The following is a 56357-nucleotide window of genomic DNA, read 5'->3' as shown; positions in this document are numbered from 1 at the left end:
TCCCATTCCCATAAAAACTACATTAGATATTCTTCTGTCCAGTCCAACAAATCTCTGGGATTGGATATACTGGTCTATTATTTCTGCTGTTGTAAGGTTTCTGATAAGGCCGTCTTTTGTTGTATAACAAAAGGTGCAGCCTACAGCACAACCAACCTGTGTTGATACACAAAGGGTATAGTGGTTTTTCTCAGGAATAAAAACAGTTTCTACTGTATGTCCGTCTTCCAGTCTCCATAAAAACTTTATACTACCGTCTTCTTTTGACTCTTCATAAGTAATCAGCTCTAGGGCATTTAATTTTGTATTTTCTTTGAGGTAGTTCCTGATTTCTTTTGAAAGGTCTGTCATCTCATCATAGGAACCGGCCTTTTTGTTATAAATCCATTTGGCAAGCTGTTTTGCTCTAAACTTTTTCCAGCCTTGCTGCCTTACCCATCTTTCAAGCTCACCGTAGTTAAAATCTTTTAGATTTATCATTCTTCCACCACACTCCAGCCTTTTTCTCCTTTAACAAATTTAAGCTTTTCGTGGAGAGTGCAAGGGTTTTGATTACCGCATTTAAGTTTTATTGCCGTGATAACAGCTGCCAGTTGTATAGCTGATAAAGGGCTGTTTTGGAATTTTGATTTTAAGTTTTTTATTTTTTCTTCATTTATATAAAAGTCATACTGATATTCAACTATATAGTAGTTTCCATCTCTGTATCCATTTATTCTTTTGTAGTTTTTTACATCTCCGATAAGATTGAGACTTTCTAACTGCTTTTTTATAATCTCATCTGAAGGTTTATCTTCACAGCCTGTTAAAATGAGGAAAAATATTAAAAGAAATCCATAAACTATTTTCTTCATTAAAGTCCTCTGTATTTTGTTTTTAAATTATCCTCAAGTCTTTCAAATACGTCAGGATTTGTATCCAAAAAGTTTTTAACTTGCTGAACGTCTTTATCCCCTCTACCTGAAAGATTTATAACTACGATTCCATCTTTCCCTAATTCTCTTGCTATTTCCACACCTTTTATTACTGCATGAGAACTTTCAAGGGCAGGGATAATTCCTTCTGTCCTTGATAAAAGTAAAAATCCTTCCAATGCCTCTTCATCAGTTGCTGTTATATATTCTGCTCTACCTGATTCTTTTAGATATGCATGTTCAGGTCCAACTCCTGGATAGTCAAGCCCTGCTGATATTGAGTGTGTATGTTCAATCTGTCCCCATTCATTTTGTAAGAAATAACTTTTCATTCCATGTAGAACACCAACTGAACCACCGTTTATGCTTGCTGCATGCTGGCCTGTTTCAAGTCCATATCCAGCTGCTTCAACACCGATAAGACGAACATTTTCATCTTCTATAAATGGGTAAAACATTCCTATTGCATTGCTACCACCACCCACACATGCAACAACTGCATCAGGGAGTCTTCCTTCTATTTCCATAATTTGTTCTTTGGTTTCCCTTCCGATAACAGACTGAAAATCTCTAACTATAACAGGGAATGGATGGGGTCCAAGTGCTGAACCTATAACATAATGGGTTGTTTTGACATTGGTAACCCAGTCTCTTAAGGCTTCGTTTACAGCATCTTTTAGTGTCCTGCTTCCGGCTTTTACAATTTCAACTTTTGCACCTAATAATCTCATTCTGAAAACATTTAAGGCCTGCCTTTCTGCGTCTTCCTCTCCCATATAAACAACACATTCAAGGCCAAATAGTGAAGCTGCTGTTGCTGTTGATACTCCATGCTGACCTGCACCTGTTTCTGCGATTATTCTTTTTTTACCTAATTTTTTTGTAAGTAAAACCTGGCCTAAAGTGTTATTAATTTTGTGGGCACCTGTATGTAATAGGTCTTCCCTTTTAAGATATATTTTTGCACCACCTACAGCCTCTGTTAATCTACGGGCAAAATATAAGATTGTCGGTCTGCCTGCGTATTCCTGAAGGTAATAAACAAGCTCCCTTTGAAAATCTCCATCATTTTTTATTTTTTCATACTCTCTTTCAAGTTCTTCTAATGCGGGTATTAATGTCTCAGGTAAAAACTTACCACCAAATTCTCCAAAATATCCTCTATTATCTGGTAGCTTATATTTCATTACTATTCTCCTTTTATATCATATAGGAAATTGTTGTCATTATTGTTTTGCTGGCTACCTACTATTATATTACCCTCACAGTCTATCATAGGTTCTGTTCCTTTGATAAACAGAATTTTTTCAGCAGGACAGTTTTCTGTGGCAATCGCTCTGGTTGATAAATCAATAGGAAGATAATGTGTGTTAGGAGAATGGCTAAATCCTGGAACTTCTTTATCTGTGTGGGCTGTTGCCATAATATCTATCCATATAGGCAATGCTGCTTTAGCTCCGGTCATTTTTCTTCCTATAGTTTTTTTATAGTCATATCCTACCCATACCACAGTTGTAAGTTTTGTTGAGAAACCTGCAAACCACGCATCTGTATAATCGTTGGTAGTTCCTGTTTTTCCAGCTACAGGAAATCCCAGAACTTTTGCTCTGACTCCTGTTCCTTCCTGAACAACAGCCTGGAGTAAATCAACCATTATTGAGTTTTCATCTTCTGGAATAACCTTCTGACATTGAGAGGTATGCTGATATACCACATTACCGTTAGAATCAACTACTTTTTCTATAAAATAAGGATTACATCTAACTCCATTATTTGCAAATGTTGAATAGACTGTCGCCATTTCAATAGGAGATACATCAATACTTCCTAACGCAAGGGATGGAACTTTCATAAGCTTAGTTTTTATACCCATTTTGTATGCCAGAGAAATAACAGGATTATATCCCACTTCCAGTAATGTATTAACTGCTGCAGCATTTAAGCTTCGGGTAAGTGCTTCTCGGACTGTAACTTCACCGTTGTATTCTTTTTCATAATTTCTTGGAGTCCATTCTTCACCTTTCTGTGGATCCCAGATAGATACAGGTTCATCTTTGACTATAGATATTTCTGTATATCCATTTAAAATTGCTGCTGTATAAACTATCGGCTTAAATGATGAACCAGGTTGTCTTTTTGCCTGAACAGCTCTGTTAAATTTAGATTTTTCAAAATCGTATCCACCTACAAGTGCCCTTATTGCTCCGGTTTTAGGGTCAACGGATATTGCTGCTGTTTCTAGATACGGAACAAATTCAAACTGCCCATTACCTATATATCTGACATAAATAGGATAACCTTTTTTGGCCTTTTTAAGTGAACCAAAAAACTGGACTTCTCCGTTAATATCCCCAAGCTTAAAGTAAATCGTATGTCTTTTAATTTTTTCAATTATTCCTATGTATATTCCCTCTGTCTTTAAATCATCTAATGATTTAATATCCTGCTGATTATATTTGTCTGTCATAAATTTAATTTCTTCTTTTGTGAGTTTTGGAAAACCTACACGATACTGTAGTTCTTCAAGGTGATCTTTGACTATAAAATGCATATCTCTAAGAAGGTCTGGGTCTGCTGTTGTGTAAATCTTATATCCACCTTTATAAAGGGCATCACTACCAAAATGATTTATAAACCATAATCTAACTGTTTCAGTAAAGTAATCATGGATATTCTCCTCGTCTGCTTCGGTTGTTTTTAGTTTTATTGGCTGCTGGGAACATTTCTTTGCAGTTTCAATATCCAGATAACCTTCTTCTACCATTGCCTGTAGGACAGCATTTCTTCTATTTTCCGCTAATTTTTCGTTTTTGTAAGGGTCATATTTACTTGGTGCTTTTGGTAAACCTGCTAAGACTGCTGCTTCGCATATATCAAGCTGCCATACATGTTTTCCAAAATACACCTGAGAAGCAGCTTCAACCCCATAGGCACCATGTCCCAGATATATCTGGTTAAGATACATTTCTAAGATTTTATCTTTTGGATAGGTTTGATTTAGTTTTATAGCGAGAATCATTTCTTTTATTTTCCTTCTGAAACTTCTTTCAGGGGTTAAAAAGAGATTTTTAATAAGCTGCTGTGAAATTGTGCTACCACCGGCAACTATTCTTCCTGAAGTGATATTTATAAATGCAGCCCTGAGAATTCCCCATATATCAATTCCCGGATTTGTATAAAAAGTCCTATCTTCTGTTGCTATAAAAGCCTTTTTTACATAATCCGGAATTTTATCAATTGTTACATACTGTCTTCTCTGGAGATAAAATTCTGTGAGCAGTGAACCATCTGCTGCATAGACTTGTGTTACTTGACTTGGCTTCCAGTTCTCAAGTTGTTTTATATCCGGAAGATTTCTTGAGTATATATAAATAATTGAACCTGCGGTGATAGCACCTGCAACAAATAAAATTACCAGAAATATTAATGTATATTTAAGAATTTTGAACAACATTCTCCCCTAAAAAATAAGTTTTTTGAAGAATTTATTTTATACCCTGTGAAAAAATTGTAAAGAGCTACGTTATATTGTTAAAACACGGAAAAATGCTGTAAAATAGAAAGGGTTTAATTTTTATATATGGAGAATTAATGGCGGCGCAGGAGATAATAACTTTTCAGGATATTATACATACATTAGAGAAATTCTGGACTGAGCACGGATGTATTTTATGGCAACCTTATGATATAGAAGTTGGTGCAGGGACTATGAACCCTGCAACATTTTTAAGGTCATTAGGGCCAGAGGACTGGAATGTCTGTTATGTTGAACCATCCAGAAGGCCTAAAGATGGCAGATATGGAGAAAACCCTAATAGACTTCAGCATTACTATCAGTTTCAGGTTATCTTAAAGCCAGCTCCTGAAAATCCACAGGAACTATATCTAAAAAGCCTTGAAGCTCTTGGAATTGACCTTACCAAACATGATGTTCGTTTTGTTGAGGATGACTGGGAAAGTCCAACTCTTGGAGCATGGGGGCTTGGCTGGGAAGTGTGGCTTGATGGAATGGAAATAACCCAGTTTACCTATTTCCAGCAGGTAGGTAGTCTTGACCTTCCTGTTGTCAGTGTTGAAATAACCTATGGACTTGAAAGAATAGCAATGTATCTCCAGAATGTTGATAGTGTTTACGATATACTTTGGGGACAGGGTCTTAAATACGGTGATATTTATAAAGAAGCAGAACGACAATGGTCTATATACAATTTTGAGCTTGCAGATGTTGATATGCTATTTAAAACTTTTGATATGTATGAAAAAGAAGGCTTTAAGCTAATAGAACATAATCTTCCTATACCTGCATACGATTACGCCCTTAAATGCTCACATATATTTAACCTGTTAGATGCAAGAGGAGCTTTGTCTGTAAATGAAAGGGCAAGATTTATAACCCGTGTGAGAAATCTTGCAAGGGAATGTGCCAAAGCCTTTGTAAAGCACAGAGAAGAACTTGGTTATCCACTTTTAAAAAGGAGCAGGGAAGTATAAATGAAAAACTATTTGCTTGAAATAGGAACAGAAGAACTTCCACCTAAAGCTGTTAATGCTGCAATAAAGTATTTTAAAGAAAAATTACCTGAACTTTTTGAAAAATTTTTTACTTATAACACACCTGAAAATATAGAAGTATTTGGAACACCCCGCAGAATAGGATTTATACTGAAAAATCTTAATGAAAAAGAACCTGATCAGGAAAAAGTTCTTATTGGTCCCCCTGCAAAGGTAGCCATTAATAATGAGGGAAAATATACAAAAGCAGCCCTTGCTTTTGCATCTAAAAACAATATTCCGATTGAAGAGCTCCAGATAATAGAAAATGAAAAAGGTAGATACATCGGAGCAAAGGTTTTAATACAGGGAAAAGCTGTTTCTGAGCATATAACAGAGATTATCCCTTCACTTATTTCATCTATTCCATTTCCTAAAACAATGAAATGGAATAGCACAGAATACAGATTTTCAAGGCCAATAAGATGGATAGTATCTCTTCTGGACAATGAGATAATCCCTATAGAAATAGCAGGAGTAAAAGCAGACAGATATACACACCTTCATAGATTTATGACCCAGCCTGTTGGTAGAGGGGAAAGAAAGGAAATTCCAGACCCATCCCTTTATACAGAAATAACAAAACTGGGCTATGTTCTTGCTAAATATGAAGAAAGAGAAAAATCAATAAGAACACAGATAGAAGGTTTTGCAAGAACGTTAGACGCACAACCTATTATAGATGAAGAACTGCTTGATGAGGTTGTAAATCTTACGGAGTTTCCCGTTGGAATTTTAGGGGACTTTTCCCCTGAGTATCTTGTCCTTCCTAAAGAAGTAATAATAACTGTATGCAAAGTTCACCAAAGATATTTTAATTTTGAAAAAAATGGGCAACTAATACCAAAATTTCTTGCTATTTCTAATACTGCCGTTCCTGACAGGTCTGTAGTCCAGCACGGATACGAAAAAGTCCTGAAGGCAAGACTTGAAGATGCCCTGTTTTTCTATGAAGAAGACCTGAAACACAATCTTGAAGACTTTTATCCAAAACTGGAAGGCATACAGTTTCACCAGAAACTTGGTTCAATGCTTGAAAAAGTCCAGAGAAACGGAGAGATAGCAAAGCTCATAGCAGAAAAAGTTTCTTATGAAAATCTTCAAGACTTAGAAAGGGCAAACAAACTTTCAAAATGTGATCTCCTTACAGAAATGGTCAAAGAGTTTGATGAATTACAGGGCATAATGGGAATGCATTATGCAGAAAAACAAGGCGAAAAACCTGAAGTTGCAAGGGCTATATATGACCATTACCTTCCAAAAACCTCTGATGACGAACTACCACAGACAGATATAGGAACAATACTCGCTTTATCAGATAAACTGGATACAGTGCTTTCTTTCTTATCTATCGGAGAAAAACCAAAAGCAACAGCAGACCCTTATGGAATAAGAAGAAATGCTATAGGAATAGTTAGAATACTTGTTGAAAAGCCTCTTGACATTTCTCTTAGGGAAATACTTGAGGATATACAAAAAGAAGCCGCAAAAGCAAAAATACTTAAATTTGCTGAAATAAATAAAAACTGGAAAACTGTTTACCAGCAGGAAATAATTCCTGAAGTCCTTGATTTCATTAAAGGAAGGTTCGTTGCCTATATGAAAGAGAAAGGATACGACACAGATATAATAAATTCTGTTGTTGCAGCTGATACAGAATTTAATCTTTATAGGAATTATTTAAAAATCAATAGTATTCAGCAACTTAAACAAAATCCAGAATTTGAAAATATAATGACTGTTTTCAAAAGGGTTGGGAAAATAATCCCTGAAGGATTTAGCGGTCAGTTTGAACCGGAACTTTTACAACAGGAAGAAGAAAAAGAGTTATACGCTAAAGTTCAAGAAGTAGAAAAAGAGTTTATTCAGAATATAGAAAGTAAAAAGTATACAGAAGCATTGGAAGATTTACTTAAACTAAAACCATATATTGACCGATTCTTTGATAACGTTATGGTTATGGTAGAAGATAAAAAACTTAGAGAAAATAGACTTTCCCTAATGAAACTAATTAATAAAATGTTCCAAAAAATAGCAGATTTTACAAAAATAACAGCGAATTAAATAACAGGAATAATCAGGAGGATATATTATGTCCGACAGAAAATTAGTAGTCTGGCTTAATGAGGTAGGAATTGAGGATGTAGAGCTTGTTGGAGGTAAAAATGCATCCCTTGGGGAGATGATTAAAGGATTATCCCCTATGGGAATAAAAATTCCGATGGGTTATGTAGTTACTGCAGATGCTTACAGATATTTTATTGAGTATAACCAATTAAAAGAAAAAATCACAGAAGCCCTAAAAGGACTTGACCCTAATAATGTTGAAGACCTGGCAAAAAGAGGTCTTGAAGTTAGGGAAATGATTAAAGGAGGAGAATTTCCTGAAGACCTTAAACAACAAATAATAGATTATTACCATCAACTTAGCCATATGTATGATCAACATTATGTTGACGTTGCTGTTCGTTCTTCTGCAACAGCTGAAGACTTACCTGATGCATCATTTGCAGGACAGCAAGATACTTACCTTAATATAAAAGGTGATGAATCTCTTTTAAATGCAGTTAGAAGCTGTTTTGCATCCTTATTTACAGATAGAGCAATTTCCTATAGGGAAGCTTTTGGATTTGATCATTTTTCAATCGGACTTGCAGTTGGAATTCAAAAAATGGTTCGTTCTGACCTTGCAGCAGCAGGGGTAGGTTTTTCACTTGATACAGAGAGTGGATTTAGAGATGTAGTTCTTATTAATGGATCTTATGGATTAGGAGAAATGGTTGTTCAGGGAGCTGTTACTCCTGATGAGTGGCTTGTGTTTAAGCCAACATTTAAGCAGGGATATGAGGCAATTATAGAGAAAAAGTTAGGGAAAAAAGATAAAAAAATGGTTTACGGAACAACTGAAGATGAAAGGGTTAAAGTTGTTCCTGTTCCTGAAGAAAAGCAAAAACAGTTCTGTCTTACTGATGAGGAAGTGCTAAAGCTTGCAGACTGGATTATAAAAATAGAAGAGTATTACTCAAACAAATACAACAAATGGACTCCTATGGATGTTGAATGGGCTAAAGATGGTGAAATAAATGAATTATTTATTGTTCAGGCAAGACCGGAAACTATTCACTCTAGAAAAGATCATTCAAAAATAACTGTTTATAAAATTACCGAACCTTATGAAGAGAGACAAAAGAAAGTCCTGGTAACAGGTATCGCTGTCGGTGATAAAGTTGCCACCGGAAATGTAAAACTTATGTATTCCCTTGAAGATGCAAAAGATTTCAAAGCCGGTGATGTCCTTGTTACAGATATGACAGATCCAGACTGGGAACCAATTATGAAACAAGCTTCTGCTATTGTAACTAATAGAGGCGGTAGAACTTGTCACGCAGCTATTGTTGCAAGAGAACTTGGAGTTCCAGCTGTCGTTGGAACAGGAAATGCAACAGAAGTTCTAAAAGATGGTCAGCTCGTAACGGTATCTTGTGCTGAAGGGGATGTAGGTTATGTTTATGATGGAAAAATAGATTATGAAGTAGAAGAAGTTGATATTAATTCACTGCCAAAAACGAAAACTCCTATTATGATGAACGTGGCTTCTCCCGAAGGAGCATTTGATTTCTCTTTCCTTCCAAACGCAGGGGTAGGACTTGCAAGGGAAGAGTTTATTATAAACAACTATATTGGTATTCACCCTCTTGCACTTATTAAATTTGAAGAAATCAAAGAGAAAGACTCAGAACTTGCAAAAATAATTGAAGACAAAACATTTGGATATGACAATAAAGAAGAGTATTACATAAAAAAACTGTCCTATGGTATAGCGAGAATTGCAGCTGCATTTTATCCAAAGCCAGTCATAGTTAGATTTTCAGACTTCAAATCAAATGAATATGCAAACCTTATTGGTGGTAAATATTTTGAACCTATTGAAGAAAACCCAATGATTGGATGGAGAGGAGCTTCCAGATATTACTCTCCGCAATTTAAAGAAGCTTTTGGCCTTGAGTGTAAGGCTATCTTAAGAGTTAGAAACAAAATGGGACTTACCAACGTAAAAGTGATGGTTCCATTCTGTAGAACTCCAGAAGAAGGTGAAAAAGTCCTCAAAGTTATGGAAGAATTCGGCCTCAAAAAAGGAGAGAATGGTCTTGAAGTTTATGTGATGTGTGAACTTCCATCTAACGTTGTTCTTGCAGACCAATTTTCACAACATTTTGATGGATTTTCAATTGGTTCAAACGACCTTACACAACTTACTCTTGGTTTAGACAGGGATTCTTCACTGGTGGCTCACCTATATGATGAAAGAAATGAAGCCGTAAAAAGATTAATAGCACAGGTCATAAAAACGGCAAAAGCACACGGAAGAAAAATTGGAATATGCGGACAAGGACCTTCAGACTATCCGGATTTTGCCCAATTCCTTGTTGAGCAGGGAATTGATACAATTTCAATAAACCCAGATGCAGTTCTAAAAACAACAAAAGCAATATATGAAATAGAAAAGAAATTAGGATTACATTAAACATGTTATAATTATATAATAATGGTTGTGGGGAGGGATTTAAAGCCTTCCCTTTTTTTCCGATAATGTATATTAAGTAAAGAGGAATTCCTGTTCGTTTCCTCTAATCTTAAGGGGAGAGAAATAATGAGTGTGCTGGAAAAAATAAAACCTGTTTCAAGTATCCTCCAGAAGGAAAAAACTTCTCTTGGTATTCAGCTTGATAAAGGATTTGCAAGAATTGCTGTTCTTTCAAAAGAAAAAGGGCATTTTGAAATTCCTATTATGCCTTTTGAAATATCATTAGTTGAGAATAAAGAACAGGCAGGTCTTTTAATTAAAGAAGAGCTGGAAAAAAGAAATTTACATATTAAAAATGCTGTTGTCAGTATTCCAACAGCTTCAACATTATATAAAACACTAAAAATTCCAAAAATGTCACCTAAAGAAATAGAAGAAGCTGTTGAATGGAATATCAGAGAAGATATAAAAAGCATAAAAGGAAATACAATTTATGACTACGACATAATAGGTGAAGAAGACGATACGTTTATTATTTTTGTTGTTATTTCAAAGATAGAGGATATAGAGAATATAAGAGAAATAATGAAATATGCAGGATTAGAACCGGATATTATAGATTCAGAAGGTGTTGCACTGATTAATTTGGCAGAGGCAGAAAGGAAAAATAATCCTGAACTCAGAGAAGAAACAAATATATGTATTATTCATTTAGATATTAATGATTCTTATCTTATATTTTTCCATGAACATGTTATAGTTCAATCTTTAAACTTTGATGCAAAAAACTATGAAGAATTAGACCCTGACGAGAGGGAAAAAGCTGTTGATAAGTTAATTAATGAGATTAATTACTTTTTCCTTACCATAAATGAACCGAAAGTTATTTATACATCTGGTCTTTTTGCCAAATATCCGGAAATTCAGGCTTATATGCAGCTTAAATTTTCTACTAGATTTACGCTTGTTGAATTAGACCCTGTAAAAGCTCTAAATATAGATTTTCAGGGAAATATTCCGTTAAGTATATATAACATTCCATTTGGATTAGCTTATAGGAGATTTGAGGATGATTAAAGTTAATTTAAACCCGGAAAAAAGAAAGCCTAAAGTAGCAAAGAAAGGTATATCTGCTCCTTCAGTTAAAGCGAATAAAGGCCTTCTTTATATAGGAATTCCGGCACTTTTAGTGGCTGCAGAAATTGTTTATATAGTGTATTTAAATAGCCATATATCCAATCTTACAGATAAGAAACAAGCTTTTATACAAGAAAGAGCTAAATATAAAGATGTTGAAAGACAGATAAACAGGCTCAAAAAAGCTGTTGTTGAAGCTGAAAGGCTAAAAGAAACAACAAAACTGAAAATTGCTGTATTTAACAAACTTGCATCCTCAAAAACAGATTTTATTCCTATGATTAAAGCAATAGCACTTAGCCTTCCAGATGGTGTATGGCTTAAGAAAATGGAAATTGGCCGCTCCAATGGAAATTTAAACGGATTCTCATTTAATCCAAAATATATATCTAATTTTTACGATAATCTTTCACAATACTATACAGAAATTAAATTCAGGTCAGTTAAAAAACATGTTTCTAAAAACAAAAGTGTTCAATACTATGCTTTTAATTTCAGATTGAATAACTGGAAAAAACATAAGAAGGAAGAAAAAACGCAGGAAAATAAAAATACTCCAAATAACCAAGTTGGGAGGAAATAACTTTGGATGCTATAAAAGAACAGTGGGAAGAGCTTCCTGAGTGGCAAAAAATTTTATTAGTTGGAATCTTAACAGTGCTTGTCTTATATGGTATTTATGTTTTATATATCGAGCCAAAACAAGTTGAAGAAAAAAGATTAAAAGAAGAAGTTAATAATCTTCAAATTCAGGTAGATAGATTAAAAAGATTTGCCCGTCCAGAAATTAGAAAAAAATTAGAAGACAAACTTGCACAGGTAAAGGCCGAAATACACAGTTTAAACAAACAACTTCAAGAAATAAAATCTGTTATCCCAACAGAAGAACAAACTCAGGAAATTCTCCGTTTTATATCTGATGCCGCAATGCGTTCAGATATGGCAATGAATGAATTTAAAGTATCAAATCCTGAAGAAGTTTATATGAGATATAACAAATCAAGGGACAGAGTAGAAATAGTTACAGATAAAGCAAAGAAAAAAGATAAATCATTTATAAAAATAAACAGAGTTAAAGTCCAGCTTGATATGAATAGTAGGAATATAGCTAGTTTAATAATGTTTTTAAGAAGACTTGGGCAAAGTAACAGATTCTTTAGTCTGGATAATATCTCTATTGAGAAAGCAACCGGAAAGCAATTTAACGCTTATAAAATAAAAGTTGTAGTTTCAACTTATTTTATGTAATCGGGAGGAGCAAATGAATATTATTAAAATTTTATCTGTATCTTTTGTTCTTATAGGTTCATTATGGATAGCAAATGCACAGGAATCTGAGCCATTTTATGAAGGAGAAAATGCTGTTGGGTATATCAAAGATACAAATGGGAATAAGTATATTGTGATTGAAACACCGGATGGAAGGGCGAAGTTGATTAAAACAAAAAAGAATCCTGAAGAAATACTTCAGGGTAGCTATGGAATATCAAACAAAGATTTTCAAATCAGGTAGGAGTGAGGTGAGGTCATGAGAATTAAAGTAGTTTTAATAGCAATAATGGCAATGTTCTTCGTGTCGATGGTTGGAGTAAAAGCACAACCAAGAGTATCCGCAGAGTTTTATGGAGCAAAACTTAGTACAGTTATAGATGTTGTGTCCCAGCTTTCAAACAAAAATATTATCTGGGATAGAGAGGCAGCTAAAAACTCTTCAATGCCTGTATACTTATCTATTAGAAGACCAGTATCAATAGAAACTCTATTTAGATTAGCATTAAAAGAATATGGTCTAACCTATATCAAGGAAAACGGAATCTATAAAATAAAAGTGGCAGAAGATGCGCTTATTACGGTGCCACCTGATGTTGTTAAATATCTTGGTAAAGATGTATTTGAATCATTTGTCAGTATAGTAAAAGATAACGCCTCACCTACCGCCGAAATCAAAATCTACAAAGCAAGTAACGCAGTTTATATAAGAGATTCTAAAGAAAATGTTGAAAATATTAAGAAAGTCGTTGCTGAATTTTTAAAACCTCTTGAAAAAGAAGCAAATAAACTTGCCAAAATAGAAGAAGAAAAAGAACAAAGAATGAGGGAGGCAGCTTTAGCAAAAGCAAAAGCTGAATCAATGCTTGTTAAAAAAGAACTTACAGTTGCTCCGGAAGAGTTTAAAGCTATAGAAGATGAACTTATCGAAAAACTTTCACCTTATGGAAAATATTCCTATGATCCAAAAACACATAAGCTTACTGTAGTAGAAGTAAGAAATAATTTTGGAAAAATAAGTAAGATATTGGCTAAAGCACAAAAAATAGATATTGTTACAAAGTGTTATTATGTAAGGGCGCTTGAGCCTGCTGAGCTTCTGACAACAATAAGTGAAAACTATTTAACAAAATATGGTTCTGTAATTTTCAAATCAAAAGAAACAACAAAAGCTATAGGAGTTGAAAAAAGCCTTCAGGTTGGTGGAACTTCTGGAGAAACTATCACTTCAACTGCAGCTGAAAAAGAAAAAAGTATAATAACTTCTCTTCCTAAAATATGTATCACAGATATACCATCTGTAGTTGATAAAATTTATAAGAATTTCTCAAATATACTGCTTAAGAGACCTTATCAGATTGCTATAGAAGCAAGAATTGTTCAAATACAATCTTCATTTAAAAGAGACCTTGGTATCCAGTGGGGAGGTCAGGCTCAAAGTGGAAACTTTACAACAAGAGGAACAGGTCTTACACCAAGTTATATGTCAGGAACTTCATATGCGTTTGATTTCCCTGGTGCGAGTGTTACAGGAGGTTCAGGTGCTGCTGTAGGTCTTTTATATGGAACAGTTAACAATTTCATAGATATGAGATTATCAGCACTTGAACAAATTGGAAAAACCAAAATACTATCAAGACCTAAGATTATAACAATAGACGGAGAAGGAGCAGAAATAGCTCAAGGTTTTGAAGTGCCTTATACAACATTTGGTTCTACAGGTGGGGCTGCAGTTGCCAACGTTCAATTTAAAGAAGCTGTTTTAAAACTTAACGTTATACCAAGGACTACGGCAGACGGAAATATAATTATGACAATAGATCTAACACAAGATATCCCTGACTTCTCTAAATCTGTTGCTGGACAACCACCTATCCAAACTAAAAGTGTAACAAGTAAAGTTGTTGCCAAAGATGGACAGACTATAGTTATTGGTGGAATTCTTGAGAAAACAGAAGAAGTTGGAGAAAAAGGAGTTCCAGGATTAATGAGAATTCCACTGTTAGGTTGGTTATTTAAAAATAACTATAAAAACTATGAAAACAAAGAACTTCTTATATTCATAACACCAAAAATAATATATGAGTAATTTAAAATGTATGACCTGATAATCATCGGAATGGGGCCTGGGGGTTATGAAGCAACCCTCACGGCTCTTAGAAAAAAACTAAATATTGCAATAGTTGAGAAGAGTAAAATAGGAGGGAACTGTCTTAACAGAGCCTGTATTCCTACAAAATACTATCGAGCAGGAGCCCATCAGATAGAAAAACTTCCTCTACTCAATAAATATGGAATTAATCTGTCATCCAATTCAATTGACTTTTTACAGGCGAAAAAAGGTAAAGATGAGGCTATAGGTTTCTTAAGAAAATCTCTTTCACAGCTTTTAAAAGCCAAAAAGGTTCCTGTTTATAAGGGGACAGGTAAAATAGTAGGTCAAAATCAAGTTCAAATAACCTATGAAGATGGGAAGACAGAAACTATAGAAGGTAAGTATATTCTAGTAGCTACCGGTTCCATTCCAGTTTCTATCGGTGGTATAGTTCCGGATGGAAAATACGTGATTACAACCGAAGATTATCTGGAAAATATGGAACAACTTCCTGAAAATCTTTTAATCGTTGGTGGTGGTGTTGCCGGTTGTGAGCTAGCATATATCTCTGCCCAATATGGAAGCAAAGTTACAGTAGTAGAGATTAAAGATAGACTTTTGTCCTCAGATATTATTTCTCCGGATATATCAAGACTACTTCAGAGAAAGTTCAAAAAACTTGGAATAGAATTTAAACTGGAAACTTCCGTAAAAGACTATAAAGTCTCTGGAGATAAAATAGTTGTCAACCTTTCGGATGGTTCACAGCTAAAAGTTGACAAGATTTTACTTTCTGTAGGAAGAAAACCAAATACATCTGATATAGATAATATTGGAATAGAAAAGGATGAGAGAGGATTTATAAAAACCAATTCCTATCTACAGACAAATTTTGAAAATATTTATGCCTGTGGAGATGTTGTGAACTCACCTATGCTGGCCCATGTGGCTTCTTATGAAGCTAGGGTTGCCTTAAAGAATATGTTTGATGAGAAAAAGATAGAAGTTGATTATTCCCTTGTTCCATGGTCTATTTTTACAGCTTATGAGATAGCACATGTGGGATTAAGTGAACAACAAGCTAAAGAAAAAGGAATAGAAGCTATTTCCGGATATTATCCATTTACTTATAATGAAAAGGCAGTTGATGAGCTTGAATCAGATGGTTTTGTCAGACTTGTTTTTGATAAAAAAACAAAGCATGTTATTGGTGCAACAATAGTTGGAATAGAAGCTTCAGAGCTAATTCACGTTATGGCTTATGCTATAAGGAACGAAATGACTGCAGAGGAAATCCACGATTTTATATATTTCCATCCCTCCCTCAGTGAAATTTTCCTTTATGCCACTTATGATATTGTGATAGGAAAATTATTTTAATTCAATCACAGGAATAAGCTCTTTATTCATAATTTCAACAAGATGTGTAAATAAAAAGTCTTTATCTTTCCCATCTTCAGGATAGCTGGCTATTCCATGAATTATATTTTCATCGATTACTTTTTTTATTCTTTTAATAGCTTGTTCTACCTCTTCTTTTCCGGTTTCCGGAAAAAATAAAAATACAAAGTCTTCTTCTACAGGGGAGATAACATCTACTGCTCTAATGTTATCTCTGAGTATAAAGGCTATATCTGTTTCTTTTAACTTATCTTTATTTTTTTGAAATTTAGTTGCAAGGTCTGGTGCATATAAAAATGCTATAGAAAATTTTGAATCTTTGCCGTATCTGGCAATTCTTCTAATCTCAAGCTCTACAAGAGCCTTGAATACATCAAAATCATAAATATGGTTATTGTCAGACATTACGTAATTCCTCCATTATTTTTTTGTCTAATATTTCCCATGTAAATTCATCCCCTTTCCTTCCAAAATGTCCGTAAGATGCGGTTGTCTTATAAATAGGCTTCCTTAAATCAAGTTTTTCTATGATTCCTGCCGGAGAAAGATCAAAAAGTTCTTTTATCTTTCGGTTCAGCTTTTCAGTATCTAAGTTTGTATCTGTTTTTATATTAAAAGAAACAGGATAATCTCCCCCTATCACATAAACCATTTCCACATTACATTCATTGGCAATACCTGAAGCAACTATATGTTTTGCAATACTTCTTGCCATATATGATGCTGAACGGTCAATTTTTGTGGGATCTTTGCCGGAAAATGCACTACCACCTGAGGCTGCTGCTGTTCCGTAAGCATCCGCTATGATTTTTCTGCCTGTTAATCCTGTATCTGCCATAGGGCCCCCAATAATAAATCTACCAAGGGGGTTAATCACAATTTTTGTTTTATCATCTATGTATTGTTGAGGAATAACCTGTTTTAATACTTTTTCTTCTATGGCTTCTCTTATTTCTAACTCTGAAACATAGGGCTCATGCTGAACAAGGACAGTTATTGAATCTATCCGGATAGGTTTTCCATTTTCATATTCAACTACAACTACTGCTTTACCATCAGGTCTAAAAAATGGAACTATATCGTCTTTCCTAAGCTCATCTATGGTTTTTGTAATACTATTTGCAATATTGCAGGCAAGTGGCATATAGTTTTCTGTCTCTGCCGTTGCGTATCCTACTACTATGCAGGTATCACCTGCTCCTTCTGATGGAACACCAAGAGCTATTTCTGGACTTTGGTCACTTATTGTTGAGATAACTCCGGCTGTATAACCGTCAAAACCATATTCTGGCTTGGTATAACCTATTTCTATAAGTGCAGCCCGTGCAATATTAGGAATATCAACATAAGCATCTGTTGATAACTCTCCGGACACATGAACGAGTCCTGTTGTTATAAGAACCTCAATAGAAGCCCTTGTATAAGGGTCTTTAATTAAGAGCTCGTCCAATATTGCATCTGATATAATATCTGCTGTCTTATCAGGATGTCCCTGACAGACAGATTCCGCACTTTTAATAACCTTCATTTTTTAGCCTCAAAAACATTCATCCTCTAATATTGCACCTTTATTGGCAGATGCCACATGTTTTGCATATCTTCTGAGCCATCTGCTTTTGATTTCTTTTTGTTTTGGTTTAAATTCTTTCATCCTTTTTTCAAACTCTTCTTCGGAAATTAACAACTCCAGTTTTCTGTTTGGTATATCAATTAAAATTTCATCTCCATCCTGAATTATCCCTATCGGTCCTCCTGCTGCAGCTTCAGGAGAAATATGTCCTATACAAGCTCCTCTTGTAGCTCCTGAAAATCTTCCATCTGTGATGAGGGAAACTTTATCTCCAAGCCCCATACCCATTATTGCTGAGGTTGGGGAAAGCATTTCCCTCATTCCTGGGCTACCTTTTGGACCTTCATATCTAATTACAACAACATTGCCTTCTTGGACTTTTCCACCAAATATTCCTGAAATAGCTTCTTCTTCACTGTCAAAACATACTGCTGTGCCTTTGAAGACTTGCATCGATGGGTCCACAGCAGCAGCTTTTACAACGCTTCCATCTGGGGCAATATTACCAAACAGTATTGCAAGACCACCTGTTTCACTGTAAGGGTTTGTTATTGGTCTTATTACATTAGGGTCTTTTATTTCAGCATCTTCAATAACTTCTCCAAGTGTTTTTAAACTTACGGTAGGTCTGTCAAGATGTAATAATCCTTTTTTGGATAATTCTTTTAAAATCGCCGATATACCACCTGCTCTGTCTAAATCCTCCATATGATACTGGCTTGCAGGTGCAAGTTTACATAGTGTTGGCGTTCTTCTTGATATTTCATCTATTTTTTCCAGTGGGAACTCAATTCCTGCTTCATAAGCTATCGCAAGAAGGTGTAGGACTGTGTTTGAAGAACCGCCCATTGCTATATCAAGGGTAAAAGCATTTTCTATTGTTTGTTCATTTACTATATCCCTGAACTTAAGGTCTGCTTTAACAAGTTCAATAATCTGTCTTCCTGCCTGTCTGGCAAGTTCTTGTCTTCTCGGGTCAATTGCAAGGATTGAACCGTTCCCTGGAAGTGCTACTCCAAGAGCTTCTGCCAGGCAATTCATAGAGTTTGCCGTAAACATACCGGAGCAGGAACCACATGAAGGACAGGCATTTTCTTCTATAACTTTAAGTTCTGCTTCTGTCATCTGTCCCTGAGCTACGGCACCGACAGCTTCAAAGGCAGTTGCAAGGTCTATTGGCCTACCATCCGGCAAATGACCTGCTGCCATAGGACCACCGCTAACAAATATTACCGGAATGTTTAATCTGGCAGCAGCCATCATCATACCAGGGACAATCTTATCACAGTTTGGTATACATACCAGTGCATCAAGTTTATGTGCTTCTACAACAGTTTCTATTGCGTCAGCTATGATTTCTCTACTTGGCAAGGAATAATGCATTCCTGAGTGTCCCATTGCAATACCATCGTCAACACCAATCACATTAAATTCAAATGGGACACCACCGGCTTCTCTTATTGCATCTTTAACAATCTGTGCAAATTCCCTTAGATGAACATGTCCGGGAATAATATCTATATAGGAGTTTGCGACCCCGATAAAAGGCTTGTTAAAGTCTTCTTCTGTAAGGCCACAGGCTCTTAATAAACTTCTGTGTGGCGCTCTTTCAAAGCCTTTTTTAACAATATCACTTCTCATTTTTTACCTCTACTGATTTTTTTCTAAAAATTCTTTTATCCTTTGTTCCATAAGGTCTTTTAAATAAAGTTTTCTTCTTTTAAGTCTTTCTTCTTCTGCTTCAAGTTCAGGGTCAGGGGGATAATGTTTTTCTAATTTATGAATTTTCCATTTTAATTCCTCTCTTTCTTCATGCCATTTTCTAAACTCTTCATCAGTTTCAAGTAAGATTTTGATAGCTTCTTCCCTTGTCATATTTATCCTCCTTTATTTTGACAATAGTTTCTTATTTTATCAATTATTTCCCCAAATAAAGGAACCACTATATCTTCAAGGTTGTGGTATATAAACTCAGCTGTTTCATAATCATAAATATGCACAATCTCATTTCTAAATCTTACTGTTTTAGGAATTTTATCTTCATATTGTTCATCTAAATTCATGGTTTTATAAAATTGTTTAAAACAATCCATTGGAGAATTACACCCAATTCCTTTTTCTTCTTCTAAAAAAACTTTTATAGTTTTCCATAAACTTTCAAATGTATACTCAAATCTTTTTGCAGAAACTTCATATAAAATTTCCTTTTCTAATTCGTCTGCTAAAGATTCTATTTCTTTCAACTTTTCAAAAGCCTTTTCTGATTGAGTAAGTTTTCTAAGAACTCTTTCCCCGCATGCCATATAATAGCTCCTTTAAGGGCAAACTCTAAAAAATCTAAATTAACTCTCTGGAAATCAACTAAATCTATAATCCGTGCTGTATCAACCCAGTAATTTAGATTTTCTTTCAGATTTAAAAAAATCTCATCTTCTATTTCTTCAGTATAAAAAAGTCCAATATCAATATCAGAATATCTGGAGCCTTTATCTAAAGCAGAAGAACCGAACAATATAACACATACTTTATCCTTATCTAAAAGTTTAAATATCTCATCTAAAATCTGCTGTTTTATCTCAGGTTTTACATTCATATTATGTTCCGTGTTCCCAGCTTGATAGATATTTTTTTTGTTCGTCAGTTAGCTGGTCTATCTTTATTCCCATTGCATTTAGTTTAAGTCTGGCCACTTCAAAGTCAAGCTCATCAGGGACTTTATATACTTTAGGTTGTAGCTTTTGATGGTTTTTGACAAGGTATTCGGCAGATAATGCCTGATTTGCAAAGGACATATCCATAACTGCGGCTGGATGTCCTTCTGCTGCTGCAAGGTTTACCAGTCTTCCTTCTGCAAGAACATATATTTTTCTACCATCTGGAAGCTGATATTCCCTTACATTTTCCCTTATATCTCTTTGAGAAACTGCCATTTCCCTGAGAACTTTTAGGTTTATCTCAACATCAAAGTGTCCCGAGTTCGCAACTATACAACCATCTTTCATAACTTCAAAATGTTCTTTATCAACAACATTAATATTTCCTGTTACCGTAACAATAAAATCAGCTATTTTTGCTGCTTCTTTCATAGGCATAACCCTATATCCATCCATTCTGGCTTCAAGGGCTTTTAATGGGTCTACCTCAGTAACAATTACCTCTGCCCCCATACCTGCAGCTCTCATTGCTACTCCTCTACCACACCAGCCATAACCGGCTACTACAAACACAGAGCCTGCAAGGAGTCTGTTTGTTGCCCTGAGTATTCCATCTATTGTTGATTGTCCTGTTCCATATCTGTTATCAAAAAGATGTTTTGTATAAGCATCATTCACAGCTATTACAGGAAATTTTAGAACTCCATCCTTTTCCATAGCTTTAAATCTAATTACTCCGGTGGTTGTTTCTTCTGTTCCACCGTATATGTTTGGGATAAGTTCCTGTCTTTCTTTGTGGAGCGTTGATATTAAATCTCCGCCATCATCCATTGTTATATTTGGTTTTCTATCTAAAACCTCTTTTATATGTTGATAGTAGGTTTCTGTATCTTCCCCATGAATTGCAAATGTTGGAATATCAAAATATTTAACCAGTGCAGCTGCTACATCATCCTGAGTAGATAATGGATTTGAAGCCGTTAGATAAACATCTGCTCCGCCTGCTTTCAGGGTTATCATTAGATTTGCTGTTTCTGTGGTGACATGAAGGCATGCAGCTATTGTAATACCTTTTAAAGGTTTTTCTTTTTCAAATCTTTCTCTGATTTGTCTCAGGACAGGCATATCTTTTTCTGCCCATTCAATTCTAAGTTTTCCTTTGTCTGCAAGGGATAAATCCTTTACATGATATTCCATAAAAATCCTCCGTATTTTGTGTGTAGTAGTTATTATACTATGTGCTTCACAATTAAAGGGAATTTTGCTAATCTATAGACAATAATAAAAACAGGGAGAATATAATGGGAGAGTTTGAACCTGTAATTGGTCTTGAAGTCCACGTTCAGATGGCAACCCAGACCAAATGTTTTTGCTCCTGTAAAGTTGAGTATGGAGCTGAGCCTAACACAAACGTATGTCCGGTATGTTTAGGAATGCCCGGTAGCTTACCTGTTTTAAATAAAAGAGCCCTTGAGTATGCAATAAAAGCGTCCCTTGCTTTAAACTGCAAAGTTCATGAGCTTTCTGTATTTGCAAGGAAAAACTATTTCTACCCAGACCTGCCAAAAGGATACCAGATTTCCCAGTATGATAAACCACTTGCAACAGATGGATATATAGACATAAAAGTTGATGGAAAAACAGAAAGAATAAGAATTCATAGGCTCCACATGGAAGAAGATGCCGGAAAAACAATACATGAAGGGAAATACTCTTACGTAGATTTAAACAGGGCTGGAACACCTCTTATGGAAATTGTTTCTGAGCCTGATATCCGTTCTGCTGTAGGAGCAAGACTTTATCTTGAAAAATTGAGAAACATAATGAGATATATTGGCGTATCTGATGCAGATATGGAAAAGGGGCAGCTTAGATGTGATGTAAATATTTCTCTCAGGCCTAAAGGTGAAGAAAAATTTGGAACAAAGGTTGAGATTAAAAATATAAACTCCTTTAGATTTGTTCAGAAAGCTATTGAGTATGAGATAGAAAGACAGGCAAAAATCTTGAAAAAAGGCGGTGAAATAGTTCAGGAAACAAGACTTTTTGATGAAAAAACAGGCAAAACATTCACAATGAGAACAAAAGAAGAAGCCCATGACTACAGATACTTTCCTGACCCAGACCTTATACCTGTAAGAATAACAGCAGCTTTTATAAATCAGATTAAAGAAAGCCTTCCGGAACTACCGGATGAAAAAGAAAAAAGATATGTTCAGGAGCTTAAGCTGACTGAATATGATGCAGAGGTTCTGGTCGCAGATAAAGACAGAGCGATTTTCTTTGAAAAAGCAGTTGAAGCCTATTCAAAAAATCCAAAGGCGATAGCAAACTGGATTATCAATGAGCTTTTAGGAAAGCTAAATGAGGAAGGACTTGATATAACAGAAAGTCCTGTAAAGCCAGAGCATATAGCCCAGATTGTTGAACTTATAGACAGCGGAGCAATATCATCTAAGATTGCAAAAGAAGTTTTTGAAGAAGTATTCAAAACAGGCAAAGAACCAAAACAGATTGTTGAGGAAAAAGGACTTAAACAGGTATCTGATGAAGGAGAAATAAGAAAAATTGTTGAGGAAGTGCTTGCAAATCACCCTGCAGAAGTTGAGAAATATAAATCCGGAAATACAAAGCTTATGGGATTTTTCGTTGGACAGGTAATGAAAGCAACAAAAGGTAAAGCAAATCCAAAAATTGTAAATAAAATACTATCCCAGCTGTTAAATGGATAAGATAGATAGTCAACTATTAAATAGAGTTTTATCAAAAATTGATAAACTAATTGGCTCAGAGGATTTAAAAGCAGATTTCAGGGAGGCGGATGCCTTCCTTTTTCATAACAACTCTTTAACTCCTATAAAAAACTACTCAAAAATAGATATAAACTCCCTTATTGGCATTGATTATCAGAAAGAAAAGCTTTTGAAAAATACACAAAAGTTTGTTAAAGGCAATCCCGCAAACCACGCAGTTTTATGGGGAGAAAGGGGAACAGGTAAGTCTTCCATTGTGAAGGCAATGCTTCCAATATTTGCAAACAAAGGTCTAAAACTAATACAGGTTCTAAAAGAAGATATCCTGAATATCTTTAAGCTTTATAATCTAATTCATGAAAATCCAGAATTTAGATTTATTATTTTCATAGATGACCTTTCTTTTGAAGAACAGGAAAAGGATTACAAAGAATTCAAAACAATAATAGACGGTGGAATATACGAAATTCCTGATAATCTGCTTTTTTATGTAACATCTAACAAGAAGAACCTTATTCCTATTAAATTTTCTGACAGAGCTGATGAGTATTCCAGAACATCGGATATCCTTGAAGAAAAGCTATCCCTAATTGATAGATTTGGTCTAAGACTTGGGTTTTACAAGTTTGATAAAAGAACATATCTAAGTATTGTTGAGTTTTATGCTGAAAAGTTTGGGATTAATATTGAAAAAGAAAAACTACATAAACTTGCAATGGAATATGCCACTGAGGCAGGAAGCCTCAGCGGTAGAACGGCACTTAATTTTATAAAAAGTCTTTAATCACATTCCAATTACATTATATCCTGCATCCACATAAAGAATTTCCCCTGTTATACCTGAAGCAAGGTCGCTACACAGGAAAAGTGCTGCATTTCCTACCTCATCAATTGTAACAGTTCTCTGGAGAGGAGCTCTTTCTGCTGCTATTTTTTGTATTTCAGAAAATTGGGAAATTCCTGAGGCTGCTAAGGTTTTAATTGGACCTGCAGAAATAGCGTTTACCCTGATATTTTTTAATTTACCTAAATCCCTTGCAAGATACTTTACAGAAGCTTCTAATGCTGCTTTTGCAACACCCATAACATTGTAGTTATAAACTACTTTTTCTGCTCCATAATAGGAGAGTGTAAGGAGATTACCCCCTTCATTAAACATATCCATAAATTCCCTTGCAATTGTAGTAAAAGAGTAAACGCTTATATCCATAGCCTCAAGGAATGATTTTCTATCTACTTTGTAGTAATAATCCTTTAAAAATTCTTTGTTTGCATAGGCTATTGAGTGGACAATAATATCAATTGTTCCCCATTTTTCTCTAACGGTTTCAGCAAGATTTTTGATATCTTCATCTGAGGAAACATCACATTTTGTAATAATTTCAGCTCCAAACTCTTCTGCTATAGGTCTTACCCTTTTTTCAATTTTTTCGTTCAGATAATTAAACCCTAAGATTGCCCCCTCCCTGTGAAATGCCTTTGCAATTCCGTAGGCGATACTTTTGTTGTTTGCTACTCCCAGAATGAGAGCTTTTTTCCCTTCTAATAATCCCATTTATCCCTCCTAATCATTCATTGTTGCTTTTTCATTTTCGTTGTATATTGCTTCCCATCCTGCCGGTGTTTTGAACACCCTAATACATTTGATTTTTCTTTGTTCATCAAGTTCAAACCAGTGTCTTGCACCTGCAGGAACAACAATTAAATCCCCGGGGCCTACGTGAATATCAACAACTCTTCCCTCAATTTTTACAGGAAATATTCCGCTTCCATCGACAACGAATCTGACTTCATCATCAACATGGTGGTGTTCCCTTTTGAATTTTGCCATCAAATCATCAAGATTTGGGGTTTTTTCAGAAAGGACAACTATATCCTCTGTTATGTATCCTTTTTCTTTTTTGAGTTTCTCAAGTTCTTCTTTGTAAGCGTCTATGATTTCCTGCTGTTGTTCAGGTGTTAGTTCATAATTTTCTCTAAGCTCTGGTGATAATCTTTCTACTCCCCATCTTTCATAAGTAATTCCGTATTTGTCAAGGAATTCTTTTACAGCTTCTACACCTTCTATTGTTTCTCCTGTATCTCTAAAAACTATTTTTGGCATTGGACCCACCTCCTAAAATTTTTTACCGGTAAAAAGCATCATATCTTTCATGTATTCAAACATAAATTCAAATGCTTCTATATGTCTTTTTGCCTCAAACTCATTTCTACCCCATGCATAAATTCCATGATTTCTAATTAGTAATCCGGGAACTTCCGGATTGATTGCTTTGCCTGCTTCTTCTGCCAGTTTGTCTAAATCAAACCAGTTTTCTATTATAGGAACTTTAACAAAGGCATCTTCTTTCCAGATATCCAGTGCTTTTATCATTTCCATATCTTTTAGTGGAACAAATCTATCCTCAAAATAGACCTGAGACACAAAATTGTTATTTACCGTATGAATATGAATAACGCAGCCTGCGTCTGTTTTCTGGTATATCTGGGAGTGGATTTTTGTTTCTGCTGATGGTTTTAGTCTTGTTTTTTCTATAGGTTTTGCATCTTTGTCCACAAAAATAACATCTTCATGGGTAACAGTGCCTTTATCCTTTCCACTGCTGGTTATCGCAAAATAAAGAGGGTCATCATGGAGTTTATAAGAAAGATTTCCGCTTGTTGCAGGAAACCAGCCTTTGTTATAAAGCTTTACTTTTATATCATTAAGAATATTTACAGCTTTCTGCTTTTCTTCTTGATAAAGTCTGTAAGGCATATAACCTCCGGAAAAATTGAGATTAATTTCATTAATTTTATCAAATTTGGTGTTAAAATTTTTTCCTGCTTAAAAATTTTTCAAGGAGTAAGTTGTGGAAGAAAAAGAGCTTTACGGGACATTAACAATGTATGGTGACCCTCAACAAGAGGTCGTAGACGAACTAAGACTGGCAATTCATGATAAGGATGGCAATCTTGTTTTTGCTACTTACTGGGAAACAGCTGTTATGGAAAAAGATGAAATTATAAAATCAATAAATGTCCTGTGCAGCCAGTATGGAATAAAAGAACTTCATACAATAGAAGAAATTCTTCCTCCTGAATTTGAAGTTGTTGATGGAAAGCAGATGAGGGTTTTCAGGACAAAAATTTTTAAGTAGTGTATGCCTTTACAAAGAGTAGTTTGTAGTTGAGTTTTACAGGTTTTTGATAAGATTTGAATTTTTGAACTATTTTTCTTTTCTCCCCTAAAGATTGGCTTTTTGTGTTAATGGCAACCCCTGTTTTGTGTAGATGCATAAGCAGATAGTATCCGTCCTGAAATTCCATTTCTAAATTTTTTATGAAGAAATTCTCTATTCCAAAATTATTTTCTTTTAGGGTTTTTAGAATTTCAGGAACACATAAAAAATCAAACTGGGTATTCCCCAGCATTTGTTCTACTGCTTCAAGGCTTCCCTGCACTGGAATATTAAAAATAAAATCTCCTTTTGGTTTTAAGACTCTCTGGACTTCCTTTATGGTTTTTTTCAGGTCTGCCCAGTGGATTGAGAAGTTAGAAACAACGAAATCAAAGGTGTTTTTTTTGAAAGGGAGATATTCCATGTCTGCCTGAAGACAGCTATTATTGAATTTTTTATAAAACTTTAGCATATCAAGGGCTATATCTATGCCCGTCAAATCCTGCCAGTTTGAAAATCTGTATAAAAATCCTGTGCCGCATCCAAGGTCTAAACCTTTTCCGTCTTCTATTTGTGCAAAGTCTATCAAAATTTTGGCTGCTTCCTTTTGCAGAACAGCCTCCTTATCGTAAATCTCAGAAAATCTGGAAAATGAAAACTTTATAAGGCTTTTCAAATAAACTCCTTAAACTATGATTTTATGAATGACTATTATAATAGAACCTGTTTTGATTATACAGAATATAGGGATTTAAAAAGTTTTAGGCTGATAAACCTTTAAGTTGAAAATTCCTCATAGGCACGCTAAAAACTGCGTAGTTCACAGATTACCGATATATTAAAAGGGAGTGTTTCAATTCCTCATAGGCACGCTAAAAACGTAGGCAAAAAAGGGAAGATGCAGATAACCGATGAGGAGTTTCAATTCCTCATAGGCACGCTAAAAACCTTGCAAAACAAATAGCTATTAAAAGAAAAATCCCTAGTTTCAATTCCTCATAGGCACGCTAAAAACACACGAACGGAATTGACAGTATTTGGGCTGAAGGAGGTTTCAATTCCTCATAGGCACTCTAAAAACCCTGAAATTGATTTCATATTCTATTGTCAAATAGCCATTGATATATCTGGTTGAAATTAAATATACGAAAAATTATAGTCCTTGTCAAATTGAGTTAATTTTCAGTCGACCTCTAATCCCGCAAAAATCCCTGGAGATCGACAAATTATTGATACACAAAGCCGAGATTTAAATTTTAGCCAAATTTCTCGTGAGATTTTGTCTCAATTAAAGGTCGAAAATCTGCGATTGACAGACTCAAATTTTAACCTGAATTTTTTAATCTATCTTTAATAATTTTCAAAACATTTTGAAAAACATCAGACAAAGATTTATCAGTGGTATCAATTATAATTGCATCTTCAGCAGGTCTGAGGGGACTATCTTTTCTGGTTTCATCTAAATGGTCTCTTTCTTTTATTTCTTTTAAGATTTCCTCATAGCTTATATTTAATCCTTTTTCCTTTAGTTCCTTGTATCTTCTTTCTGCTCTAACTTCAGGTGAGGCTGTAAAAAAGAACTTGATATCTGCATCAGGAAATATGACCGTTCCTGTATCTCTACCTTCTATCACTACATTTTTTGCTCTTAGCCCTAACTCTCTTTGCATCTGAACCAGTATTTTTCTGACTTCTGAGTGTCTTGCTATTTTTGAGGCTATTTTCCCTATCTCTTCTGTTCTAATTTCTCTTGATACATCTTCACCATTAAGGAAAACCTGCACCCCATTTTCTGCAGGCTTAAGATCTATCTGAATTTTTTTCATAAGCTCAACAACAGCATTGGCATTATCAGGATCTATTCCTTCTCTTTTTACCATAAGGGCAACTGCCCTATACATAGCCCCTGTATCTATATAGGTAAATCCAAGCTCTTTTGCCAGCATCTTAGCAATTGTTGATTTCCCTGAACCTGCAGGACCATCAATTGTGATTATCATCTCTCACTCCTGCGCATAATCATAGCTGTTTAGTATTTCACATATTTCGTCTGGAGCTTTTATTTTGTATTCTGCCTCTAAATCTTTATTATGTTCATTTTGGTAAAGGATAAATCTGACATTTTTGTTTTCTTCCTTGTTGAAGCTTTCTACCATTTTTTTGTCAGCCTTTGTGTCCCCTATATAAAAAACAGGATTATCAAACTCAACTTTTTCAAAAAATAGTTTCAAAGGATAAGAGGATGGTTTTCTTAGCTCCGGCTGGGGAATATCATCTTCTGTGATTATGTAATCAAAATATTTATACAGGTCAAATTTTTTGAAGGAATAGTCAAGGTCTGAAAATGGTCTTCCGGTGATAACTCCTAATATATCTGCTTTTTTTCTGACCCTTTCTAAAACATCATGGGGGAAAATCGTCTCCTCCCTTTCTCTATGCTGGTGATAAAAATCCTCAAATACCTGAACAAGCTCTTTATAATCAGGCAGCTCAATTCCTTTTTCCTGTGCGTATCTGAACATATCATCAAGGGACTGGCTAAATGGGGCAAACTCTTTTTTGAACTGGGAAAGGGATAATCCTGATTTTGCATAAAGTATTCCTGCTATTGAGGCATCCCAGTCGTTGTTTATATTAAATGAAAACTTTATATCAAGTAGTTCTTCCCTTGGTTTTTCCTCTGCAAAATATTTAACAGTGTCATAAATTGAGTAATGGTAAGATTTTGTAACATCTATCAAAACACCATCAACGTCAAATATTACTATCACTGCCTCACCTCATTAAGAATTTTTTCAAATATATCAATAAAATCTACAAGATGGTTTAAAGCCTCTGCCATCTGCTGATAATCCTGTGCGTATTTATGTGTAAGGCTGTTTCTTAAGGCTCTCATCTCAAACCATAGTTCTTCATTTATACTTATTCCTAATTTCTCTGCAAGATTTACAATGTCTATAACAGACATATTTTCCACATTCTCACCTTTCAAAAGAAGGTAATATCTTATCAGTTTTGCAAGTGTATCCTGAAATTTCATAAATCTATATGTCAGCTGGTCTAAAATCCTTAGATATTCTTTATCTGTCAAAAGTTTTTCTATTGTGTCTGCTTTAAAAGGATAAAACTGCTGTAATGTTTTAATGTCTTCTTTTAAGATTTGTAAGTGTTTTTCTTCTTCATTTAGATATTGATTAAATCTTTTTTGAATTGTTTCTATGTTCACAGTAAAACTCCTTTTTCTACAGCCTCCTTTTCTATATCATTTTTAATGCTATCTGTAATAATCAGATCTATTTTTCTTTCTCCAAGCCTTTTGTAAAGCTGGGCTAAGAGTTTATTTTTTTTCTTATATTTGTCCTCCAAATCTGGAACAAGCACCAGAATATCTATATCTCCGCCTTTTTGCTCAGGATTTGCTCTGCTTCCAAATACATACACTTTTGCTTCATTGCCAAAAACCTGCTGGACAGCTTCTTTTATAGCTTTTATCTGCCAGTCTAAAAGCCTGACGTTCATTGTAATTTTTCTTCCCAGTATTTAATCTGCTCTAAAATCCTTTCTTTCGCTGTTCCGCCATAAGATTTTCTGGCATCTGCAACATAATAAGGGTTGAGGATATTAAGGGCATCTTCATCAAAAAGCGGCGAAAACTTTTTAAGCTCGTCCAGTGTAATACTTTCCAGTTCTCTGTTTTGCTGTGTTAGATAACCGACTATCTGTCCAACAACGTGGTGTGCCTGTCTAAAAGGCATTCCCTTTCTAACAAGGTAGTTAGCAAGATCAGTAGCCAAAGCAAATCCACCTGCAGCTTTTTCCATAACTTCTTTTCTTGGTTTTAGACCTTCTATTATCTTTGTCATTCCTATTATTGAACCTTTCAGGGTTCTAACTGCATCAAAAACCGGTTCTTTATCTTCCTGCAGGTCTCTGTTATAAGCCATTGGAAGACCTTTTACTATAGTAAGGAGTGCAACTAAGTCACCATAGACCCTTCCGGTTTTTCCACGTATAAGCTCTAAAACGTCAGGATTTTTTTTCTGGGGCATTATTGAAGAGCCTGTTGTTAGCTTATCAGGAAGTTCAACAAAGGAGAATTCTGTGGAATTCCATATTATTAGGTCTTCTGATTGTCTTGATAGGTTAGACATACAAATCGCTGCATCAGATAAAAATTCAATTATTGCATCCCTTGAAGCTGTAGCATCAAGGGAGTTTCTCATGATTTGAGAAAATCCTAATTCTTTTGCAGTCATCTCTCTATCTATTGGGAAATCAACTCCTGCCAGTGCTCCACTTCCAAGAGGCATCTGGTCTATACGTTTTAATGTATCTGAAAATCTTTTCTCATCCCTGTTATACATTTCCAGATAAGCTAAAAAATAATGTGCCATTCTTATTGGCTGTGCCCTTTGCAAATGAGTATAGGCAGGCATTACTATATCAACAGTTTCTTTTGCTTTTTCTAAAAGTGCTTTTTTTAGCTGTCGTAAAAGCTGGATTATATTGTTTGTTTCTTCTTTGAGATACAGCCTGAAGGCTGTTATTACCTGGTCGTTTCGGCTTCTTCCTGTGTGGAGTTTTCCTCCTACATCACCAATTTTTTCAATTAATGCCTTTTCAATATTCATGTGAACATCTTCAAGCTCTTTCTTCCACTGGAATTTGCCTTCTTCTATCTCTTTTTTGATTTCTTCAAGACCTTTTATTATTTTTTCTGCATCTTCCTGTGGAATAATTCCCTGTTTTCCCAGCATTCTGGCATGGGCTATACTTCCTTTTATATCATATAAAGCCAGTTCCTTATCAAAAGAAACACTTTCGGTAAACTCCTCAACAAATTCATCAGTTCCTTCTGAAAATCTACCGCCCCATAATTTTTCTGCCATTATCTCACCTCTTTTGTTTGACTAAATGCATATAAATACTATAACTTAAAGAGTATGGAAGCCAAAATAAAAAAATCGGTGCTTATATATATATCAATTTTTCTTATTTTGTCTATAGCTATCTTTTTTCTTTTTTCTCAGAAAAAGGAACAAAATAAGCAGATTTATTTAAATCAAAAAATTGTAAAAGCAGCTGCCGAATTCAAAGCTACTCTTAATGGTTACAAAATGGTTATAGATTTTGTTCAAAAAAGATATTTTAATGATGAAAATTTCCTGAGACTTTTGTATTCAATTGAAAATGCCCAATCAGTTCAAAAGGAAAAATTAAGAAAGATATTATTAGACAGATATGAAAGCCTATACAAAGATATGCAGAAGTATGGGATAAAGTTCATCCAGATTAGATTGCCTGATGGAACTGTTTTTTTAAGATTTCATAGACCAGAAAAATTTGGAGATTCCCAGAAAAAGAGCAAAAAAATAGATATTATTTTTGCAAAAGAAAAAAAAGAAAAGTTTACAGGAGGTTTTAAATTTCCTTATGAACTTTACTACAAAGATAAGTTTTTAGGAACAGTTGAGATTATTCTCCCTTATGAAGCCTTAAAAGATGAACTTAGAAAAATATTTAAAGGAGAATATATATTTCTTATTTACAAAGATGTCTTATTTAGTGTTTTATCAAAGGAAATTAGAAAAACATATATCCAAAGTGAGTTTGATAAAAATTTCTACTACGAATCTTCTGATTTAAAAAGTTATGTAATACCTCCTGAAATATTTGCTCAGATTAATCTATCTCTGAAGGAAAAAATAAAAAATAGGCTTGAAAAGTTTTCTAACTTTGCTGTTGATATAAAAATAAATGGAAATTACTATGTAGTTTCTTTTATCGTAATTAAAAATATCACCGGAAAAAAAGTTGGTTATCTGGTTTATTATGAAAAAGACAATACTATTTCCATATTTAACGAAGCATTTATCATAATGTATGCTTCTGTAGAACTGTCTATTTTAGCTGTGTTTGCACTATTAATAAATATAATCAAAAGAAGTGAGAAATTTAAAACACTTTCTGAAACAGATGCTTTAACAGGAATATACAACAAAGGTAAATTTAACCATTTACTTGAAAATGAACTGAAGAAAGTTAAAAGATATAACCGCCCCCTTGGACTTATAATATTTGATATAGACCATTTCAAGAAAATTAATGATACCTATGGTCATCAGGTAGGAGATTATGTCCTGAAAACAATAGCAAAAATAGTAAAAGAGAATATTCGGGACACAGATATATTTGCCAGATGGGGTGGTGAGGAATTTGTTATTATTGCCCCTGAAACTGATATAAGCGGAACAAGAATTTTAGCAGAGAAATTAAGAAAGAAAATTGAAGAGTATAACTTTGATAAAGTAGGAAAAGTAACATCAAGTTTCGGAGTTACAGAAGCAACTCCGGAAGATACTCCTGATAGTATTGTCCAAAGAGCAGACCAAGCACTTTATCTGGCCAAAGAAAAAGGTAGAAACAGGGTTGAGGTTATACTACCTGAGGTTTAACCGGACAAGGTTTAGTGCAAACTGGGATACAGCAAGGCGAACATCATTTCTTTCTCCTTTAAATACTACCCTATGAACTTCCGTTTTATTTTCATCTGAATAACCTACATAATGTAAACCTACCGGTTTTTCAGGTGTTCCACCTGTTGGACCTGCAATTCCTGTGTCAGATAAAGCTATATCTGTTTTAAGAAGTTTTTTTATCCCTTCAACCATCTGTCTGCCAACGGTTTCGCTAACAGCACCGTATTTTTCAATATCTTTTTTGTTTACTCCAAGTTGATTAATCTTTACTTGATTTGAGTAAGAAACAATACTACCCATAAAATATTCAGAAGCACCGGAGACATTTACTATTCTGGCAGCTATTAATCCTCCTGTTGAAGACTCTGCAGTGGAGATGGTTTTACTTTTTTCCTTGAGTAAATTCCCCACAACTTCTTCCATTTCCTTTTCTTCTTCTGTATAAATTAATTCTCCAAGTCTTTCTCTGATTACTTTTACTTTGTTTTCAAGAAAAAAGCTTTCTTTTTCTACAACGTATATATCAACACCTTTAGGTGAACTATTTAAAACAAGATTTTCTATATCCTTCAGCATATAATTAATTTCTGCTTCAGGCTTGCCAAATGTTCTGAACAGATGAATAAATCCTTTAGTTTCATTTAAACCAAGTAATTCAAAGGCTTTTAAAACCATTGGCTTCATTTCTGAAGGGACACCTGGAACACATACAACAGCCTTTTGGACATCATCAAGGACTTTTATAAATCCAAGGGCTTTTCCTACCGGATTTTCTATTTTTTTAGCGCCATAAGGGAGCCTTGCCATTTTCTTAATATCATCTGTAATTTCCCTACCTTGCTGTTTAAGTGTTTCTTTGATCCTTTTTAGCCACTGTTCATCATATATAAGAGGAACTCCGATGGCTTCTGATACAGCTTCCCGGGTTACATCATCTTCAGTGGGTCCTAGTCCCCCTGATACAATTACCACATCAGATTTGTCCAGCCCCATTTTTAGAAAATATTGGATTGTATAGATATCATCAGGGGCTATTGCTGTTCCAACAACATCTGCACCTCTTTTAAGGGCTTCTTTTGCTATAAAAAGAGAATTTTTTTCCTGTTTTAGACCATATGTAAACTCGGAGCCAGTTATAAGAATAAATATTCTCATTTTTTCACCTTCCAAATTTTTCCTGTAACATATATCTTTCTAATAAACTTTCTATAACATCCCGTTTTATTATTCCCAAAACTGTATTTCCATAAATCACAGGTAGTTCATTAAGCTGGTATCTATTCATTAATTTTAAGGCTTTCATTAACGTATCGTAAGGGCTTACGTAGGCTACAAGTGGTTTTGCTATATCAGCCACCTTAATTGTATCCCACTGGGTTTGTGGAATAGATTTAATATCAAAAATATCCACAACATAAATTTTCCCATCTTTCCCAATAACCGGAAATATTCTTGTGTTATACATAGGATAATGGTGAAGCATAAACTCCGATATGGTTTCATCCGGTAAGACGGGCTTTATAGTATGCATAAATTGTTCGACTTTGTATTGTGAGAGAATTACAGATAGTTTAGTCTGTTCAAAACTTACCTTGGCAGCATTTTTCAAAAATAGTCCTAAAAATCCATACCACAAGGCATTAATAAAACTTCCTTGTATTAAGGATAACAGTCCCAGAAGCATGAGGAAATAAGCAAACATTGTCCCTGTCCAGCTGCTTACCTTAGTAGCTGTAATAATATCTTTTTTAGCCCAGATTATTGACCTTAGAATTCTCCCTCCATCCAGTGGAAAAGCAGGAACAAGGTTAAATAGACCAAGGGCAAGATTAACATACATAAGATAGTTTATTATCCCGTTTAGTAAGTCATTTTGAGGGTAAAAATAAGCCAGTATAAAAAATAAAAATGCCAGTGCAAAGCTACATAGAGGACCTGCAATGGCAACCAAAAATTCTACTTTCGGAGAAGGGGCTTCTTCTTCTATCATAGCCACTCCACCGAATATAAAAAGGTCTATCTCTCTTACAGGAATACCATGCTTTATTGCCACAATTGAATGGGATAACTCATGTAGCAGAACAGAAGCAAATAGCAGTATTGCAGATATGGCACCTACAAATAAATAGACCAGAAAGCTGTGCCCAGGATAATAATAAGGATAAAAAGCTTCTGCCAGAGTAAATGTAATTAAGAAAAATACAATAAACCAGCTAAAATCAAGGTTTACCTGAATGCCGAAAACTTTAAACAGCGGAATTGATTTAAAATTCATATTTCCCTTCTATAGCACCTTCAATTTTTTCATTGCTGAATATATGATATCAGTAATTATATGAACTATCTCTGATAGTATAAGACCAAAAAAGAAAGAAACTGTGAAAGGATGTAAAAGGTATCCTTTTATTATTCGGGGATTTATATCAACCTGTGAAAATAAATCAGGTCTGTAAAAATAAATAGGTATAAGGATAATTGCAGATATTATAGAAAATATAACAGTAAGATATAACAATTTAGTTAGCATTCCCAGAACAGGAATATGGGATATTCCCCTATGGGAGAAAAGCTTTGTGTATGGATACCAGAGAAATCTAAAAGTTTTCCAGCGTTTGTTAGGTTTTGAGTGGAAAATATCGTTATCAGGGGATAGGAAAAAAGTTCCTATAAAGTATCCACCTATAAAACCCAGTGGACTGTCAGGCTGAAGATAATAAACAGCCACAGGAAGAACAGACAGATTTATTAAATCGTGCGTTCTCCCTGCAGCCACATTTATTCACCTTTATTGGGTAGGTTCCATTACGAAAAATTCAGCTCTTCTGTTTGTAAATCTGTTCAGAGGAGTTTTATTGTCAAACAGATAATCTTCTTTACCTTTCCCTATGATTTCAATTCTTTCAGGGGATATTCCGTGTTTCACAAGATATCTTTTAATTGCTTCTGCTCTTTTTCTTGCAAGCCTGTCATTGTAAGCTTTACTTCCTATACTGTCTGTGTAGCCAACAATTTTAATTTTGAGTTCATCGTGGGCTTTTAGATATCTGGTAATAACATTCAGATATGGGAGGTAATCTTTTTTGATTGTGTATTTATCAAAATCAAAGTGAATTCTTGCATGGAGTTTTAAAGGTCTATAGCCGGCTTTAATTTCAGGGAGTTTTTTCGGTTTTTCAGTTGTCTGTTGTGATACTTTTTTGTTTTCCGCTTCAAATGGATTAGTCCCCTGTTCTATCTCTTGATAACAAGGAATACCATCACCATCTACATCACTGTAAACCTTATTTCTTGCAAGGGCTACATACTTTTGAGCTTTATTTTTATACAGAATTTTGTCTATTGTCTTTATTTGGGTTTTTACTATCTGTCCTGTATCTGGGTCAATGTATGCAAGACCATCTATAGCATCAATATAAGCCTCTGCCTTTCCAATTTCTTCAGGAGCACACTCTTTTACATGAAGTTTGTATAATTTTTCAATTTCTTGATTGAGTGCTTGAATTTCTTGATTTATATTTTTTTGAAAAAGATTTGTATCGCTGGATTTCTTAGTGGCACAACCAGATATTAATAATCCTGCTATTACAACTGTTCCGGTAATTTTCTTAATCATCTTTTATTCCTCCCCATACCTTTTTGACATTGCTTTAAGAGCCCATTCTATTGCTTTCATAGCTGCAGCATCTCCAGCTTTTGTGTTTAGTTTTGATGTTTCTTCTCTGGCAATGTAGTAGTAAGTTTCTGCTTTAGAAAACTCGTAAGGAGCAAGTTTTGCACATCCACTTTCAAAAGCAGCTTTTATTGAGTTTTGAGCTTCATCAAGTAATTCACTTGTGGTTGTTTCCCCAGCTATTGACGGAAGCATAATAAAAAATGATAAAATAAATCCGTATAAAATCCTCATATTACCCTCCTTTTTTTTCTATTATCGGCTATACTTTATGGTAATTAAATGCTTGTAAAAATAAATTTTATGTATAACCTGTATAACTTAATTAGTTTACTAAATAAAAATACACGTGAGGTGGAAAATGTTCAAGTCTATGTTTGACAGATTAAAATCCGGCCTTGAAAAAACTAAAAAACAATTTGTTGATACTTTTAGCAGCATATCTTTTGGTAGAAAAATAGATGAGGAACTTTTTGAAGATATTGAGATGGTTCTTCTTAAGGCAGATGTTGGAGTAAAGGAAACAGAGGAAATTCTAGATTTTTTAAGAAAAGAAAGCAAAAAAAGAAGATTAAAGGACGGAGAAGAGCTTAAAGAACTTCTTAAGGAAAAGCTTTACGAGATTTTAAAAGAATGTGAAAAACCTCTAAACCTTGGAAATGAGAAACCTGCTGTGATTTTGTTCCTGGGTATAAACGGCAGCGGTAAAACAACCACCGTTGGAAAGTTAGCAGCCCAGTTTGTGAAAGAAGGTAAGTCTGTTGTTCTTGCCGCAGCAGATACATTCAGGGCAGCAGCCATAGACCAGCTTGAAGTATGGGCAGAAAGGGCAGGGGCAAGAATTGTTAAACATTCTCCGGGAGCTGACCCTGCAGCTGTTGTGTATGATGCTGTAAATTCAGCTAAAAGCAGAGGTGACGATATTGTTCTAATTGATACTGCAGGTAGATTGCACACAAAAGACCATCTTATAAAGGAACTCCAAAAAATAAAAAGGACAATACAAAAACTTATGCCAAATCAACCTGTTGAAACTATACTTGTTCTTGATGGAACAATAGGACAGAACTCAATAAATCAGGCCAAAGTCTTCAAAGAAGCAACAGATATAACAGGAATAGTAATTACAAAATTAGATGGAACGGCAAAAGGCGGGGCAATTATACCAATATGTAAAGAGCTTAAAATTCCTATTAAGTTTATAGGTGTTGGTGAAGGAATAGAAGACCTACAGCCGTTTGATGCAAAGGCTTTTGTTGATGCCCTGTTTGATTAATCTACTTTTATAACGTATCCGCCTCTACGGGGGTCTCCTGCCCCCTCAAAATCACCTGTAACAGCCTGAACACCACCGAAAAAAAGGCTTTTTTCTTGAAACACTACTGTTTCATATATTTTTTCTGCCTTTTTAATGATTTCTTCAGAATATCCAGGCTCAATAAAAACCACATGGTTTTCATAATGTATTCTTGGTAGTTCTACCGCTTCTTTTACATTTTTATTAAAAACTATGTTATTCAAAATAGTTTGTATAATGGCACTCCTAATTCTGTTACTTCCTGCACTTCCTAAAATTAGTTTTATCTGGTTTTCCTTTAAAACTGCAGTTGGGGACATCATAGATGGAAGTCGGACATACTCAGGCCATTTGAAAAATCCTTCAGGATTAAGGTCTTCTTCTCCAAGCATATTATTTAGCATTATCCCTGTTTCTGGGATTATATACCCTGAACCTTCCCCGTTAGTTGTAGTTGTGCTAACTGCGTTTCCATATCCATCAATTATAGATATATGGGTTGTATTTCCCCACAGATTAATCCTTTTTTTGAAAAAGTTGTGATAAGTTTTGATCAGATTTTCGTCCTCTATGATTAGTTCTATGCCGGTTTTATGTATATTTTTGTCAATGTGTTCCCTTCTAAACAGATATGTAGTATGCATTGCTTCAATAAGTTTTGATATATGCTGTATGCTTCCAAAATCTCCTAAATCCTCTTTTTCAAGAAGTTTCAGCGTAAATGCTATTAATACTCCTCCGGGAGAAGGTGGAGAGTTTATGAAAATGTCATAATCCCTGAACCTGAAATAAACAGGGTCTTTTTCTGCAACGGTATATCTGCGTAAATCTTCTTTTCTGATTAATCCATTATGTTTTTTGCATAGGGCGTCTATCCGGTCTGCTATTTCTCCTTCATAGAATAGCCATGCTCCCTCTTCTGCAAATCTTTGTAAAAATTCTGCATAATCAGGATTTTTATAAAGAGTGTTTTCATCAATAAGCTTTCCATTGGGAGCATAGATTTTTCTTGATTCTTCTGTTGCTGTAAAAATAGGTTCAAGGAGCTGGACAAATGATGCCTGCATTTTTGAAAGATAAATTCCTTCGGTTGCATACTTTAATGCAGGTTTTATAAGCTCTGTAAGGGGCATTGAAGCTTTTTCTTTATATATCTGATATATACCGGCAATCATACCGGGGATAGCCACAGAGCCACAACCTATATGAAACTCCTGAACAGTAGAGCCAAAATCCACATAAACAGGGAAAAAATCCGGATTTTCTGCTCTTCTTGGAGGAACATCAACAAAAAAGTCATAAATTGTTGGAAGGGAATTTTTTTCGATTGCAAGGAGAAAACCACCACCACCTAAACTTGTAAGTGCAGGTTCTGCAAGAGGAGCTGCAAGTAGTGCCGCTATGGCTGCATCAAAAGCATTTCCACCTTTTTTGAGAACCTCAGCTCCTGCTTCGGCTGTTAGTCTATCTCCTGCTGCTATAACACCTTTCATTCTTCGATAAAACCCAGACTTTCCAGTATTCTGATATCATTTGTCTTTTTGTAAACCAGTATCATTTTTTCAGAAACAGGCTTCTTTTTCAACACGTTTTTAAGCTGTTCTATACGGTTTTCTATTTTTAGTTTCTCAAATATTCCTTTCTTTTGTATGTCTTCAAGTAGTTCAAAAGCTTTTTCTTTTATGGTTGATGTCTTATTTACATCTATGAATTTTCCATAGATTGAATGTCTTGTTGCATTCCATTTGTTCTGTTTTAAAATCTGATAATAAAATTCGGGAACTCTTATTTCTTGTGCCAGCATTGATATTCCCTGAAAAAGAGTGATAAGCAGTTCAATTCTGTCAAGTTCCGGATTTGAATCACATACCCTTAGCTCGACAGTCCCAAGGTCTGGATGAATGCGGACATCCCACCATATATCCTTTATGCTTTCAATAAAACCCTCATCTTTTAAAATGAAAAATAGTTCTTCAAACTGGGAAAAATCCTTAAAATATTCAGGAATACCTGCTCTTGGTAGCTGTTCAAATATTTTTGTCCTGTATGAATGAAGTCCTGTAAATTCTCCATAGAAAAATGGGGAGCTTGTTGATATTCCAAGAAAAACAGGTAGATAGTTTATTGTCAGGTTGTATGCTCTGACTGCACTTTCTTTGTCTGGAAAGCCTACATGTATATGAAGTCCATATATCAAAAACTGTCTAAGGACTATCTGAAGTTCTTTTAATAACCTAAGATACCTTTCCTTTGCTGTGATATGGGTTTCTTCTTTTCTGGCAAATGTATGGGTTCCAAGGGCAGAAATGATGAAACCATAATCTTTACCTATCTGATTTATCTCTTTAAGAGCTTTTCTAAGATAATAAACAACTTCTTCTGGTTTTTCACATACAGGGGAAACAATCTCGACCATTGATGTAAGAACTTCAGGTTGGACTATATCTTTCAAATCCTCAGGCAGATTTTTAAAAATAATATCTGCACTATCAGATAAAGAAAAATCTTCCCTATTTACAAGCTGAACCTCTAATTCTGCCCCTACGGTAAATGGTTTAGAATTTTTAAAGTTTAATGTTTCCTGTGGGCTCTTGTGACCTTTAATCTCAATCCCTCCACTGATAATATTTTTACTTCTTCGCCCTTTTTAATAGGAACTTCAGAGTAAGCATCCCATATTTCGCCTTCTACAAATACCTTTCCTTTCGGGTTTATATCTGTTTCTGCAACTCCAATCTTACCAATCATTCCCTCTTTGCCGGTTACAGGTTTTCTAATCTGTGCCTTAATACCAAGATATGCAATTGTCAGGAAAAATGCAGCACTGAACAATGCTACAGGAAGTATAATTTTCACAGGAATATCCCCGTAAGGTGAATCAGGACTTATAAGTATTATTGAACCAAATATTAAAGCTATCACACCGCTTACCGCAAGGGCTCCAAATGTAGGGGTTATTATTTCCAGAACAAAAAACAGAATACCCAGTAATATCAGTAGAACTCCAAGCCAGTTGACAGATATTGTGTTAAGGGCATAAAGGGCAAGTAATATAGATATTGCACCGACAACACCGGGAATTACGCTTCCCGGATGGTAAAGTTCAAAGAATATTCCGTAAAAACCAATCATAAGAAGCAAGTATGCAACAACCGGATTTGTAAGGATACTGAGAAGGGTTTCTTTGAAATTTTGCTTAACATAAATAATTTTTTCGTCAGGAGAAAGTTTTATTGTTTTGGTAAAACTAGCCTTTTTAATTTTTCTACCGTTAATCTTTTTTAGTAAATCATTTAGGTCTGTTGCTATAACGTCAATAACTTTTTGCTTTAAGGCTTCTTCGGCAGATAGATTTTTTGCCTCTGTTATCATCTTTTCTATAACTTTAATATTTCTCCCTTTTTCCTTTGCAATGGCTCTAACAAAGGCCAGCATATCATTAATTACTTTTTTCTTCATGGTTTTGTCTATATCTTTACCAGTCATGTTTACCGGCGATGCAGAACCAATATTTGTGGATGGAGCCATTGCTGCTATATCTGCCGATATTGTGATTATTGCCCCTGCTGATGCTGCCTGTGCTCCGGGAGGATAAACATAAACAACCACAGGAATTGGCGAGTTTATCATTGTTTTAATAACATCCCTCATTGCACTTCCGAGACCACCGGGGGTGTCCAGCTGTAGAATAACGACTTTTGCGTTTTCTTGTTGTGCTTTGTTTATAAGTCTTTTGACATAATCTGCCATAACAGGTGTTACAGGTTTATTCCATTCTCCGATAACAACCTGACCATAAGAGAAGCCTATTAAGATAAGAAATACAAAGAAAAACTTTTTCATTAGTATTGCCTTTCACCGAAAATAGCTGTGCCAATTCTAACTATAGTTGCACCTTCTTCTATTGCAACCTCAAAATCATGGGACATTCCCATAGATAAATGGGGAAGACTGACATTAAATTTTTTCTCAAGTTGTTCTTTCATATCTCTAAGCATTGCAAAATAAGGTCTGGATTTTTCAGGATCTTCAAAATACGGAGGAATACACATAAGTCCTAAAATCCTCAGATTTTCCTTTTGCAGAGAATATTCAAATAGCTTTTCTAAATTTTCCGGTTTAACTCCGTATTTTGTTTCTTCTTCTCCTACATTAACTTCTATCAGAACATCCTGAACTTTTTCTATTTTCCCTGCCCTTTTATCTATTTCATCTGCAAGAGCCTCTCTATCAAGGGAATGTATCAGTTCAAAATATTTAACAGCATATTTGGCTTTATTTGTCTGCAGTCCTCCTATCAAATGCCAGTGGATATCTTTTAGGTCTGAAAGGGCTTCTATCTTTTTAATTCCCTCCTGAACCCTGTTTTCTCCAAAATATCTAATACCTGCTTCATAGGCCTCAACTATCTTCTCAGGTGGCTGGGTTTTGGAAGCAGCCAGAAGTATAATATCTTCAGATTTTCTGCCTGCCCTTTGGGCAGCTTTTTCTATCCTTTCCTTGATTTTTTCCACATTTTCCCTTATTGCCATATTATTACTCCTGGCTTAATATAGATTATGACTGTTTAAAATTATAAATCAGGAGGGCTATAATGGCAGCAGAAGATTTCAAGGTTGTTGATGGGCTTTACTATACAAAGGAACATCTGTGGGTAAAAGTTGATGGTGATGATGCAACAATAGGGGTAACAGATTACGGTCAGCATCAGCTTGGGGATGTTGTTTATGTGGAACTTCCAGAGGTTGGTTCAGAAGTAGAAGCAGGGGATAAAATAGCATCTGTTGAATCTGTAAAAGCTGCAATTGATATATATTCTCCACTTACAGGAAAAATACTTTCTATAAATGAAGACCTGAAAGAAGACCCAAGCCTTGTTAATGTTGACCCTTACGGAGATGGCTGGATAGCAGAAATACAAATGTCAGACCCAAATGAGCTTGAAGACCTTATGACAGCAGATGATTACAGGGCTTATATACAAGAAGTAGAAAGCGAAGAAGAGGTGTAAAGGTGAGACATTTTGTTATAACAGCAGTTGGCGAAGACCAGCCGGGAATAGTCGCCGGTCTTACAAAGGTTCTTTATGAAAAAGGAGCAAATATAGAAGATTCCAGTATGACAAGGCTAAACAATGAGTTTGCAGTTATGCTGATAGTAAGTTTTGAAAATGATATTACCCCTGAAGAGTTAAAAGAAAGTTTCAACCGGATAGCAAAAGAAAAAGGGCTCATGATAAATATAAGGGAAATTCCTGAAGAGGTCTTTCAAGAAGAAAAAGAGATTGGGGAAGTATACAATATAATCCTGTATGGGGCAGATAAACCGGGAATAGTTTATAAAGTTGCCAAACTATTGGCAGATAAGAATATAAACATAGCAGACCTGAGAACAGAAAAAAGCCCTGAACTTTATGTCCTGATTGCACAGGTTGAATTTCCTCCAGGTTTAACAGAAGAAGATATAAAATCTGAGCTTGAGGCTTTAAAAGATGAGCTTAATATAGACCTTTCTATAGAAAAAGTTGAAAGTGTGGAGATGTAATGGAAAAACTTGAGATTTTAAGATATCCAGATGAGAGGCTTAAAAAACCCTCAATAGAGGTTGTGGATTTCGGTAAAGAATTTAAAGAGTTTGTGGATAAACTCCTTTATACAATGAAAAACTCACCTGCCGGGGTAGGTATAGCCGCCCCTCAGGTTAACAAACATATAAAAACAATAATCGTTGACGCATCTGAATATAAACATAAACATAATAAACTCAATCACGGCCTTATGATACTCTCTAACCCAAGAATAATTGCCAATGATGGTGAAATTGTAATAAGAGAGGGCTGCCTCTCTGTTCCAGATTACACAGGAAACGTTAAAAGACATTACTGGATAAAAGTTGAGGCAGAGGATATAAATGGAAATACCATAACATTTGACACAGAAGGATTTGAGGCAGTTGTTATCCAGCATGAGATGGACCACCTAATAGGAAAGCTTTTTATTGACAGGGTGGCATCACCAAAGGATATATTTAAACGAAAAGTTTATAAAAAATGATTAATTTTAAGCCTTTGCTCAATAATTATGAATATTTCCAAATTGTAAAACCCCTTGGAAATTCCATAACCCTCAAAGCCGGAGAAACAGTAAAAGCAGAAGTCATTGATGTCCTTTCAACAGGTGGTGTTGTTCTTCGGATAAAAGGCGGTATTCTTACTGTAAATACAGAAATTCCCCTTCAGAAAAATACCTCACTTCTCCTAAAAATCCTGAACACCCCCCAAACAGACCACAAGCTAAAAATTCAGCTAATAGGAATTCTCAACAAAAATGAGACTTTAATAAATCCCAAAACAGAATATCCTGCTGAGGAAATTATAAATTTTTTGCAAACAGGGAAAAACAGGGAAACAGTTTTAAACTCCATTTTTTCTTATATAGTTCAGAATATAAACAATTCAGATACCAAAGCACAGAGATTAGCCCAGAATTTGCTTAATTCATTTTTGTCATCCCAGAAGATAAACCTCCAGATAAACAATACAGATATAAGCAAGATATTACACTCAATAAAGGAAGTATCTCCGGAAACATTTGAAAAAATAATAAAAAACTCAGGTCTGTTTTTTGAAAACAAAATCAAACATAAAAAATTTTCAGAGATAAAAGACGACCTGAAATATATTTTGCTAAACAAAAAAGACCTGACCCAAAATGAAAAACAGGTTTTAACTGGCATAGAAGGTTATCAGCTTTTGTCAAAAGCTTTTGAAAGTGTTTATATTTTTCTGCCACTGCTCTGGGATGATTTGGAGAGGGGAGATATTTTACTGAAAAAAAGTAAAAAATGGAAAAATGTTTATTTTTGTAGAATAAATCTTGATTTTAAGGATTTAGGCAGATTTTCAGGTGGGATATTCCAGTTTGGAAGAGAGTTGTATCTAAACTTTTTTGTGGAAAATCTACAGTTAAAAGAGCTGATCAGAAAAAACTCAGAAGAGCTTATCCAAAATATCAAAAAGCATGGATTTTCTGAAGTTTCCCTTAGATTCTTGAAAAACCCTGTAGATGACCTGAAATTAATAGATGAAAATCTAATGTCTGACAGGGTTTAATGGCAGAAGACAAAAAAGCCGTTGCTTTAAAATATGAAAGAGGCAAAGATAATGCTCCGAGAGTAATAGCAAAAGGCAAAGGCCATATCGGAGAAAAAATAATTCAGATAGCAAAAGAACATAATATTCCCATAAAGGAAGACCCAGTTTTAGTGGAAGCTTTATCACAGATAGAAATAAATCAGGAAATACCGCCGGAGCTTTATAAAGCAGTTGCAGAAATTTTGGCTTTTATCTACAGACAGACAAAAAAGATTGAAAAATAAACAAAACTACCAATATTTTTATCAAAAAAGGAGGGCAAAGATGAGCCTTCAAATAAGAGAGCCAGCTGTCAGCGATATGTTTTATCCTGCTGACCCTGTTGAGTTGAGAAAGATGCTTACTGCTTACCTTGAAAAAGCACCATTATATCCATATAAACCTGAAGCTGTTGCATCTCCCCATGCAGGGTATATATACTCTGGACCTGTTGCGGCTGTCAGTTATAAACAGTTTTTAAATCTTGACCCAGATAAACATTACACAATCTTGCTTGTTGGACCTTCCCATTATGTTCCATTTGAAGGAATATCATTTGGATATTACGACTATTGGCTAACGCCTCTTGGGGAGGTTAAGGTAAATAAAGAGGAAATAGAAAAATTTGTGGCAAATAATAGACACCTGCCTATAACTCTCAACACAATTCCACATCTGAAAGAACATTCCCTTGAGGTTCAGGTTCCATTTTTACAGATGGTTTTACAGGATTTTTCAATAATACCTGTTGTATATGGACAGGTTCATTATTCTGTTGTAGAAGAGGTTATAGCACAGATTAAAGATAATAGGGATGATGTTGTTGCGGTGATAAGCACAGATTTAAGTCATTATTATCCTGACCATGTGGCAAGGGAGATAGATATAAACTGTAATATGGCTGTTGAACGTCTTGATTTGTCACTGCTTGATAGATGTGAAGCCTGTGGGAAAATAGGTCTTGAGGCAATAATTGATTATTCAAAAAGAGTAGGCTGGAAAGGAAAGGTCCTTGATTATAAAACTTCAGGGGATACTTCAGGAGACAGGTCTGCTGTCGTAGGATATGCAAGCTACATTTTCTATAAGGAGGAATAAATGGAAGATGTAATTATTTCCCTTGATGAGATAACAGAAGAAGAAGGACAGGAACTTGTTCAGCTTGCCAGAAAGGCAATTGAGGAGTATTTAAAAACAGGATTAGAGATAGATTTAAAGGAAGTTCCTTATGAAAGCTGGAAGAAAAAGGGGGCTTCCTTTGTTACCCTTGAGGTTTCACCAACCCATCAGCTTAGAGGTTGTATAGGTTCAATAATTCCACATCAGCCCCTTTACAAAGATGTTATACATAATGCTATAGCTGCGGCAACTTCTGACCCAAGGTTTTTACCTGTGCGACCTGAGGAATTATCAAATATAAGAGTAAAAGTTTCTATCTTGTCTTATCCTCAGCCTTTACAGTTTTCTGACCCTTATGACCTGCTTCAGAAATTACAGCCATTTAAGGACGGTGTAATAATCAAATACGGAAACCATCAGGCAACATTTTTGCCAGAGGTATGGGAACAACTGCCAGATAAAACCCAGTTTTTATCCCATTTATGCATGAAAGCAGGACTTCCTTCAGACTGCTGGCTAACATATCCTATAGAGGTGTTTATCTACCACACAAAAACATTTAGCGAGTAATTAACCAAGAGTAGTATCAAGATAAAGCATAATAAGGAGGCCAAGCAAAAAGCCGGCGGTTATGAGGGTTTCATTTTTGTTTTGATAAACCTGAGGAAAAACCTCTTTGACCGTAACATAAATCATAGCTCCACCGGCTATGCTAAGCCCAAGAGGAAGAAATATAGAAAAAACGCTGAATATAAAACCACCTAAAACTGTGAAAACAAATTCAGAAAAACCACTTAAAACACCAATTAAAACAGGTATCCACGCCCTCTCAGTTAAAAAAATCAAAGGCAAAGATACAGCAAAACCCTCAGGTATATCCTGTATTCCTATTGCAAGGGCAGTTGCCCATCCCTTTTCAATGTCATTTGCCATGGATACACCAACAGCCATTCCTTCTGGAAGGTTATGTATTACAATTGCCGAGACAACAAGAAATATTCCCCTGAGTTTTTCCTTTTCTACTTTTGCAGACTTAAACTTTAGAAAATATTCTTCATGGGGAACAAATTTTTCTATCATATAAATAAGCCCAAAGCCTATTAATATGCCTATTATCACATTCCAGATACTTCCAAGCTGGGTTGCAGGTAGAATTAAGGAGGTAAAGGATGCAACCAGCATAACACCACCACTAAACGCAAGACCAAAATCAAGACCCCATTCAGGTAATTTTTTAAAAAGGACAGCAAATACCGAACCTGCACTGGTTAAAACAAGAACCAAAAGCCCTGCCAGAACTATCTCATTCATTATGCAATCGGAATAAAATCATTCTTTTCTGGGTCATAATACTCAATTTGTCCCTTCTCTATCACATAATACCATCCATGAAGCCTAAGCTTGCCTTCTTCAACTTTTCTTTTAACTTCCGGATATGTAAGGATATTTTCCATCTGCTTGATTATATTTATTCTTTCTGTTAGTTCAAACAATGGCCGGCCTTTTTCTTTTATGGTTTGCTGGGCTATTTGTTTTACATCTTTCCCAAGCTCAAGCCATTTTTTTACATGGATAATGGATATATCGTCCGGAAGGTCTTTATAAAGTGCTTCACATGCACCGCAATGGGAGTGACCACAGATTATTATGTCAGGAACGTTCAAGACAGAAACGGCATATTCAACAGCTGCAGCTACCCCGTGAAACTCATTATCAGGTTTAAAAGGGGGAACCATATTTCCTATAACACGGACGATAAATAGGTCACCAATATCCGCCCCTGTTATTTCATCTGGATGGATACGGGAATCTGAACAGGTGATAAATAAGGCTTTAGGATGTTGTCCCTCTTCAATTAGTTTCTTAAATATGTCTTCATATTCTTTGAATTTAAGATTTTTAAATTGCTTTACACCTTCAAAAAAAGGAATTTCTGCCATTTTATACCTCTAAAAGCAGGCCGTAAGGCCTGCCTGAATTTATCCCTGGACGTTAAACTCCCTTAACGCTTCATTTAAGGAAACTTTCTTGTCTGTTGATTCTTTTCTTTTTCCAATTATAAGAGCTACAGGGACGCCGTATTCACCTGCAGGGAATTTTTTGTTCATAACCCCGGGAATAACAACACTTCTTGCAGGCACCCTTCCTCTATACTCAACAGGTTCATCCCCTGAAACATCTATTATCCTTGTTGAACCTGTTATAACAACACCAGCTCCTAAAACAGCTTCTTCTTCAATAACTGCACCTTCAACAATGATACATCTTGAACCTATAAAACAGTTATCCTCAACAATAACAGGTTTAGCATTTGGAGGCTCTAAAACTCCGCCTATTCCAACACCTCCAGAAAGGTGAACATTTTTCCCAATCTGTGCACATGAACCGACTGTCGCCCATGTATCAACCAGAGTTCCGCTTCCAACATACGCCCCTATATTTACATAAGAAGGCATTAAGATTGCCCCTGATTCTATAAATGAACCGTATCTTGCTGTTGCAGGTGGAACAACCCTAACCCCTGCTTCTTTCCAGTTTTTCTTAAGGGGTATTTTGTCGTAGTATTCAAAAGGTCCAACTTCCATAACCTGCATATCTTGAATTGGGAAATAAAGGAGAATTGCCTGTTTTACCCATTCATTTACAACCCAGTCTCCATTTTTCTTTTCTGCAACTCTGACTTTACCTTTATCAAGCAGGTCTATGGTTTCTCTTACTGCATCCTGATATTTTTTTTCTTTTAAAAGTTCCCTGTTTTCCCATGCTTCCACAATAAGACTTTTTAATTCTTCCATCTTTACCTCCGGATTTTTATTCAATTAGTATATTGTAAGATAACATCAAATATAGTTCATATAACCTTTTTTTAGTATCTGAAACTAAAGATCCAAAAGTATTACTTATGGAAATCTCACCATCATCTTCAATTTTTATCGAATTTTCGGTAATATGCTCTAATAAAAATAAATTAAACCGAATTTCGTTTATTTTTCTTAATATTTCGTCACTTTTAAATACTGTTTCTTTTGGGGAATAATTATTAATAATATCTTCCCCTTTTTCTTCTATTTCCTTTATTATGTTCAATAATGTTTTAGGGGAGATTTCACTAATTGTGATTTTTTTTCCGTTATACTTAGAAATTAAATCTTGCGCATCTTTGGTATGACCTCCTACAGCAATAAATTCTCTAAAAACGGTATCAAATTCTTTAATCCAATTATAAATATAATCCCATATCATATTAGGTTTATTTAAATTTATGGCATTAGGTATAACTCCTTTTATTAGAGTTTCTGAAAAAAGATCTGCATTTCTAATTCTTCCTAAGAGTTCTTTCCTTTTTAGTTCCTTTTCAATATTTTTTTCTTGAATTTTCTTTTCTGCTATTTCTTTTTCTAATTGTTTTTGTTCTGTTTCCAACTTTATATAAGCAACAAATGCTAAAAATGCTAATAATACACCAGCTAATGAAACAAATAAACCTGCTGCATCGGAAACATTACCAGGAGGTATTTCAATAGGAAGTTTAAAATAGTAGAGCATATAAATAACAGCTGCAAATAAAATTGCAAAAATAATAAAATTTCTTCCCCAGCGGATTAAATCCTCTAAATTTTCAAGTCTGAACATCCTTGCCCTCCTTAATTATTATTTATTATTATTGAAAATTTATTATACTCATTCATTATGTAGTGCTAAAATAAGTTTTCATGACCTTGTATAAATCAGAAAATTATCTCATCTGGCTGACTGTTAGTATTTGAAGAATAAAGATTATCAGGAAAAATATTATCGGTGCTATCCAGCTTACCCCTCCTTCTTTTTCAAGGATTGCAACCTGCACCTGAGGATCAGGAAATCTGTTTTCAATATCTTTTACTTTTTTCTCAACATGTGTGTAATAAACATAATTACCAAAAACTCCAAACCCAACCCATAGCCATATCTGAACGCCTAACATTACCAGATTGTTATAAAGATGAAAAACCTCAAGAACTATCCCAAATAAAAATAAAAAAACAACAAAAATAGCTGTATAAACATACATTTTTCTGTATAACATCCACAGTAATCCAAAGAAAAAGGCAGCCCAGTTCCAGCTAACTACACTTTGAGTTTCTTCAAACTTCTTAAATCTGGTAATATAGTAATCGGCATTTTTCCCGATGAATATTCTGTATTTTTCCCATTTGTCCATCTGCCACCTCCTTGGACAAAATTTTAATTGATATTCAGAAAGAATAAAAGTAAGATAGAAGTTAAGATTATTACCGGAGGGTATTAATGAGTTTTCAGGAGTTTTTAGACCTTTATCTAAAACCTAAAACAGCATGGGAAAGCCTAAAAGAAAAATATTTCACAATCCAGCAACTTTATCTAAAATACATAATATTTTTTGCTGCAATTCCGGCTATAGGGCACTTTTTAGGCTTTGTGGTATTCAGGGATTATTATGTAAATGCAATCAAAAAGTTTCTTGAAATGGCACAGAAAGACACTCAGCAATCTGAAGCCACAATTAGATATATGCAGGCATTAATGGTAGAACTACAGGATAATGATATTATCCAGGAGGCATTAATTGCACTCACCACTTATGGTTTTGAACTGTTTAAGCCTGTTGTTTTAACGGCCATTATATTTTTCCTTGCTCCAGCCTTTGGAGGAATAAAAGACCCAGTTAAATCTTTTACCGTTGCTACTTTTGCCTTGATACCATCCTGGGTAGCAGGGATTTTTTATATAATGAACTCTCCTATTTCTATGTTTGTTGTGTTTATAGCTATGTTTTACACCTTTTATCTTATATTTGTTGCTGCTGAAAAAGTCCTCGATATTCCAACTGAAAAATCTAAAAATTTTCAGTTTATTATAGTGGTTGTTATTCTGTATATTGTTCTCAGCGGTATTATTGGACAGGTTGAAACATTAATTACATACAAAATTTTAGGGGTGTAAAAATGAAGAAGTATATTTTGGCTGGTTTATCTGTATCGGCGATATTATTTTCCTGTCAAACACAACAAAAACCTGAAGTCTCTAAGCAAGAAATAAAATTTGGTTATCAGGTTTATAAAAAAACTTGTTCAGCTTGCCACTGGGAAAGTGTAACACCCCAGCAGATAGAAAAAATCAAAAAAACAGTTATGGCAGGTGGAAGACCACCTTTCGGTGCACCTCCTATGGCCGAAGTATCTGCAAGGGTTAAAAAGTTTTATCCTTCAGAAAAAGAGTTTGTAGCTTTTGTAAAAGATTACATAACAAATCCTTCCAAAGATAAAGGTGTTTGTCTTCCTATGGCATTTAAAGTTTTTGGAACAATGCCACCTATAGGTAAAGGCTTATCAGAGGAAGAAAAAGAAGCAGTGGCAAAATGGCTTTATTACAGATTTAATATAAGCTGGGAAGAGTTTATGAAAAGGGAACATCATAAATAAGATTATTCCTGCTGTAAAACCTATTAAAAATGAGTTTATATAAGCTCCTTAATTCGGTTGTATATCTCTATAGTAGCCTTTGATTTGTTAAGGGTATAAAAGTGAAGGCCTTTCACACCATTTTTAAGGAGGTCTTCACATTGTTTAACAGCATAGTCTATTCCTATTTTTTCAATTTCTTCAGGTTTATCTGCCACAGCTTGCAGTTTTTGGATTAATTCCCCGGGTATTGTTGCGCCGCACATATCTGCAAATTTTTTAATCTGTTTAAAGTTTGTAATAGGCATAATTCCCGGGATAACAGGGATATCAACACCTTCTTTCTGTAGTTTTTCAATATAGTTATAAAAATATCTGTTGTCAAAGAACATCTGGGTTATGGCAAATTCTGCTCCAGCTTCCACTTTCTTTTTAAAGTAGTATATATCCGTATCTAAATCTGGGCTTTCAGGATGCCCTTCCGGATATGCTGCAACTCCTATACTAAACCAGTCCCCAAATGTTTCTCTTATCAGTGAAACAAGTTCGCTTGCATATCTACAACCATCAGGAGGAAAAACAAATGTTTCCTCCTGTCCCTGCGGAATATCTCCCCTTAATGCAAGGACATTTTGAACGCCTATTTCTTTATATTGGCTTAGGATATCTATAATTTCTTTTCTGGTATGACCTATACAGGTCTGGTGTGCCATTACAGTCAGATTTGTCTGGGTATGAATCTTTTTGACAACTCTTATTGTCCTTTCTCTTGTAGTTCCACCTGCCCCGTATGTAATAGAAACAAAAGTTGGATTTATAAACACAAGCTCTTTGATTGTTTTAAATAAAGCTTCTTCACCCTCTGCACTTTTAGGAGGGAAAAACTCAAAAGAAATACTTCTTTTAACCTGCTTAAGGATTTCTGATATCTTCATAAAAACAGTATAAAAGAGTCAGAGAAATTTTGCAAATCATTTGCAAAAAAGATTATTGATAGAAAGACAAGAAACTGAAATCTCTACTGGATTTGTTATAGATTGAGAATGCTAAAAATTTAGAAATAAAAAGCCCCAAAAGATGGGGCTTTTAGGATTTAAAACATGGCAGGTGGTCTACCTTTGGATGTAACCAGTCTTTCTACAGGTTCACCACCTAAGATATGTTTTTCAATGATTTCAGGAACATCTTCAGGTTTTACATTTCCATACCATACAGCATCAGGATAAACAACAACTGTTGGTCCCATCATACAAGGTCCCAGGCAACCTGTTGGGGTAACAGCCATTTTATCAAAAAGGTTTTTCATCATCATTTCTTCCTGAAACTTCTGGAAAATCTGGTCTGAACCTTTATCACCACAGGAAGGCATTCCAGGTGGTTTTCTTTGTAAACATACAAATACATGCTTAAAATCTGCTGACATCAGCAAACCTCCTCATTTTTTTGAAAAATATCTTAGTAAAAACCGAAAAACAGAAAAATGATTTAGATTAGCTTTTTATGGTAGTTGAGTGATTATGCTATCTTTTATTCCTTTAGACTTTATTTTTTGCTGCAAGGGTTTCAGTTCTTCTTTTGAAATTGATTTTCCACAGAACACACCGTAATATTTTTTATATTTTTTTACAAAACATTCTTTTAGATTTAATTTTTTTAGCAGTTTTTTAGCTTTATCTTCTGTAGAAAAAACAGCAACCCTCACAGAGTATTCAGATATAACCTTAGCTTTTTTAAACTGCTGTAATCTTTTTTGAGCAAGCTGGCCGTATTTAGATTTATATTTTGTAGCTTTTAGATAGTATTTTGCTGCTTTTTTATAGTTTTTGTTTAAATCCTGAATAACTCCCAGATAGTAATAGGCAAAATCTTTATATTTTTCTTCTGTCGTAAGCTGTTTTAAGTATCTTTCAGCCATTATATAGTTTTTCTTTTTCAGATAATATCCTGCCAGAAATTTAAGCATATCCGGTGTTTTAAATGTTATTGCTTCCAGCTCTTTTACGGCTTTTTCCGGTTGTTTTGTTTTTATAAAAGATAATGCCCTGTAGTAAAGCACCTTTTCTTTTGTTTCTGGGGGAAACTTTCCAAGCCGCTGGGTGTATTCTATTACTTCTTTGTATTTTTTCTGTTTATAAAGGGCTAAGGCCTTAAATAATCTAAGTTCTTTTATATCTGGCAGTTTTTCTATTTCTTTCCAGTTTTTTGCTTTTGCATATATAATTGCAAGTTCTTTGTATAATGCTTTTTGTTTATCTTCAGGTGCAAATGGTATATAAAATTGAATTATTTTTGTTTTTTCTGGAGAATTTTTAAACAGTTTAAGACCAAGGATATAAATATATTCAGCTGTTTCAGGTGATATTTTTTGATTTTTTATTTCCTCAATATATTTGAGAAACTGCTTTTTATCTCCAGCTTTGTAAAGGGAAGAAAATATGAGCTTTATAATTTTTTCTCTGTAGGGGTCATTTTTAGGGGCTTTTTTCAAGTATTCAAGACCTTTTTGTGCAGCAGTGGAATATACCCCGTCTTTGTATAATCCTTGAATAACTCTCAGAAGTGTATTTCTTTCCTTCTCGGAAAAGCCATAGGAAAGGCCTGCTATAAAAAGAAATATAAGAACTATTTTCCTCATAAACAAATTATACCAAAAAGGGAGGAGTTGTCCCCCTCCAGAAATCTGCGCAGGAAGAAGCCCTTCCGGGTAAGATGGAACGCAGATGGGCCCTGCCGTAAGTTAGTATTAACTTACCTCTGTGAATTGGGATTTGTCAAGTTAGAAACTAAGCAAACCTTTTAAAAACTTTTAGATCTGTGTCAACAACGAGAATTATATATTTAACATAGTTTTTGTTTGTATAATCTTTACACTACATTTAATTTGATATACACTGTGTAGTGTAATGAAGAACAAAATCATAGAAAATATCTTAATAGAAGAGAGAGAAAGGCTTTTAGGAAGACTAAAAGTAATAGAGCATAGACTAAAATCTTTGCCTTCCGGATGGATAAGAGAAATAAAAAAAGAAGATAAAACCTATAAATATTTATATAAATCAAAAAGAGAAGGTAAAAAAGTAAAATCTATTTTTGTAGGAAAAGTTGATGAAAATATTGAAAAACAAATAAATGAAAGAAGAAGGTTAATTGCAGAAAAAAAACGATTAAAAGAAAGAATTGAAGAATTAAATAAACTATTAAGGATTTCTAATGGCAGAAATTGATGATGTTTTAAAAGTTATAAATCAATTGAATAAATATCTAAAAGGATATTATGTTTTGGGAGGAAGTTGGGTTTTATATTTTTATAGATTTAAATATCCTGACTTTAAGTATGCATTAAGAACGTTAGATATAGATTTTGTTTTCAGTCTATATGCTATATGTAAAAAATAAAAAAATAAAATTTAACCTGTAGGGAAAATTAGAGGAATTAGGATTTTTTCCAGAAATAATAGGAACAATAACAGGTTATAGCTATGCAACATTTAAAGGGGAAAATATAGATATAGAATTTATAATTGAAGAACCAGCAGGTTATAAAAGCAAAATTTTAAAATTGGAAAATCTAAATATTGATGCTACTCCTCTTCCTTTTATAAGTGATTTATTGGAGGATATCATTTATGTAGATGTTGAAGGCGTAGAAATTCCTTTACCTTCTTCAGAAAGATTTCATATTCATAAATAGATAGTAGCACAAAGAAGGCAAAGTTATGTAAAAAAACAAAATGATTTGATACAAGGACTGGAAGTCTTAAAAATATGTAATGCAAATAAAATTCAAGAACTAACCCAAAATTTAAAAGGAAAAAGAAAAAAACTTTACCAAAAATCAAAAGAGGAAATTAAAGAAAAAGAGTTGGAATTATACTAAAGATGTTTTTTTGTGAATTGACTTACTAATAATATCCAAGAACTCTTTCCTTGGAATTTCCCTTGCACCAAACCTTGCCATATGGGGTGTAGACTGCTGACAATCGATAATATCAAATCCTTTTTCTTTTAGCCTGTTAACAAGATGGACAAAGGCCACCTTTGAAGCATCAGATACTTTGTGGAACATAGATTCTCCGAAAAATGCACCGCCTATAGCTACTCCATACAAACCCCCGACCAGATTTCCATCTAAATATGTCTCTACACTATGGGCAAATCCAAGTTTATGTAATCTTATATAAGCTTCTATCATTTCTGGAGTTAACCATGTGCCATCCTGACCTTTTCTCTTTACGGTGGCACAGTTTTTTATCACTTCCTCAAATGCAGTGTTGAATTTGACTTCAAAGCCCTTGTTTTTCAGGACTTTTTTTAGGCTTCTGGATATTTTCAGCTCATCAGGAAACAAAACCATTCTTGGGTCCGGAGACCACCATAAGATAGGCTCCCCTTCAGAATACCATGGGAATATCCCTAAAGAATATGCAAAAATAAGTCTTTCAGGAGATAAATCTCCACCTATGGCAAGGGGATAATCCCCCGGGGCATTATAAGGGTCAGGAAACCATATATCCTCTTTATCTAACCAAATCATGGCTTTATATTATACAGATAATCAAATTTCAGTTTTTTTCTGTCTAATAATTTATTAAAAATTTTTATTCCTGCAGGTTCATTTTTGTTCCCGTGAATAAGTATAATTGAACCTTCTTTTACTTTTTGTCCTAAAGCAAGCCATGCATCACTGCCAAGGGCAATAAGACCGTATTTTTCAGCAACTGTTTTCCTTATCCTGTAATCTGCAACAAGCCCGGGATAACGGATAAAAACAGAAGGGGTAATCCCATTTTCAATAAGTAGTTTTTCAACTGCAGTAATCTCATAAAACAGGTTTGTTCCTTTTTTCATCAGGAAGTTTTTGTCTAAAGGCAATCTCCGTTTATAAAAATGCGTGAAAGTATGATTTATCCATACAACATTTAAACCGCTATTTTTAATCCACTCCACAAACTTTTTATTTTTCAAAAACCATCTTCCTGTTATAGAAAAGGCAATATTTTTATATCCTTTCTTTAAGAAATTTTTCATAGTTTTAATTTCAAATGCTTCCTTTTTAGAGGATGGGCATAAATCAACTGTTAAGTAAACTTTATCTGTGTTTCCATTTCTTAAGCCGCCGTTGTATAACTTGTCTGATATACTTTTTTGAATTAAGCGAAAATATCTACTATTTTTTATCTCGAACTGTTTAAACTCTATCTGTTTTTCAG

66 protein-coding genes and 1 CRISPR repeat array (2 of these 67 only partly in view) are annotated in these 56357 nt (G+C 34.6%); of the genes, 27 read left to right on the top strand and 39 right to left on the bottom strand.

All coding sequences use genetic code 11. The annotated features are described in order from the left end of the window. The 4 genes in view from rlmN to MVE07_RS09075 are tightly spaced (at most 2 nt apart) and all read right to left on the bottom strand, a layout consistent with a single transcriptional unit that may run on beyond the window. On the bottom strand, positions 1–480 hold the start of the coding sequence (rlmN, locus tag MVE07_RS09090) for a 23S rRNA (adenine(2503)-C(2))-methyltransferase RlmN (protein ID WP_297456582.1). Its footprint begins 606 nt before the window's first position; only the first 480 of its 1086 coding nucleotides appear in the window; the start codon lies at positions 478–480; its stop codon lies off the left edge, out of view. Next, a complete protein-coding gene (locus MVE07_RS09085; protein WP_297456579.1) occupies positions 477–854 on the bottom strand; it encodes a hypothetical protein in 378 nt (125 codons plus the stop codon). The genes rlmN and MVE07_RS09085 overlap by 4 nt, the downstream gene beginning before the upstream one ends. Then, positions 854–2101, bottom strand: coding sequence for a tryptophan synthase subunit beta (gene trpB / locus MVE07_RS09080; protein WP_297456576.1), 1248 nt, complete (start codon positions 2099–2101; stop codon positions 854–856). Before trpB ends, MVE07_RS09085 begins: the two co-directional genes overlap by 1 nt. Positions 2102–2103: 2 nt before the next feature. Then, positions 2104–4368: a PBP1A family penicillin-binding protein gene (locus tag MVE07_RS09075; protein WP_297456573.1), complete on the bottom strand. Its 2265-nt coding sequence runs from the start codon at positions 4366–4368 to the stop codon at positions 2104–2106. Positions 4369–4523: 155 nt separating this feature from the next. Between MVE07_RS09075 and MVE07_RS09070 the strand changes: the two genes are divergently transcribed. The 9 genes from MVE07_RS09070 to lpdA all read left to right on the top strand — a co-directional run bounded on the left by MVE07_RS09070 (position 4524) and on the right by lpdA (position 15871). Then, the gene (locus MVE07_RS09070; protein ID WP_297456726.1) at positions 4524–5405 is read left to right on the top strand and encodes a glycine--tRNA ligase subunit alpha; all 882 of its coding nucleotides are present in this window, start codon (positions 4524–4526) and stop codon (positions 5403–5405) included. After that, positions 5406–7529 (top strand): glycine--tRNA ligase subunit beta, encoded by a 2124-nt coding sequence (gene glyS / locus MVE07_RS09065; protein WP_297456570.1) that lies wholly within the window; start codon positions 5406–5408, stop codon positions 7527–7529. It begins immediately after the preceding gene. Positions 7530–7557: 28 nt separating this feature from the next. Further along, positions 7558–9990: a phosphoenolpyruvate synthase gene (ppsA, locus tag MVE07_RS09060; RefSeq protein ID WP_297456567.1), complete on the top strand. Its 2433-nt coding sequence runs from the start codon at positions 7558–7560 to the stop codon at positions 9988–9990. Positions 9991–10116: 126 nt separating this feature from the next. Next, on the top strand, positions 10117–11067 hold the full coding sequence (gene pilM, locus MVE07_RS09055) for a pilus assembly protein PilM (RefSeq protein WP_297456564.1): 951 nt from the start codon (positions 10117–10119) through the stop codon (positions 11065–11067). After that, the gene (locus MVE07_RS09050) at positions 11060–11710 is read left to right on the top strand and encodes a PilN domain-containing protein (RefSeq protein ID WP_297456560.1); all 651 of its coding nucleotides are present in this window, start codon (positions 11060–11062) and stop codon (positions 11708–11710) included. The genes pilM and MVE07_RS09050 overlap by 8 nt, the downstream gene beginning before the upstream one ends. A 2-nt stretch (positions 11711–11712) precedes the next feature. Continuing rightward, positions 11713–12375, top strand: coding sequence for a hypothetical protein (locus MVE07_RS09045; RefSeq protein WP_297456558.1), 663 nt, complete (start codon positions 11713–11715; stop codon positions 12373–12375). A gap of 13 nt (positions 12376–12388) precedes the next feature. Next, positions 12389–12640 carry a hypothetical protein gene (locus MVE07_RS09040; RefSeq protein ID WP_297456555.1) on the top strand — a complete coding sequence of 84 codons (252 nt, stop codon included), beginning with the start codon at positions 12389–12391 and terminating at the stop codon, positions 12638–12640. A gap of 15 nt (positions 12641–12655) precedes the next feature. Further along, positions 12656–14485: a pilus assembly protein PilQ gene (locus MVE07_RS09035; protein WP_297456552.1), complete on the top strand. Its 1830-nt coding sequence runs from the start codon at positions 12656–12658 to the stop codon at positions 14483–14485. Positions 14486–14491: 6 nt separating this feature from the next. After that, positions 14492–15871 (top strand): dihydrolipoyl dehydrogenase, encoded by a 1380-nt coding sequence (lpdA, locus tag MVE07_RS09030; RefSeq protein ID WP_297456549.1) that lies wholly within the window; start codon positions 14492–14494, stop codon positions 15869–15871. On the opposite strand, the gene MVE07_RS09025 is transcribed toward lpdA, so the two are convergent. From MVE07_RS09025 to ahcY, 7 genes are read right to left on the bottom strand one after another with little or no spacing between them, the layout of a single operon-like run. Continuing rightward, positions 15863–16297, bottom strand: coding sequence for a hypothetical protein (locus MVE07_RS09025; protein WP_297456546.1), 435 nt, complete (start codon positions 16295–16297; stop codon positions 15863–15865). The two genes, lpdA and MVE07_RS09025, sit on opposite strands and share 9 nt — an antisense overlap. Continuing rightward, positions 16290–17420: a methionine adenosyltransferase gene (gene metK, locus MVE07_RS09020; protein ID WP_297456543.1), complete on the bottom strand. Its 1131-nt coding sequence runs from the start codon at positions 17418–17420 to the stop codon at positions 16290–16292. The genes MVE07_RS09025 and metK overlap by 8 nt, the downstream gene beginning before the upstream one ends. Before the next feature lie 9 nt (positions 17421–17429). After that, positions 17430–19103, bottom strand: a complete 1674-nt coding sequence (gene ilvD / locus MVE07_RS09015; protein ID WP_297456540.1) for a dihydroxy-acid dehydratase — start codon at positions 19101–19103, stop codon at positions 17430–17432. A 9-nt stretch (positions 19104–19112) separates the two neighbouring features. Further along, the gene (locus MVE07_RS09010) at positions 19113–19337 is read right to left on the bottom strand and encodes a DUF465 domain-containing protein (protein WP_297456537.1); all 225 of its coding nucleotides are present in this window, start codon (positions 19335–19337) and stop codon (positions 19113–19115) included. Positions 19338–19339: 2 nt separating this feature from the next. Next, complete coding sequence (locus MVE07_RS09005) at positions 19340–19765, bottom strand: nucleotidyltransferase substrate binding protein (protein ID WP_297456534.1); 426 nt, start codon at positions 19763–19765, stop codon at positions 19340–19342. Continuing rightward, positions 19702–20055, bottom strand: coding sequence for a nucleotidyltransferase domain-containing protein (locus tag MVE07_RS09000; protein ID WP_297456531.1), 354 nt, complete (start codon positions 20053–20055; stop codon positions 19702–19704). Before MVE07_RS09000 ends, MVE07_RS09005 begins: the two co-directional genes overlap by 64 nt. A 1-nt stretch (position 20056) precedes the next feature. Further along, positions 20057–21313, bottom strand: coding sequence for an adenosylhomocysteinase (gene ahcY, locus MVE07_RS08995; protein WP_297456528.1), 1257 nt, complete (start codon positions 21311–21313; stop codon positions 20057–20059). Between the two features lie 104 nt (positions 21314–21417). Between ahcY and gatB the strand changes: the two genes are divergently transcribed. Both gatB and MVE07_RS08985 read left to right on the top strand, forming a co-directional pair. Next, a complete protein-coding gene (gene gatB / locus MVE07_RS08990; RefSeq protein WP_297456525.1) occupies positions 21418–22848 on the top strand; it encodes an Asp-tRNA(Asn)/Glu-tRNA(Gln) amidotransferase subunit GatB in 1431 nt (476 codons plus the stop codon). Then, complete coding sequence (locus MVE07_RS08985) at positions 22841–23653, top strand: ATP-binding protein (protein ID WP_297456522.1); 813 nt, start codon at positions 22841–22843, stop codon at positions 23651–23653. The genes gatB and MVE07_RS08985 overlap by 8 nt, the downstream gene beginning before the upstream one ends. Here MVE07_RS08985 and MVE07_RS08980 read toward each other — a convergent pair whose 3' ends face one another. From MVE07_RS08980 to MVE07_RS08970, 3 genes are read right to left on the bottom strand one after another with little or no spacing between them, the layout of a single operon-like run. Next, positions 23654–24424, bottom strand: a complete 771-nt coding sequence (locus MVE07_RS08980) for an enoyl-ACP reductase (RefSeq protein ID WP_297456519.1) — start codon at positions 24422–24424, stop codon at positions 23654–23656. A 9-nt stretch (positions 24425–24433) separates the two neighbouring features. Beyond that, positions 24434–24973, bottom strand: a complete 540-nt coding sequence (locus MVE07_RS08975) for a cupin domain-containing protein (protein ID WP_297456518.1) — start codon at positions 24971–24973, stop codon at positions 24434–24436. 12 nt (positions 24974–24985) lie between these two features. Next, positions 24986–25627, bottom strand: a complete 642-nt coding sequence (locus MVE07_RS08970; RefSeq protein WP_297456515.1) for a methylthioribulose 1-phosphate dehydratase — start codon at positions 25625–25627, stop codon at positions 24986–24988. A 94-nt stretch (positions 25628–25721) separates the two neighbouring features. On the opposite strand from MVE07_RS08970, the gene MVE07_RS08965 reads away from it, so the two are divergent. Continuing rightward, on the top strand, positions 25722–26009 hold the full coding sequence (locus MVE07_RS08965; protein ID WP_297456510.1) for a hypothetical protein: 288 nt from the start codon (positions 25722–25724) through the stop codon (positions 26007–26009). On the opposite strand, the gene MVE07_RS08960 is transcribed toward MVE07_RS08965, so the two are convergent. The 6 genes from MVE07_RS08960 to argH all read right to left on the bottom strand — a co-directional run bounded on the left by MVE07_RS08960 (position 26002) and on the right by argH (position 30919). Further along, the gene (locus MVE07_RS08960; protein ID WP_297456507.1) at positions 26002–26706 is read right to left on the bottom strand and encodes a methyltransferase domain-containing protein; all 705 of its coding nucleotides are present in this window, start codon (positions 26704–26706) and stop codon (positions 26002–26004) included. The two genes, MVE07_RS08965 and MVE07_RS08960, sit on opposite strands and share 8 nt — an antisense overlap. A 106-nt stretch (positions 26707–26812) precedes the next feature. Beyond that, positions 26813–27111: a CRISPR direct-repeat array (repeat unit 30 nt; unit sequence GTTTCAATTCCTCATAGGCACGCTAAAAAC). A gap of 244 nt (positions 27112–27355) precedes the next feature. Further along, positions 27356–28030 (bottom strand): (d)CMP kinase, encoded by a 675-nt coding sequence (gene cmk, locus MVE07_RS08955; RefSeq protein WP_297456504.1) that lies wholly within the window; start codon positions 28028–28030, stop codon positions 27356–27358. 3 nt (positions 28031–28033) lie between these two features. Continuing rightward, entirely contained in the window at positions 28034–28801 is a 768-nt protein-coding gene (locus MVE07_RS08950; RefSeq protein ID WP_297456501.1) for an HAD-IA family hydrolase, read from the bottom strand. Continuing rightward, positions 28798–29256 carry a hypothetical protein gene (locus MVE07_RS08945; protein ID WP_297456499.1) on the bottom strand — a complete coding sequence of 153 codons (459 nt, stop codon included), beginning with the start codon at positions 29254–29256 and terminating at the stop codon, positions 28798–28800. The genes MVE07_RS08950 and MVE07_RS08945 overlap by 4 nt, the downstream gene beginning before the upstream one ends. After that, positions 29253–29549: a nucleotidyltransferase domain-containing protein gene (locus tag MVE07_RS08940; RefSeq protein WP_297456496.1), complete on the bottom strand. Its 297-nt coding sequence runs from the start codon at positions 29547–29549 to the stop codon at positions 29253–29255. The genes MVE07_RS08945 and MVE07_RS08940 overlap by 4 nt, the downstream gene beginning before the upstream one ends. Beyond that, on the bottom strand, positions 29546–30919 hold the full coding sequence (gene argH / locus MVE07_RS08935) for an argininosuccinate lyase (RefSeq protein ID WP_297456493.1): 1374 nt from the start codon (positions 30917–30919) through the stop codon (positions 29546–29548). Before argH ends, MVE07_RS08940 begins: the two co-directional genes overlap by 4 nt. Before the next feature lie 54 nt (positions 30920–30973). Between argH and MVE07_RS08930 the strand changes: the two genes are divergently transcribed. Beyond that, on the top strand, positions 30974–32485 hold the full coding sequence (locus tag MVE07_RS08930; RefSeq protein ID WP_297456489.1) for a diguanylate cyclase: 1512 nt from the start codon (positions 30974–30976) through the stop codon (positions 32483–32485). Here the strand turns inward: MVE07_RS08930 and MVE07_RS08925 are convergent. The 5 genes from MVE07_RS08925 to MVE07_RS08905 are packed head-to-tail and all read right to left on the bottom strand — an operon-like array spanning position 32471 to position 36413. Further along, a complete protein-coding gene (locus MVE07_RS08925; protein WP_297456485.1) occupies positions 32471–33664 on the bottom strand; it encodes a CinA family nicotinamide mononucleotide deamidase-related protein in 1194 nt (397 codons plus the stop codon). The two genes, MVE07_RS08930 and MVE07_RS08925, sit on opposite strands and share 15 nt — an antisense overlap. 4 nt (positions 33665–33668) lie before the next feature. After that, positions 33669–34784: a site-2 protease family protein gene (locus MVE07_RS08920; RefSeq protein ID WP_297456482.1), complete on the bottom strand. Its 1116-nt coding sequence runs from the start codon at positions 34782–34784 to the stop codon at positions 33669–33671. Positions 34785–34793: 9 nt separating this feature from the next. After that, positions 34794–35282 (bottom strand): metal-binding protein, encoded by a 489-nt coding sequence (locus MVE07_RS08915; protein ID WP_297456480.1) that lies wholly within the window; start codon positions 35280–35282, stop codon positions 34794–34796. A 12-nt stretch (positions 35283–35294) separates the two neighbouring features. Beyond that, the gene (locus MVE07_RS08910; RefSeq protein ID WP_297456476.1) at positions 35295–36122 is read right to left on the bottom strand and encodes an OmpA family protein; all 828 of its coding nucleotides are present in this window, start codon (positions 36120–36122) and stop codon (positions 35295–35297) included. Between the two features lie 3 nt (positions 36123–36125). Beyond that, on the bottom strand, positions 36126–36413 hold the full coding sequence (locus MVE07_RS08905; RefSeq protein WP_297456473.1) for a hypothetical protein: 288 nt from the start codon (positions 36411–36413) through the stop codon (positions 36126–36128). Positions 36414–36540: 127 nt separating this feature from the next. Here MVE07_RS08905 and ftsY point away from each other — a divergent pair, with 127 nt between their 5' ends. Next, complete coding sequence (ftsY, locus tag MVE07_RS08900; protein ID WP_297456470.1) at positions 36541–37455, top strand: signal recognition particle-docking protein FtsY; 915 nt, start codon at positions 36541–36543, stop codon at positions 37453–37455. On the opposite strand, the gene ggt is transcribed toward ftsY, so the two are convergent. Genes ggt through MVE07_RS08880 form a run of 4 tightly spaced genes read right to left on the bottom strand, consistent with a single transcriptional unit; the run spans position 37452 to position 42008 of the window. Next, the gene (ggt, locus tag MVE07_RS08895; protein WP_297456466.1) at positions 37452–38969 is read right to left on the bottom strand and encodes a gamma-glutamyltransferase; all 1518 of its coding nucleotides are present in this window, start codon (positions 38967–38969) and stop codon (positions 37452–37454) included. The two genes, ftsY and ggt, sit on opposite strands and share 4 nt — an antisense overlap. Continuing rightward, a complete protein-coding gene (locus MVE07_RS08890) occupies positions 38966–40081 on the bottom strand; it encodes a YbdK family carboxylate-amine ligase (RefSeq protein WP_297456723.1) in 1116 nt (371 codons plus the stop codon). Before MVE07_RS08890 ends, ggt begins: the two co-directional genes overlap by 4 nt. Next, positions 40048–41319 (bottom strand): nodulation protein NfeD, encoded by a 1272-nt coding sequence (locus tag MVE07_RS08885; protein WP_297456463.1) that lies wholly within the window; start codon positions 41317–41319, stop codon positions 40048–40050. Before MVE07_RS08885 ends, MVE07_RS08890 begins: the two co-directional genes overlap by 34 nt. Further along, positions 41319–42008, bottom strand: a complete 690-nt coding sequence (locus MVE07_RS08880) for a YggS family pyridoxal phosphate-dependent enzyme (RefSeq protein ID WP_297456459.1) — start codon at positions 42006–42008, stop codon at positions 41319–41321. Before MVE07_RS08880 ends, MVE07_RS08885 begins: the two co-directional genes overlap by 1 nt. Before the next feature lie 62 nt (positions 42009–42070). Between MVE07_RS08880 and gcvH the strand changes: the two genes are divergently transcribed. The 7 genes from gcvH to amrA are packed head-to-tail and all read left to right on the top strand — an operon-like array spanning position 42071 to position 46297. Beyond that, the gene (gene gcvH / locus MVE07_RS08875; protein ID WP_297456455.1) at positions 42071–42487 is read left to right on the top strand and encodes a glycine cleavage system protein GcvH; all 417 of its coding nucleotides are present in this window, start codon (positions 42071–42073) and stop codon (positions 42485–42487) included. A gap of 2 nt (positions 42488–42489) precedes the next feature. After that, positions 42490–43020, top strand: coding sequence for an ACT domain-containing protein (locus MVE07_RS08870; protein WP_297456452.1), 531 nt, complete (start codon positions 42490–42492; stop codon positions 43018–43020). After that, positions 43020–43529, top strand: coding sequence for a peptide deformylase (gene def, locus MVE07_RS08865; protein ID WP_297456449.1), 510 nt, complete (start codon positions 43020–43022; stop codon positions 43527–43529). The genes MVE07_RS08870 and def overlap by 1 nt, the downstream gene beginning before the upstream one ends. Then, a complete protein-coding gene (locus MVE07_RS08860; protein ID WP_297456446.1) occupies positions 43526–44587 on the top strand; it encodes a hypothetical protein in 1062 nt (353 codons plus the stop codon). Before def ends, MVE07_RS08860 begins: the two co-directional genes overlap by 4 nt. Further along, the gene (locus MVE07_RS08855; protein WP_297456442.1) at positions 44587–44853 is read left to right on the top strand and encodes a FlhB-like flagellar biosynthesis protein; all 267 of its coding nucleotides are present in this window, start codon (positions 44587–44589) and stop codon (positions 44851–44853) included. Before MVE07_RS08860 ends, MVE07_RS08855 begins: the two co-directional genes overlap by 1 nt. 40 nt (positions 44854–44893) lie before the next feature. Then, positions 44894–45706 carry an AmmeMemoRadiSam system protein B gene (gene amrB, locus MVE07_RS08850; RefSeq protein WP_297456439.1) on the top strand — a complete coding sequence of 271 codons (813 nt, stop codon included), beginning with the start codon at positions 44894–44896 and terminating at the stop codon, positions 45704–45706. Further along, positions 45707–46297, top strand: a complete 591-nt coding sequence (gene amrA / locus MVE07_RS08845; protein WP_297456436.1) for an AmmeMemoRadiSam system protein A — start codon at positions 45707–45709, stop codon at positions 46295–46297. Here the strand turns inward: amrA and MVE07_RS08840 are convergent, their stop codons facing one another. From MVE07_RS08840 to MVE07_RS08820, 5 genes are all read right to left on the bottom strand, one after another. Then, positions 46298–47038 (bottom strand): ZIP family metal transporter, encoded by a 741-nt coding sequence (locus MVE07_RS08840; protein ID WP_297456433.1) that lies wholly within the window; start codon positions 47036–47038, stop codon positions 46298–46300. After that, a complete protein-coding gene (locus MVE07_RS08835; protein ID WP_297456430.1) occupies positions 47038–47667 on the bottom strand; it encodes a carbonic anhydrase in 630 nt (209 codons plus the stop codon). Before MVE07_RS08835 ends, MVE07_RS08840 begins: the two co-directional genes overlap by 1 nt. Before the next feature lie 39 nt (positions 47668–47706). Beyond that, positions 47707–48522 (bottom strand): 2,3,4,5-tetrahydropyridine-2,6-dicarboxylate N-succinyltransferase, encoded by an 816-nt coding sequence (locus MVE07_RS08830; RefSeq protein WP_297456427.1) that lies wholly within the window; start codon positions 48520–48522, stop codon positions 47707–47709. A 16-nt stretch (positions 48523–48538) separates the two neighbouring features. Continuing rightward, complete coding sequence (locus MVE07_RS08825; RefSeq protein ID WP_297456425.1) at positions 48539–49360, bottom strand: hypothetical protein; 822 nt, start codon at positions 49358–49360, stop codon at positions 48539–48541. Between the two features lie 103 nt (positions 49361–49463). Next, the gene (locus MVE07_RS08820) at positions 49464–49928 is read right to left on the bottom strand and encodes a DUF2628 domain-containing protein (protein WP_297456423.1); all 465 of its coding nucleotides are present in this window, start codon (positions 49926–49928) and stop codon (positions 49464–49466) included. A gap of 86 nt (positions 49929–50014) precedes the next feature. Here MVE07_RS08820 and MVE07_RS08815 point away from each other — a divergent pair, with 86 nt between their 5' ends. Next, positions 50015–50689, top strand: a complete 675-nt coding sequence (locus tag MVE07_RS08815) for a YIP1 family protein (protein ID WP_297456421.1) — start codon at positions 50015–50017, stop codon at positions 50687–50689. Between the two features lie 2 nt (positions 50690–50691). Then, complete coding sequence (locus MVE07_RS08810) at positions 50692–51168, top strand: cytochrome c (RefSeq protein WP_297456419.1); 477 nt, start codon at positions 50692–50694, stop codon at positions 51166–51168. A gap of 35 nt (positions 51169–51203) precedes the next feature. Here the strand turns inward: MVE07_RS08810 and metF are convergent, their stop codons facing one another. The 3 genes from metF to MVE07_RS08795 all read right to left on the bottom strand — a co-directional run bounded on the left by metF (position 51204) and on the right by MVE07_RS08795 (position 53782). After that, positions 51204–52082 carry a methylenetetrahydrofolate reductase [NAD(P)H] gene (gene metF, locus MVE07_RS08805; RefSeq protein WP_297456416.1) on the bottom strand — a complete coding sequence of 293 codons (879 nt, stop codon included), beginning with the start codon at positions 52080–52082 and terminating at the stop codon, positions 51204–51206. 158 nt (positions 52083–52240) lie between these two features. Next, entirely contained in the window at positions 52241–52570 is a 330-nt protein-coding gene (locus tag MVE07_RS08800) for a (2Fe-2S) ferredoxin domain-containing protein (protein ID WP_029519954.1), read from the bottom strand. Between the two features lie 75 nt (positions 52571–52645). Further along, on the bottom strand, positions 52646–53782 hold the full coding sequence (locus MVE07_RS08795; RefSeq protein WP_297456414.1) for an SPOR domain-containing protein: 1137 nt from the start codon (positions 53780–53782) through the stop codon (positions 52646–52648). A gap of 268 nt (positions 53783–54050) precedes the next feature. Between MVE07_RS08795 and MVE07_RS08790 the strand changes: the two genes are divergently transcribed. The 4 genes from MVE07_RS08790 (at position 54051) to MVE07_RS08775 (ending at position 55024) form a co-directional block, all read left to right on the top strand. Then, a complete protein-coding gene (locus tag MVE07_RS08790) occupies positions 54051–54371 on the top strand; it encodes a hypothetical protein (protein WP_297456412.1) in 321 nt (106 codons plus the stop codon). Continuing rightward, positions 54358–54543 (top strand): hypothetical protein, encoded by a 186-nt coding sequence (locus MVE07_RS08785; protein WP_297456410.1) that lies wholly within the window; start codon positions 54358–54360, stop codon positions 54541–54543. The genes MVE07_RS08790 and MVE07_RS08785 overlap by 14 nt, the downstream gene beginning before the upstream one ends. Before the next feature lie 163 nt (positions 54544–54706). Beyond that, positions 54707–54838 (top strand): hypothetical protein, encoded by a 132-nt coding sequence (locus MVE07_RS08780; protein ID WP_297456408.1) that lies wholly within the window; start codon positions 54707–54709, stop codon positions 54836–54838. 45 nt (positions 54839–54883) lie between these two features. Continuing rightward, the gene (locus tag MVE07_RS08775) at positions 54884–55024 is read left to right on the top strand and encodes a hypothetical protein (RefSeq protein ID WP_297456405.1); all 141 of its coding nucleotides are present in this window, start codon (positions 54884–54886) and stop codon (positions 55022–55024) included. Here the strand turns inward: MVE07_RS08775 and aat are convergent. After that, positions 55016–55681, bottom strand: a complete 666-nt coding sequence (gene aat / locus MVE07_RS08770) for a leucyl/phenylalanyl-tRNA--protein transferase (RefSeq protein ID WP_297456403.1) — start codon at positions 55679–55681, stop codon at positions 55016–55018. The two genes, MVE07_RS08775 and aat, sit on opposite strands and share 9 nt — an antisense overlap. Continuing rightward, positions 55678–56357: the 3' portion of a hypothetical protein gene (locus tag MVE07_RS08765; protein ID WP_297456401.1), read on the bottom strand. It continues 160 nt past the right edge of the window; only the last 680 of its 840 coding nucleotides appear in the window; the start codon falls outside the window, past its right edge — the gene reads right to left on this strand; the stop codon is at positions 55678–55680. Before MVE07_RS08765 ends, aat begins: the two co-directional genes overlap by 4 nt.

The sequence above is a fragment of the Persephonella sp. genome (genome assembly GCF_027023985.1).
Classification (GTDB): domain Bacteria; phylum Aquificota; class Aquificia; order Aquificales; family Hydrogenothermaceae; genus Persephonella_A.
This window is presented reverse-complemented; position numbering and strand designations above follow the sequence as displayed.

Coding starts and splice junctions, on each gene's coding strand:
- MVE07_RS08985 (WP_297456522.1), top strand. CDS start 22,841: ATGGATAAGATAGATAGTCAACTATTAAATAGAGTTTTATCAAAAATT.
- MVE07_RS08795 (WP_297456414.1), bottom strand. CDS start 53,782: ATGAGGAAAATAGTTCTTATATTTCTTTTTATAGCAGGCCTTTCCTAT.
- MVE07_RS08790 (WP_297456412.1), top strand. CDS start 54,051: ATGAAGAACAAAATCATAGAAAATATCTTAATAGAAGAGAGAGAAAGG.
- amrB (WP_297456439.1), top strand. CDS start 44,894: ATGAGCCTTCAAATAAGAGAGCCAGCTGTCAGCGATATGTTTTATCCT.
- MVE07_RS08980 (WP_297456519.1), bottom strand. CDS start 24,424: ATGGGATTATTAGAAGGGAAAAAAGCTCTCATTCTGGGAGTAGCAAAC.
- argH (WP_297456493.1), bottom strand. CDS start 30,919: ATGGCAGAAAAATTATGGGGCGGTAGATTTTCAGAAGGAACTGATGAA.
- MVE07_RS08905 (WP_297456473.1), bottom strand. CDS start 36,413: ATGAGGATTTTATACGGATTTATTTTATCATTTTTTATTATGCTTCCG.
- ftsY (WP_297456470.1), top strand. CDS start 36,541: ATGTTCAAGTCTATGTTTGACAGATTAAAATCCGGCCTTGAAAAAACT.
- metK (WP_297456543.1), bottom strand. CDS start 17,420: ATGAAGGTTATTAAAAGTGCGGAATCTGTCTGTCAGGGACATCCTGAT.
- MVE07_RS08925 (WP_297456485.1), bottom strand. CDS start 33,664: ATGAGAATATTTATTCTTATAACTGGCTCCGAGTTTACATATGGTCTA.
- MVE07_RS08800 (WP_029519954.1), bottom strand. CDS start 52,570: ATGTCAGCAGATTTTAAGCATGTATTTGTATGTTTACAAAGAAAACCA.
- MVE07_RS09000 (WP_297456531.1), bottom strand. CDS start 20,055: ATGAATGTAAAACCTGAGATAAAACAGCAGATTTTAGATGAGATATTT.
- MVE07_RS08860 (WP_297456446.1), top strand. CDS start 43,526: ATGATTAATTTTAAGCCTTTGCTCAATAATTATGAATATTTCCAAATT.
- MVE07_RS09085 (WP_297456579.1), bottom strand. CDS start 854: ATGAAGAAAATAGTTTATGGATTTCTTTTAATATTTTTCCTCATTTTA.
- ppsA (WP_297456567.1), top strand. CDS start 7,558: ATGTCCGACAGAAAATTAGTAGTCTGGCTTAATGAGGTAGGAATTGAG.
- MVE07_RS08910 (WP_297456476.1), bottom strand. CDS start 36,122: ATGATTAAGAAAATTACCGGAACAGTTGTAATAGCAGGATTATTAATA.
- MVE07_RS08930 (WP_297456489.1), top strand. CDS start 30,974: ATGGAAGCCAAAATAAAAAAATCGGTGCTTATATATATATCAATTTTT.
- MVE07_RS08820 (WP_297456423.1), bottom strand. CDS start 49,928: ATGGACAAATGGGAAAAATACAGAATATTCATCGGGAAAAATGCCGAT.
- MVE07_RS09035 (WP_297456552.1), top strand. CDS start 12,656: ATGAGAATTAAAGTAGTTTTAATAGCAATAATGGCAATGTTCTTCGTG.
- gatB (WP_297456525.1), top strand. CDS start 21,418: ATGGGAGAGTTTGAACCTGTAATTGGTCTTGAAGTCCACGTTCAGATG.
- MVE07_RS08920 (WP_297456482.1), bottom strand. CDS start 34,784: ATGAATTTTAAATCAATTCCGCTGTTTAAAGTTTTCGGCATTCAGGTA.
- MVE07_RS08815 (WP_297456421.1), top strand. CDS start 50,015: ATGAGTTTTCAGGAGTTTTTAGACCTTTATCTAAAACCTAAAACAGCA.
- MVE07_RS08855 (WP_297456442.1), top strand. CDS start 44,587: ATGGCAGAAGACAAAAAAGCCGTTGCTTTAAAATATGAAAGAGGCAAA.
- metF (WP_297456416.1), bottom strand. CDS start 52,082: ATGAAGATATCAGAAATCCTTAAGCAGGTTAAAAGAAGTATTTCTTTT.
- MVE07_RS08835 (WP_297456430.1), bottom strand. CDS start 47,667: ATGGCAGAAATTCCTTTTTTTGAAGGTGTAAAGCAATTTAAAAATCTT.
- cmk (WP_297456504.1), bottom strand. CDS start 28,030: ATGATAATCACAATTGATGGTCCTGCAGGTTCAGGGAAATCAACAATT.
- MVE07_RS08970 (WP_297456515.1), bottom strand. CDS start 25,627: ATGCCTTACAGACTTTATCAAGAAGAAAAGCAGAAAGCTGTAAATATT.
- ggt (WP_297456466.1), bottom strand. CDS start 38,969: ATGAAAGGTGTTATAGCAGCAGGAGATAGACTAACAGCCGAAGCAGGA.
- MVE07_RS09025 (WP_297456546.1), bottom strand. CDS start 16,297: ATGTCTGACAATAACCATATTTATGATTTTGATGTATTCAAGGCTCTT.
- def (WP_297456449.1), top strand. CDS start 43,020: ATGGAAAAACTTGAGATTTTAAGATATCCAGATGAGAGGCTTAAAAAA.
- MVE07_RS08810 (WP_297456419.1), top strand. CDS start 50,692: ATGAAGAAGTATATTTTGGCTGGTTTATCTGTATCGGCGATATTATTT.
- MVE07_RS09010 (WP_297456537.1), bottom strand. CDS start 19,337: ATGACAAGGGAAGAAGCTATCAAAATCTTACTTGAAACTGATGAAGAG.
- MVE07_RS08975 (WP_297456518.1), bottom strand. CDS start 24,973: ATGCCAAAAATAGTTTTTAGAGATACAGGAGAAACAATAGAAGGTGTA.
- pilM (WP_297456564.1), top strand. CDS start 10,117: ATGAGTGTGCTGGAAAAAATAAAACCTGTTTCAAGTATCCTCCAGAAG.
- MVE07_RS09050 (WP_297456560.1), top strand. CDS start 11,060: ATGATTAAAGTTAATTTAAACCCGGAAAAAAGAAAGCCTAAAGTAGCA.
- MVE07_RS09075 (WP_297456573.1), bottom strand. CDS start 4,368: ATGTTGTTCAAAATTCTTAAATATACATTAATATTTCTGGTAATTTTA.
- MVE07_RS08885 (WP_297456463.1), bottom strand. CDS start 41,319: ATGAAAAAGTTTTTCTTTGTATTTCTTATCTTAATAGGCTTCTCTTAT.
- aat (WP_297456403.1), bottom strand. CDS start 55,681: ATGATTTGGTTAGATAAAGAGGATATATGGTTTCCTGACCCTTATAAT.
- MVE07_RS08830 (WP_297456427.1), bottom strand. CDS start 48,522: ATGGAAGAATTAAAAAGTCTTATTGTGGAAGCATGGGAAAACAGGGAA.
- MVE07_RS09005 (WP_297456534.1), bottom strand. CDS start 19,765: ATGGCATGCGGGGAAAGAGTTCTTAGAAAACTTACTCAATCAGAAAAG.
- lpdA (WP_297456549.1), top strand. CDS start 14,492: ATGTATGACCTGATAATCATCGGAATGGGGCCTGGGGGTTATGAAGCA.
- ahcY (WP_297456528.1), bottom strand. CDS start 21,313: ATGGAATATCATGTAAAGGATTTATCCCTTGCAGACAAAGGAAAACTT.
- MVE07_RS09040 (WP_297456555.1), top strand. CDS start 12,389: ATGAATATTATTAAAATTTTATCTGTATCTTTTGTTCTTATAGGTTCA.
- MVE07_RS08785 (WP_297456410.1), top strand. CDS start 54,358: ATGGCAGAAATTGATGATGTTTTAAAAGTTATAAATCAATTGAATAAA.
- MVE07_RS08840 (WP_297456433.1), bottom strand. CDS start 47,038: ATGAATGAGATAGTTCTGGCAGGGCTTTTGGTTCTTGTTTTAACCAGT.
- trpB (WP_297456576.1), bottom strand. CDS start 2,101: ATGAAATATAAGCTACCAGATAATAGAGGATATTTTGGAGAATTTGGT.
- MVE07_RS08825 (WP_297456425.1), bottom strand. CDS start 49,360: ATGTTCAGACTTGAAAATTTAGAGGATTTAATCCGCTGGGGAAGAAAT.
- MVE07_RS08940 (WP_297456496.1), bottom strand. CDS start 29,549: ATGAACGTCAGGCTTTTAGACTGGCAGATAAAAGCTATAAAAGAAGCT.
- MVE07_RS08880 (WP_297456459.1), bottom strand. CDS start 42,008: ATGGCAATAAGGGAAAATGTGGAAAAAATCAAGGAAAGGATAGAAAAA.
- gcvH (WP_297456455.1), top strand. CDS start 42,071: ATGGCAGCAGAAGATTTCAAGGTTGTTGATGGGCTTTACTATACAAAG.
- glyS (WP_297456570.1), top strand. CDS start 5,406: ATGAAAAACTATTTGCTTGAAATAGGAACAGAAGAACTTCCACCTAAA.
- ilvD (WP_297456540.1), bottom strand. CDS start 19,103: ATGAGAAGTGATATTGTTAAAAAAGGCTTTGAAAGAGCGCCACACAGA.
- amrA (WP_297456436.1), top strand. CDS start 45,707: ATGGAAGATGTAATTATTTCCCTTGATGAGATAACAGAAGAAGAAGGA.